The following is a 57,506-nucleotide window of genomic DNA, read 5'->3' on the forward strand; positions in this document are numbered from 1 at the left end:
GCGCGCGCGCAAGATCCCAACAGTGCGAACTCGCAGTTTTTCATCATGTTCGCGCCCGGTCCTTTCCTGAACGGACAATACACAGTTGTTGGTCAGGTGACCGGCGGCATGGAAGTGGTCGACGCGATCAAACGTGGCGAAGGACCGAACGGTGCTGTCATCGGCCAGCCTGACGTCATGAAAAGCGTGACAGTGACAGAGTAATACAAATAGCCCCGCTGTAATTGACAGCGGGGCTATATTAATTGGGGCTTAGTCGTCGCCCATCGTGTTCCAGATGGCGGCCCCGATCGCACCACCAATAAGCGGTGCCGCCCAAAACAGCCACAATTGCTCAAGCGCGGGACCTTCTGCAAACAAGGCAACCCCTGTGGATCGCGCCGGGTTGACCGAAGTGTTGGTTACCGGGATTGAAATCAGGTGAATGAGTGTAAGCCCAAGGCCGATGGCGATCGGCGCAAAGCCCGCGGGCGCCCAGCGTGACGTCGATCCAAGGATGATCACGATGAAGAACGCTGTCATCACGACCTCGATCACAAGCGCTGAGGTCATCGAATACCCTTCGGGTGAGGCCTCATCAAACCCGTTGGTGGCAAAACTGCCGACCCCTTCAAATCCCGGAGCGCCGCTGACGATCAGATAGAGCACTGCGGCCGCTGCGACAGAACCGGCGACCTGAGCAATCCAGTACGGGATCAGGTGTTTCGCGGGGAACCTGCCACCCATCATCAGGCCAAGGCTGACTGCGGGGTTAAAATGACCACCAGAGACATGACCAACGGCATAAGCCATAGTCAGGACGGTCAGGCCAAAGGCAAAAGAAACACCCAGCCAGCCGATACCTACATCGGCCACGCCTGCGGCTAAAACGGCGCTGCCGCAACCGCCCAGCACAAGCCAGAACGTGCCGAAAAACTCGGCCATCAGTTTTGATGACATAAAAAGCCCTCCTAAAAACAACAGGTTCAATGTAATTCAAAAAACGCTTTTTGTGAATCCTGCTTGTTAATCGACGCTATTTCCATGTCACAGGGTCAAGCTGGAACAATTTGGAGAGCTGAGTATAGACTTCAGGAACGGCTGCTTTGAGGTCCCTGGGCCGTTCAAAGAAAACCTCGACGGAAACCGCAAAAAACTCTTCGTGGCCAGTTGCGCCATAGGGATCTATGACGGTTGGTCGCCCAGCTTCTACTGCGTGTACATGCGCGTCATATGCGTGCAGAAAGGCTTTTTCCCATTCAGCAAAGCTTTGACCGTCGCTCAGAATGGGTACTCCGTTTGTGCCGCCTGAGAGATCGTCAATCTGATGCGCGAATTCGTGCAAGACAACGTTCTGCCCATCGTGATCATTCAATGCGCCCTGTTGGCTATGCGTCCATGAAAGGATCACGGGGCCACGGTCCCAGCTTTCACCGGTGCGCACGATCTCTTTTTCGCTGACGACATAACCGTCTTGCCTGCGTTGGCGCGATTTGAACGCGCTTGGGTAGATCAGGATAGTTGTCAGATTGTCGTACCAGATGTCCCGGTTTATCACGAGCAGACAGGCCTGCGCTGCAATTGCCAGCTCCATCTCTTCGGTGACGTCCAGCCCGTCGCATCCGTGAAATCTGACCTGATCAAGAAACAGGTTCACCTTGCCGTCCAGATGCGCCCTTAGGTCATCAGGAAGCCGACGTATCAATGGAACCTGCGCGTCAATCATTCGACGCTGCTGGGGCGACAGCGGGGTGGCCAACAGGTTTTTACGTGTTTGATTTTTGGACCAGTAGCGATAGGCGAAAAAGCCAAGAACCAGCGCCAGAACAATGAAAAGTATCAACATATTCGCAGCCTAGCTGCGCTGATCGCGACTTGAAACCGAAAACGCAGGTTGGGTGCGCCCACAAAAAAGCGCCGCGGAATTAACCGCAGCGCTGATACTCTCGGCAGAAAAGCCTTGTTATTTGGCTTCAGCCGCAGGGTTTGCACCGGATTTGCCGCCGCGGCCCGGGTTCAGCGGGTCGTCCTGGCGCTGCACCGAACCTTCGAAATGCGCGCCGCTTTCGATGGCGATTGTTTTGTGGATGATGTCGCCCTCGACTCGTGCCGAAGAGGTCAGGCGCACTTTCAGACCGCGCACGCGGCCAACGATGCGGCCGTTGATGACAACGTCATCCGCGGTGACTTCCCCTTTGATCGTAGCGGTTTCGCCGATTGTCAAAAGGTGTGCACGGATGTCGCCTTCGACTGTGCCTTCAACCTGAATATCGCCAGATGTTTTCAGGTTGCCAGTGATGTGCAGATCTGACGACAGAACGGATGCCGGAGGCTTGGGCTTGGGTGCCGTGCTTGCCTTGCTTTCCGAAGGGGCCGGGGCCGCTGGTGTGGCCGGAGCGGCCGGCTTTGCTGCCTCAGTCTCTTTGGATCCGGGCTCGTTGATTTTGCTCTTAGAAAACATTTCTCGCAGCCTTGATGTAAGTCATTGGGTTAACGGGTTTTCCGTTCACGCGTACCTCATAGTGCAAATGCGTGCCGGTAGACCGTCCGGTGCTACCCATATCAGCAATATGATCCCCGCGCGAGACCCTTTGACCAACCTTTACCTGTATCTTGGTGTTATGGGCATAAAGTGTCTCAATCCCAAAGGCGTGCTTTATTTTGACCAGCCGTCCAAAACCGGATTGCCAGCCAGCATGGGTGACCACTCCGTCGGCGGTCGCGAAGATATCCGTTCCATGCGCTCCCGCGAAATCGGCACCGTTATGCATACGGCGGCCACCGGTTTTGGGGTCCCGGCGGGTGCCATAGCCACTTGTGAAACGCACGACGGCGTTCACCGGGCTTGCAAATGGCGCCTTTTCGGCAGCAATGCGATAGAGGTTCAGCTGATCCATCTGCTGCAGCAGAGTGTTGGCGCGGATTTCGTCGGGGGTCAGTTCCTCACCGCGCGTGCTGAAGGATATGGGGGTTAGGGGGCCACCCATGCCGCTGTAACCACGCCGTACTTCTTCGATGATACGGTCAGTGGGCATGCCTGCCTGACGGAACATCTTGTCGAGTGGTTCGACCGAGATGACCATCGCCTCTTCGAGTTGACGGAATATTTCGTCGCTACGTTCCTGCATGAGCCGGATTTCCAGCTCAAGTTCATCGCGTTGTTCAAGCGCGTCCTTGGCATCCGCTGCGATCTGATCACGCTCTACCGCAGTTCGCGCCAACGCTTCGGTCATGAACCCCATCTGTGCGGGGTTGCCGACACTTGCCATATAGACGTCGTCGGCACCGTTTTCCTGCTGCAGCTTGGCCAGTTCAACACGGGCTTCTTCGCGCTGCTTCATGGTCGCGCGCAACGTGGTCTGGATGACCTCGATGCCGGTTTCCAGTTCCCGACGGCGGTTTTCTGATGCAAGCAGCTCGGACTGCATCGCCGAAATTTGCTCAAGCGCCGCATTGAAACGGTCCTGAGCCATGAGCGCTTCTTCGGCGCGAACATCGCGTTCGGCAGATAGAATGTTCAGGCGTTCCTGATAAGTCGCTTGGTCGCGTTTTGCCTGTTCGCGGAAATTGCCCGACCCGATGCTGTCCATCAGCAGGATGGCGGTCGCTACGGCCGTCCAGCCTACGATAACCGAAACACCTGCCACAGCCGCGACCTGAGTTTCAGAACTAAGGCGGATGAACCGCGTGTCATTGTCAGATTTCAGAAACACTCGGCGTTCAGGAAAATGCCGCTCGAGCAATGAATGTAGTTTGATTGCCAGACGTGTTCGCACGCGTCTTCCCTCTGTCCATCCCCAACATCGGAACCGGTTGTGAGTTATCTCCGTTCCTTGGTGCAACTGCATAAACAGACCATGTGATTTCGGCAAGTTTGTTAACTAGTTCACACAAGAAACAGGTTTTTTACCGCCAATTCTCGGCGGGATTTTGCCGATAACGGTCTCGTGAGCCCGCTTTTTAGGCCCGGCCAGGTGCAGGCAAGTCTTCTGTCAAAGGCCAATAAAAATCGGGGGGTAAGCCCGCCTCGGCACGCTTTTCTTCATTGAACGGAGGTTTGAGGACCCCGTGAAAATAGCGCCGCACCAGCGCATGGAACACGTCTTTGGGGTCGGCGTTTTCGCGACCGCAGAGGAAGTGAAACCACTTTGATCCGTAGGCAACATGGCCAACTTCCTCGGCGTAGATCACCTCGAGCGCGGCGATCGCCTTGTCGTCTTTTGCCTTGCGAAAGATGTCGATCATGCCGGGCGTCACGTCCAGCCCGCGCGCCTCAAGAACCATCGGCACGACCGCCAGTCGGCCCATCAGATCCTCGGCTGTATCTTCGGCAGCGCGCCACATTCCTGCATGGGCGGGCAGGGCACCATAATGACTACCCATGTGTTCAAGACAATCGCAGACCATTTCGAAATGGCGCGATTCCTCTTCAGCGCACTTCACCCAGTCATCGTAAAACCCGATAGGCATGGGGACGTGGCCAAAACGGGCGATGATATCCCAGTGCAAGTCCACGGCGTTCAATTCGATATGCGCGACCGCATGCAACAGCGCGATGCGCCCTGCTTCGGTGCCGGGTTTACGTTTTGGCACCTCTCGCGGGGACAGAAGCTGAGGTTCTTCAGGACGGGCCGGGTAGAGTGGAGGCGTCGCAGTCCCGACCTCGATCACAGCGGCACCATCCGAGCGGGATTCAAACCATGCTGCAGCATGGCGTTTGGACAGGGCGGTTTTCTCGCGCCCATCCGCGGTGGTCAGAACTTCGGTCGCCATCTGGGTCAGTGTTTTCGACACCGGTTGTCTCCGCTTTTTGGATCTCTGCGGGTCTTAAACCGGATGGCGACCGTGGTGAAGAGGGTCAGAGCGCGCGAACCGCTTCCAGTACCTCGTCTACGTGACCCGGGACTTTGACCTTGCGCCACACGCGGGCGATTTTGCCTTCGGCGTCGATCAGGAATGTCGAGCGTTCGATGCCCATTGATTTTCGCCCATACATGTTTTTCTCGACCCAAACGCCGTAATCTTCACATACGGTAGAGCCTTCGTCAGATAAAAGCGGAGTTGTAAGGCTGTGTTTGGCAACGAATTTGTCGTGTTTGGCAACGCTGTCGCGCGAGATGCCGAAAACGTGAGCACCTGCATCGGAAAAGGCCTGAAGTTGTTCCGAGAAACCGATGGATTCCTTGGTGCAGCCCGGCGTATCATCGCGGGGATAGAAGAACAAAACGACGGCGCCGCCGCGCAGGTCTGACAGCGTGACCTCGCCGCCGCCGTCGCGGGGCAAAGTGAAATCAGGGGCAATGTCTGTGACGTCGGGCATTGGAAACTCCGCTAAAGGTTTTAGTGCTGTTCGTTACCATAGGGCGGCACGAGCGGGTTGAAAGGCGTGGATAGCAAATTGGTGCAGCACGAAGAAAAAAGTGCAGACCAGGGCGAGCCCTCTCGCCGCAGGTCACGCCGTCGCCTGTTTGCCTACGCGACGCTTGGAACCCTCGTTTTACTGGCTGGGCTTGCCCTGTTCGGCTGGTTTTTTCTGATTGGGCAGCAATTACATGCGCCGCAATGGATGCGGACACAGGCGGAAAAACGGCTCGATGACTCGCTGGGTGGTCTAAAAGTCCGATTTGGCGAGGCCACGTTCATCGTGAATGAAGAGTGGCGGCCAAGGTTGCGCTTGACGGATGTCACCATCAGTGACGCGGCAGGTCAGCAGATCGCGCAGGTCGGGGACCTGAGAACGCGATTGTCCATGCGCGGACTGCTACGGGGGCAGATACGTCCGCGCCGCATTACTTTGCGCGATGCCCAGATCGCTCTGACCCGTGATAAGGATGGCGCACTGTCACTGACCGTCGGATCGGGCAGCTCTCCGGTTCAGCGGGCTCCTACGCTAGCCGAGTTGATTGAGGAATCGGATGATGCCTTTTTGTCGCCGATCCTGTCCGGGTTGCGGTCGATTGAACTGGAATCCCTGACGCTCGATTATCAAGATTTGCGCCTGAACCGTGCCTGGGTGTTCGATGGGGGCCACATTACTATCACCCGCAGCGGTGACGAAATGCGTCTTGCGACCGGGTTCTCGGTTTTGACCGGACGTGATTACGCCAGTTCGATCGAAGCGAATTATACAAGCGTGCTGGGGACACCGCAGGCAAGCTTTGGGGTTTCAATCACGGACCTTCCATCCGAAGATATTGCAAGTCAAAGTCTCGCGCTTTCTTGGTTGCAGGTGTTGAACGCTCCGATCTCCGGTGCCTTGCGTGGCAGTATTGATGGCAACGCGGCTTTGGGTCCGCTGTTTGCGACATTGAACCTTGGGGCAGGTGCGGTTCAACCAACGCCTGAGACGCAACCGATCCGTTTCGACTCGGCCCGCACATACTTTACCTACGACCCGCGCCAGCAGGTTTTGGACTTTAACGAAGCCTCGGTGGTTTCGGACCTTGGTGCGATACAGGCGGACGGCAAGGCGTTTCTGAAAGGAATCGAAAACGGAGCCTTGGAAAGCCTGACGGCGCAGTTGAGCTTGAACAGCATCGACATCTACCCCGGCGGCCTTTTCCCTGAGGCATTGGAATCGGCAAGGGCAAATCTGGATTTTCAGCTCAAGCTTGCTCCGTTTGATTTGCGGCTTGGACAATTGACCCTGGTTGATGCCGACCACACGTTGCGTGCGTCGGGCAGTCTGGTAGGCGAACCCGACGGTTGGGTGGCTGCGTTGGATGCGCATCTGGACACAATGACATCAGATCGCCTGCTGAATTATTGGCCCGAAATTCTAGCCCCAAAGCCGCGCAAATGGGTTTCAGAAAACCTGTACGAAGGCGATTTTTCGGATGTCGAGTTCTCGCTGAGGCGGCAACCGGACAGCAAACCGGACATTTATCTTGGCTTTGGGTTTGAAAACGCAAAGATCCGGTTCGCCAAAACCTTGCCTCCGATTCAAGAGGCACAAGGCCGCGTTAGTTTGTTGAACAACCGATTTACCGCTTCGGCGGAAAACGGGATTGTCATTGCCGATCAGGGCGGTGCCGTTGACGCATCGGGGACGTCTTTCATTATTCCTGACACCTCGATCAAACAACAATCCCCGGCGATTGCACGCATTCAAGCCAAAGGTTCGGCGACGGCTGCCCTGTCTTTGCTTGACCGAGCGCCGCTGGAACTGTTGACCAAAGCGGGGTTGCCTGTGGACCTTGCGTCAGGGGATGTCAGCCTGTCCGGCACATTGTCGTTGCCTATGAAAAAGGGCTTAAAGTTCGACGATACCGAGTTTCATTTTACTGGCGAGATCGATGGGGTTGAAAGCGACCGTTTGGTGCCGGGGTTTTCGGTCAGCGCTGATCGTCTGACATTGTCAGGTGATCAGGATGCGGTCGAAATTTCTGGCTATGGTCTTTTCGGGGATGTGCCGATGAATGCCACGTGGCGCCAACCCATCGGCGGAACTGAGCAACAGCGTAGCGAATTGACCGGTGAGATTGAGCTTTCGCCCGCGCTTATGACAGAATTGAAAGCCGGTCTGCCTCAGGGAATGCTGACGGGGCGGGGAACCGCGGATATTTCGTTAGGTATCGGAGCAGGGGAGCCAATCAAGCTAACCGCGACATCCGACTTAGTTGGGGTTGGTTTGAATATTCCGGAACTTGGGTGGCGCAAAGGGCCACCTGCGTCGGGTTCTATGATCGTCGACGCAACATTGGGCGATCAGCTACGGGTGGATTCATTGAAGCTGGATGCCGCAGGGTTGCGCAGCACAGCCACCATTTCGTTCCGCGAGGACGGAGAGTTCGACAAGGTCGAATTCAGCTCGTTTGACCTTGGAAATTGGCTGGCGGTTCCGGCAGAGCTGATCAGCAGGGGATCTGCGGTGCCTGATATCCGGGTGCAAGGCGGTATCATGAATCTTGGCGCTGCAACCTTTGGTGAAGGTGGAAGCAGCGGCGGCGGAACAGGGAATGGTCCGAAACTGGACGTGGTTCTCGATCGGCTGCAGGTTACGGAATCCATCGCGCTGACCGGGTTCACTGGCGCTTTTCAGACGACTGGGGGCGTTACTGGTGCCTTCAATGCTCGCATAAACGGAGGAGCACCGGTCAGCGGGCAGATCACACCGCGTGGAGAGCGTAGCGCGGTTTCCCTGACCTCGAACGATGCCGGAGAGGCCCTGCGTTCTGCTGGCGTGATCACCCAAGCGCGCGGCGGTACGTTGACCATGAGCCTCGAGCCGGTTGGCGCTGCTGGCAACTATGATGTCGACCTAAAGATTAAGAATACCTACATCACCGATGCCCCGGCGATGGCAGCACTGCTGAATGCGATCAGCCTGGTTGGGCTGATCGACGAGATGACGGGCTCGGGTATCTTCTTTTCTGCAATCGAAAGCCGAATGCGGATCACTCCGACCGAGATAAAGGTTCTCAGCGGCAGCGCCGTCGGCCCGTCAATGGGCCTGTCTTTTGACGGCACAATCAATACCGTCGCCGAAACACTTAACTTGCGCGGTGCGATATCACCGATTTATCTGGTGAATGCGATCGGAAGCGTCTTTACAAAAAAAGGCGAAGGTATCATCGGCTTCAACTACAACATCACAGGGCCGATGAGATCGCCGAAAGTGTCGGTGAACCCGCTGTCTGGATTGGCACCGCTATTCTTGCGTAACCTGTTGCGCGCGCCTGCGCCAAAGGTTTCCGATGGGCCCAATTCGCTGCCGGTCAAGCCGGATCAACCGCGGAAGACTTTTGGCGCACCACCGAAAGACAATTGAAGTGGGTTATTGCTGTCTTGGGCGGGTCCTAGTATGGCGCGCGCATGAAACTCAGCGATTTTGATTTCCACCTCCCAGACGAACTGATTGCCACACGACCGGCCAGCCCCCGTTCTTCGGCGCGATTGCTGGTGGCTGATGGCAACTCGACCACAGATGCACGTGTCTCTGACTTACCCGATTGGCTAAAGCCGGGCGACCGACTGGTGCTGAACGATACGCGCGTTATCCCCGCGCGACTAAATGGCCGCCGCCATCGGGACAGTGCGCAAGGGCCGGTATCCGCAGGTATTGAGGCGACGTTGCTTGATCCACAAGCTGACGGCACTTGGGCGGCATTGATAAAACCATTGAAAAAGGTCAAAGCGGGGGAGGAAATCCGTTTCTCGGAACACCTCAGCGCGGTTTTGGAGCGGGTTGAAGACGGGCAGGCTTATTTGCGTTTCAACTTGACAGGGCAGGATTTCGACGCTGCGCTGGACCAAGCAGGCGTTATGCCCTTGCCGCCCTATATCGCTGCGAAACGCCCTGCGGATGAGCGTGATAAAACGGATTACCAAACGATCTGGGCCCGAAATTCAGGCGCGGTGGCGGCACCAACCGCATCGCTTCACTTTGATGAGGCGCTGATGCAGGCATTGACAGCCCGAGGCGTGTCTATCAGCCATGTCACGTTGCACGTGGGCGCGGGAACGTTTCTGCCGGTAAAAGTCGAAGACGTGACGACCCATAAGATGCACGCCGAGTGGGGGCGTGTCAGCGCCGAGGCGGCGAAAGAGATTCAAGAAACCAAATCTCAGGGCGGTCGCGTAATCCCAGTGGGCACGACGGCCCTGCGCCTTATCGAAAGCGCCGCGCGCAGTGGGCAGATCGAGCCGTGGGAAGGTGAGACGGATATTTTTATCTATCCCGGGTTCCAGTTCCATGTCACAGATGCGCTAATGACGAATTTTCACCTGCCAAAATCCACGTTGCTGATGCTGGTATCGGCGCTGATGGGGCAGGATCGAATGCGCGACGTCTATGCCCATGCCATTGAACAAAAATACAGGTTCTTTTCTTATGGTGACGCGTCGCTTTTGATACCCTAAAAGCCGCTGTGTCGGGGTCAACTTACGCTGATGTCGTAGACAAGCACGACCAGAGACGTTTTTCATAGCAAAACGATTCCAGACTTAGTTGGCATTATTCGGAGGCCGCGATGATTCAGGTCCTTTCCAGCGCATGGGCGCTTCTTCTTGGTATGGGCCTGTTGATGGTGGGCAACGGGCTGCAAGGCACCATCCTCGGCGTCCGTGGCGAGATTGAGGGGTTTACCACCCTTCAGATGTCTTTTGTGATGTCAGCTTATTTTGTCGGGTTTCTCGGGGGATCTCGTCTGGCGCCCGAAATGATCCGCCGGGTCGGTCACGTTCGCGTCTTTGCGGCGCTCGCCTCGTTCATATCGGCCGTCATGATCATGTATCCACTGTTGACGGATCACGTCGCGTGGTTTCTTGGCCGAGTGATTATCGGGTTCTGTTTTTCGGGAGTGTATGTCACCGCTGAAAGCTGGTTGAACAACGCAGCCAGCAATGAAAATCGGGGTCAGGCGCTTTCGCTTTATATGATCGTGCAAATGATCGGCATCATCACCGCTCAGGGGTTGGTCTTGATCGGCGACCCGTCTGGATACGAGACGTTCGTCATCGCCTCGATCCTGGTTTCGGTGTCATTCGCGCCAATTCTGTTGTCAATTTCGCCGACACCCGCATTTGATACGACCAAACCCATGACGCTGCGCGAACTGATGGGGAAATCCCCGCTGGGATGTGTCGGCATGTTTTTGTTGGGTGGCGTCTTTTCAGCTCAGTTCGGCATGGCTGCGGTCTATGGCGCGCAAGCTGGGCTGACACTGGTTGAAATCTCGACCTTCGTTGCGGCTTTTTACGTGGGCGCGGTCGTGCTGCAATACCCGCTGGGGTGGTTCTCGGACCGAATGGATCGCCGTCTGTTGATAATGATCGTAGCCCTGACCGGGGCGGCTGGTGCGATTACCGGCATGCTTTTTGGTATGGCCTTTCCGTTCCTGCTGCTTTCCGCGTTTATTATTGGCGGGATGTCGAACCCGCTTTATTCCTTGCTGATCGCACATGCGAACGACTTCCTTGATCACGAAGATATGGCAGCTGCGTCCGGCGGTTTGGTATTCATCAACGGGCTGGGCGCAATCGCGGGCCCGGTGATCACTGGCTGGCTGATGGGTGACGCCGTGTTTGGCCCACCGGGTTTTTTCCTGATCATCGCCGCACTTTTGGTGGCCACCGCATTGTACGCCATGTACCGCATGACACAGCGCGCAGCGATCCCGGTCGACGAAACCGGCACCATGTCTCCGCTGTATCCAACGGCCTCGCCGGTGGCGTTCGAAGTTGCGCAAGAGGTCGCCATCGAAGCGGCCGAGGCCGAGCACGATACGCAGGATGTTGCCTAACACACAGATTTATGTCGCATATGTTGCAATATGTTACTGTCACAAATCTGTAAAACGGCCTTTAATGACGTTACGTCCCTGGGGAGGCGAACATACGGAGTTAAGGGCAATGACAGGGCCTGAAGACGTACTGAGTTTTTGGTTGGATGACGTTGGTCCCAAGGGTTGGTATTTGCAGGATGACGCACTGGATGCTGAAATCCGCGAAAAGTTCCTGACCACTTGGGAAGCAGCGAACGAAGGCAAGTTTTCCCTATGGTTGACATACCCAAGCGGGGCCTTGGCGTACATAATCCTGATGGACCAGTTCCCGCGCAACATGTTCCGCGACAGCGCCAAGGCGTTTTCATCGGATCGCGCGGCGCTGTCGGCAGCTAAATGTGCGGTCGACAAAGGATGGGATCTTAAGATCGACGAACCGGCGCGGCAGTTCTTTTATCTGCCGATGATGCACTCGGAAAACCTGTGCGACCAGGAACGTTGTGTGCGTCTTATGTGCCAGAACCTCAGCGCAAACTCGAGCAACCTTTTGCACGCCCGCGCTCATCGTGAAGTCATTCGCCAGTTCGGTCGGTTTCCCTACCGCAACGAAGCATTGGCGCGCCCGATGACCGAACCCGAAGCCGCCTATGTCAGCACAGGCGGATACGGAGCGACGGTGCGAGAGTTGCAGGCGGCAGGTTAACCTGCCGGCACGCAACCTCGAATGGCAATGACTCGGTCGACGATCACGTCGGCCGATTTTTCTACTGCTAGATTGATAAGCTCCTCCGGCGCCTCTGTGACCTCAGATATGCGCGTTTGGGTATTCTGCAGTTTTTGCTCCAAGTGATCCAATTTGTTCAATGCGTCTGCAACACGTTGGGCGGTTGCGCTGTCGGCGGTGACGTCGCTGAATGAGATCGAAGCAAGATCACTGCGCAAAGCGGTCAGTTCTCCGCGCACCCCTTGAACTTCAGTTCTGAGCGGGGCGACAATTTCCACTTTTTCAGCGAATGTTTGGGTGACGTCCTCAACTGTTGAGGCAAGTTTCCACCCAAGAAATAGGCACAAGGCAACAAGGATCAGGGTGGCATTCAGCATCGCAAGTAAAAGATCGGTAAGTGTTCTGGCCATGGTAAGTCTTTCTATTTCTTAAGGATAAAACGGCGGTTTAATCGGACGGTTTCCTCTGTTCTAGCTATTGAGGGCGTCGCGGTATAGGCTGAAAACCGCGCGTTACACGCGGATTGACCCTGCGTCGCTTTTGTCGCGGGGCAACTGTATTGATGCGTTGGCGAAATTAGTTTAATGGTAAACTAATTTCTAAATCGACCTGCGCCGAGAGGGAAACATGGCTGCACAATCTTTTGATCTGATCGTAATTGGCGCCGGTCCCGGCGGCTATGTCGCGGCTATCCGGGCTGCTCAACTTGGGCTGAAAACAGTCGTGGTCGAGCGTGAGCATCTGGGCGGTATCTGCTTGAACTGGGGCTGTATCCCCACAAAGGCGATGCTTCGGTCCTCCGAAGTCTTTCACCTGATGGAGCGTGCCAAGGATTTCGGCCTGAAGGCGGATAAGATCGGGTATGACCTCGACGCGGTGGTAAAGCGCTCGCGCGGGGTTGCCGGGCAACTGTCCGGTGGTATCGGGCACCTGCTGAAGAAAAACAAAGTGTCAGTAGTGATGGGCGAGGCGACAATTACCGCCAAAGGCAAGGTGTCTGTCAAAACCGAAAAGGGTACCGAAGAGCTGAGCGCCAAGAATATCGTATTGGCGACAGGCGCGCGCGCGCGCGAGCTTCCGGGGCTGGAGGCTGACGGTGATCTGGTTTGGACCTACAAGCATGCCCTGCAACCGCCACGTATGCCGAAGAAACTACTGGTGATCGGTTCCGGCGCTATCGGCATCGAATTCGCCAGTTTCTACAACACGCTTGGTGCAGACACGACAGTCGTCGAGGTGATGGATCGCGTGTTGCCTGTCGAAGATGCTGAAATCAGTGCATTCGCCAAGAAAGCGTTCACCAAGCAGGGTATGACCATCATGGAAAAGGCGATGGTCAAGCAGCTGGATCGCTCCAAAGGTAAAGTCACGGCGCATATCGAAGTGAAGGGTAAAGTTGAAAAACACGACTTTGATACCGTCATTTCGGCCGTCGGTATCGTGGGCAATGTCGAAAACCTCGGGTTAGAGGCCCTGGGGGTCAAAATCGATCGTTCGCATGTCATAACGGACGAATTCTGCCGGACTGGCGTAGAAGGCCTTTACGCGATCGGCGACATCGCCGGCGCTCCTTGGTTGGCGCACAAGGCCAGCCACGAGGGCGTCATGGTCGCAGATCTTATCGCAGGAAAGCACGCGCATCCCGTCAAGCCAGAAAGCATCGCTGGTTGTACTTACTGCCATCCGCAAGTTGCGTCGGTGGGCTATACCGAGGCCAAGGCGAAAGAGCTGGGCTATGACATCAAAGTCGGTCGCTTCCCATTCATAGGTAACGGTAAGGCCATTGCCTTGGGCGAGCCCGAGGGGATGATCAAAACGGTATTCGATGCCAAGACCGGTGAATTGCTGGGTGCGCATATGATCGGTGCGGAAGTGACCGAAATGATCCAGGGATATGTGGTAGGCCGTCAGTTGGAGACCACGGAAGAAGATCTGATGAACACAGTCTTCCCGCACCCGACTCTGTCAGAAATGATGCACGAAAGCGTCCTGGACGCCTATGACCGGGTTATCCATATGTGATCTGGCGGGTGGGGGGCTCTGCCCCCGCCGCCCTTCGGGCGACTCCCCCGGGATATTCATAGCCAGATGAAGCAGGGGATCTGTATTTCATCTGGCCGAAAGTATCCCGGAGCGCGAGGCAGAGCCTCGCAAAAGTTCACTTTGTCAAAGCATCCAGAATGCGGACCCAGGATCGGATGCCTTTGTGAAAGCTTTTCACGTCGTATTTTTCGTTGGGCGAGTGAATGGCGTCATCTTCGTTCGCAAAGCCAACCAACATGGAATCCAAGCCGAGTTCTGTGTTGAAATACCCCACAACCGGAATTGATCCACCCATGCCGGTGAATACGGCCTCGCGGTTCCACTCGTCCGACAGCGCATTGCGGGCAGCTTCAAACTCGGGCCGGTCGATATTCATGACGGAAGCAGGTGAGCCTTCAAGATCATTGTCCCATTCGACTGTGGCATCGGGCGAAAGTTGTTGTTCAACGTGTTTGCGGATTTTGTCCCTTAAAGCATCGGGATCCATGTCACCCACCAGACGGCAGGTTATTTTACAGTTCGCGCGAGATGGGATCACCGTTTTGGAGCCGGCTCCGTTATAGCCCCCCCAAAGGCCGTTCACTTCCAGCGTGGGCCGGGCCCATTGTTGTTCCAGTGTTGAATATGCTTTTTCGCCGTGCGGCTGCGAGTAGCCAACCGAATTCAGGTAATCGGCCTCGTCGAACCCGCAATTCTGCCATTGGCGCAGCTGATCTTCTGGTACCTCGTGAACACCTTCATAAAATCCGTCTACAGCGACCCGACCTGTCTGGTCGTCGTAGAAAGAAGAGACGATTTTGGACAATTCTCTGAGAGGGTTCAGAGCCGGTCCGCCGTAGTGACCCGAATGGAGGTCGATCCGAGGGCCTATTACAGTGAATTCATCCTTGAGCATCCCGCGCAGCTGCGACGCAATAGACGGAACGCCCCGTGAAACCATCGACGTGTCGCACACCAGCGCCAGGTCTGCTTTCAATTCGGCTGCATTTTCACGAAGGAACGGAACCAATGAAGGAGAGCCGGACTCTTCTTCGCCCTCAAAGAAAAACGTGATGCGGCAGGGCAGCGCGCCATGAACGGCTTTCCAGGCGCGGCAAGCTTCGACAAATGTCATGAGCTGCCCTTTGTCGTCTGACGACCCGCGTCCGCGAATGACTGGTCCGTTGTCTGTATCTTCGATCGCCGGATCAAACGGGGGACGGTCCCAAAGTTCCAGCGGATCTACGGGTTGGACGTCATAATGCCCGTAGAAAAGCACATGCGGCGCGTCACTGTCTTCGCCGATATGGCCGACGACCATTGGGTGCCCGGTGGTCTTACGCTTTTCTGCCTGAACGCCGATGCTCTGCAGGTCTGAAACAAGCCAATCTGCAGCTTGGGACACTTGCTCATTGTAGGCGGGGTCAGTGGAAATTGATGGGATACGCAGCAACTCCATCAGACGGTCAATTGAGGTTTGAAGATCCGCATCTACGCGACTCAGAACAGCGTCCAGTGTCATTGGTAAGCTCCTGACAAGTGAATATTTGGCGCGACCCTATCAGGGCGGCCCGTGCCGTCCAGCCCGTAGCGGCCGCAAACTGGTATATTATCGGAAACACGAGCGAAAAAATGTCGAACCCCTGCGTCGTTTCCTCGCGTCTATTGTGCGTAAGTTTACTTGTCGGGTGGGGTGCGACGGGATATTTGATGCAAATCAAATTAGCATCCCCAGACTCGCTTATATGTTAAGAGCACTTGGGAACGATCGGCGCCAAGGCAGAGAGACCTGTCGAAAACGCTGTGAAAGACGTTCGGTCAATGCGGATTGGTCGGGCATGTAAGGAGAGACCGGTGGACTATACTGCTCAGCTCGATAAAGCGATTGCCAGGCTGCATGACGAAGGACGCTACCGGACCTTCATTGATATTGAACGTCGCAACGGGCATTTCCCGCACGCTGTTCGCACGCGTCCTGACGGATCGCAGCAGAACATTACCGTTTGGTGCGGCAACGACTATCTGGGCATGGGCCAAAACCCGGTGGTTTTGAACGCAATGCACGAGGCCGTTGACGCGGCAGGCGCGGGTTCAGGTGGAACGCGCAACATCTCGGGCACCACGGTCTATCATAAGCAGCTCGAAGCGGAACTGGCAGATCTGCACGGTAAAGAGGCCGCGTTGCTGTTCACTTCGGCCTATATTGCCAATGATGCAACATTAAGCACACTGCCCAAATTGTTCCCGGGCCTCATTATTTATTCCGACGCGCTGAATCACGCATCGATGATCGAAGGCGTGCGCCGCAACGGTGGAGCAAAGCGTATCTTCCGGCACAATGACGTGGCGCATCTGCGCGAGCTGTTGGAAGCAGATGATCCGGCTGCACCCAAACTGATCGCCTTCGAGTCGGTTTACTCGATGGACGGAGATTTTGGTCCGATTGAGGAAATCTGTGATCTGGCGGATGAATTCGGCGCGCTCACCTATATCGACGAGGTGCACGCGGTCGGCATGTACGGCCCGCGTGGGGGCGGTGTGACTGAACGTGATCACTTGGCGCATCGCATTGACATCATCAATGGAACCCTTGCCAAAGCATTTGGCGTGATGGGTGGTTACATCGCGGCAAGCGCGAAAATGTGTGATGCAGTAAGGTCTTATGCGCCGGGGTTCATCTTTACCACATCCTTGCCACCTGCTGTGGCCGCTGGGGCGGCTGCGTCAGTCGCGTATCTGAAAGAGGCGACTGAGCTGCGTGAGCAGCACCAAACACAGGCTAAAGTTCTGAAGCTACGCCTGAAAGGATTGGGTCTGCCGCTGATTGATCACGGTAGCCACATTGTGCCTGTGATTGTCGGTAACCCGGTGCACACCAAAAAGCTGAGCGACATGCTGTTGGACGACTTCGGAATCTATGTTCAGCCGATCAATTTCCCCACCGTTCCACGCGGAACTGAGCGTTTGCGCTTTACCCCGTCGCCGGTTCATGGCCCGGATGAGGTGAATCGACTGGTGCAAGCCATGGACGAACTTTGGTCACATTGTGCGCTAAATCGCGCCGAACTTGCAGGTTAACCTCACGCCAAAGTGTGCAACGCGTTCATAGCGTGTTAGGCTTAAGCTAACAAAAGTAGCAGACGAATCGTTAATATTGATTCGTCTCTTGCGTGAAACACGCGTAGGCAGAATGGGGCAGCAGGGATGATTGGGCGCAGATCTCAGCGCGATTCCGAAGACGACACCGACGTCCGGCCTAAGGGCTTTGACGATTACGAGGTGCGACTTGGCGACAGGATGCGCGGTGAACGTGCGACGATGGGCAAGTCTCTTCTGGATGTTCAGCGTGAACTGCGTATCAAAGCCAACTACATTGCCGCCATTGAGGATGCTGATCCGGACGCTTTCGATACTCCGGGCTTTATTGCAGGCTACGTTCGCTCCTACGCGCGTTATCTGGGCATGAACCCAGACGAAACCTTCGCCGAGTTCTGCGCTGAAAGCGGGTTCGAAGTGGCCCACGGCATGTCTGCCGAAGCCTCGGTTGTTCGCAAACCCACAGGCGGTCTGCCCGCGCGCGGCCCGATGGGGCGCGACCCGTTTACCTCGCCAAATACACCTTACATTCCCGGGCGCGAGTCGATCGTCAGCCAGATCGAGCCTCGTGCGATCGGATCTTCGCTGGTTCTGCTGACAGTGATTTGCGGCATTGGCTATGGCGGTTGGGCTGTGCTGAACAAGATTCAGCAGGTACAGGTCAGTCCGGTGGAACAGGCTCCGGTTGTTTTGTCCGATCTGGACCCGCTGGATGCAGCACGCAGCGCCGTAAGCGATGACGATGTTGCTGCGGTCGACGCGCCAACTGTCGAAGCGTTGGACCGGCTTTATCGACCTCAGGCCTTAGACGTACCGGTTCTGGTGGCGCGTGATGCGCCGATCTCGACCCTTGATCCGCGTCGGGTCGGGACCTTCCAACCACCCGAGCCCCCAAAGATCGAGGTGGCAGAGGTACACACCGTCGAACGCCCCATCCTGCCTCAAGTGGTCGAGCAACTTGACACCACGCTTAAGATCGTAGCAGTGAATCCGTCCTGGATGCGCGTGACCGCGGCTGATGGCAGTGTCATCTTCGAAGGAACGCTAGGGACTGTTGAACAAGGCAACACCTTCGAGGTGCCTTTGACAGAAGAACCGCCGCAGCTGAGGGCAGGGGCCTCGGGCTCGGTGTATTTCTCGATGAATGGTGAGCATTTTGGCCCTGTTGGTGCGCCGGGAACCGTGGCCAAAGGGGTTGTTCTGTCCAAAGACGCGGTTGCCGAGCGGTACGAGGTAGCGGATCTTGAGGCCGAACAGAACAGCGCGCTCAAACAATTGGTTGCTGAACTGCAGGCGCAGGAAGTCAACAGCGAAGCCGAGTGATCTTACCATTGCGATGCATGGGCAGGCGGACTATCTAAAAGCGCAACTCAGGTAGTCTTGGACCCGTTCCCATGTCCCTTAATCACGTTCGCCCGTGGCGTAACATCTATCGCCGCAAATCCCGCCAGATCATGGTCGGTGACGTGCCGATAGGGGGTGATGCACCCATTGCCGTGCAAACGATGACCAACACGCTGACGACCGATGTCGCGGCGACCGTTGCGCAGGTTCAGGCAGCGGCTGAGGCGGGTGCTGATATCGTGCGAGTTTCTGTCCCTGACGAAGCCTCCTCGAAAGCGTTGAAAGAGATTGTGCGCGAAAGCCCGGTTCCAATCGTTGCGGACATCCATTTCCACTATCGCCGCGGTATCGAGGCGGCCGAGGCCGGCGCCGCGTGCCTGCGGATCAATCCCGGCAATATCGGGGATGAAAAGCGCGTCAAAGAAGTGATCAAGGCCGCGCGCGACCATGATTGTTCGATCCGCATTGGGGTCAATGCGGGCAGCCTTGAAAAACACCTTCTGGAGAAATACGCGGAACCATGCCCCGAAGCGATGGTTGAAAGCGGGTTAGAGCATATCCGCATTCTGGAAGATAACGACTTTCACAACTTCAAGATCAGCGTCAAGGCCAGCGACGTGTTCCTGTCGGCAGCCGCCTATCAGGGCATCGCGGAAGCCACGGATGCACCTATCCACTTGGGTATCACCGAAGCGGGTGGGCTCGTCTCGGGCACCATCAAATCGGCGATCGGTCTGGGAAATCTGCTATGGATGGGGATCGGCGACACAATTCGCGTCAGCCTATCCGCAGACCCGGTCGAAGAGGTTAAAGTCGGTTATGAAATCCTGAAGTCACTGGGGCTGCGTCATCGCGGTGTTAACATTATTTCCTGCCCGTCCTGTGCGCGACAGGGTTTTGATGTCATCAAGACCGTCGAGGCGCTTGAACACCGGTTAGAGCACATCAAAACCCCGATGAGCTTGTCGATCATCGGCTGCGTGGTGAATGGCCCCGGTGAGGCCCTGATGACGGATGTCGGCTTTACCGGCGGGGGTGCGGGGTCAGGCATGGTCTATCTGGCGGGAAAAGCCAGCCACAAGATGTCGAATGACCAAATGATCGACCACATCGTAGAGCAGGTCGAAAAGAAAGCAGCAGAAATAGAAGCAACCGCCGAAGCGGCTGAGTAAGCCATATTGGCTGCTTGGGCTTGTTGTTGCGGTGGCGCAAAAAAAGCCACAGGCCGATCTCGTGGCGACATCAGCTCTGACAAGCGGCTTGTTGAACTTGACGCGAACTCACGATCCCAGTGTTGACGGGCCTTAAGCTGTGGAGGCAAGCTTTGGCTATGTTGCGCCGCGCCGTTTTCCTTTTCCTCGCCTTTGTCATTTCAACTGTTGAGGCTCGATCCTGTGAGTTGGCGCTTGCGTTTGCGCTGGATGTTTCAGGCAGTGTCGATGCGGATGAACACCAGCTACAGCGCGAAGGTTTAGCTGTGGCGTTGCTGGACCCCGATGTTGTCACAGTAGTCTCGGCGCAACCTGGTGGCGTTGCCTTTTTGGTTTACGAATGGTCGGATTCCCGTCAGCAGAATCAAATCGCTGCATGGCGGCTTGTTAAGGATGAAATCGGGCTGCGAGCGGTTGCAGCAGACGTCCTTGCTGCCCCCAGAAGTGCGACCGGTGGCACGGGCATCGGCCCCGCCGTGGCATTCGGCGCGCATATGTTTGAGTATGGACCGAAATGCAGGCGGCGGGTGATCGATGTGTCAGGAGACGGAAAACACAACAACGGTTTCCGCCCGCATGTCGCCAGAGAAATGGATGTCATGCAGGGGGTCACCGTCAATGCGTTGGTCATTGAAGGTGCCGATCCCGAAGTGCTGTCCTATTACGTGACGCACGTCATTTCGGGACATGGCGCGTTCGTCGAAATTGCTGCGGGATACGCTGACTATGCCGACGCGCTCAGGCGAAAACTATTGCGCGAGATTCCGATGTCGGTCGCGCGTCAATATCAGGTTTCGAACGAATAATCTCACGCCGACGTGTTGTTGCGGCGGGGTGGCGCAAGATGAGCCACCCCAAGGCCATTAGCCCTGTTCCGAACGGATTACGTCAGCAATCTGCAGCATTTGATCGGCAGACAGATAACCGCGCAGCATTTCATTACCCATAACAAATGAGGGCGTTCCAGAAATCTGCATGCGACGCGCCAATTCACGCGTTTGATTGATCTCATCAGTAACGCGATCGCTGTTCATCGCAGTAAAGATTGCGTCGCTGTCCAATCCCAGACCGTCTGAGATACGGCGCAGTGTGACTTCGGTAGGTTCGCCGCTGAATTCCAGCAGCGCGTCATGTACCTGTTTATACGCATCGTCGCCCGCAACGTGCTTAGTCGCTACGGCAAATCGAGAGGATATGACCGATGCGTCCCCCAGGATTGGGAACTCTTTGATGATCAGCCTGATATTGCCGTCTTTCGCCAAGAGTTCTGCAACCTCGGGTACCGCGCGTCGGCAATAGCCACAGCGGTAGTCCATGAACTCGACCAATGTGATGTCGCCGTCCGGGTTGCCACCAACCCAGCTATAACCGTCGTTGAACAGCTCTTCCGCGTTTACGGCGACAAGTTCCTTGTCCGCGGCGGCTTCGGCGACTGCGTTGCGCTGCTCAAGAATGTTGATGGCCTCGATGATCACCTCGGGGTTTTCCAAAAGGTACTCTCGGACTTGCGCGCCGAATTGCTCTTTCTCGGCGGCGCTCATGGTGTTGAGGTCCAGTGCCTGTGCAGGGCCGGTGATCAGGGAAAGCCCCAGAAGGGCCGGTGCAGCATGTCTGAGGATCATTTCCGTTTCCTTTTCTTTTTATTCGCTCGTTCTGAGGCAATAAGAACGTCCTGCGCTCTTTGCCAACCGGGTGAACCTTCGGGAAGTTGCCCGATGGCGCGTCTTGCATGAATACCTGCATCAGCCAGCCGGCCTTGCAAGGCATATCTTTCGGCCGTTACCATCGACGCCATACCGTTGTTGCCGGTTTTCGAATACGCAACCCCGAGGTCCTGCATCAATCTGGCATTACGATGGTCTCTGGCACGTGCTTTTTCAAGGGCTTGCAAGGCATTCTTGGTTTGACCGTGTGCCAAAAGCGCACGACCGTACCCCGCAAGGATCAGCGGATTGTTCGGGGCCATGTCAACGGCGCGTCCGTATGCCGCAACGGCATCCTTGATCTGGCGGTTCTCCAGCAAAATCTGCGCTTTCAGTTCCAGGTAATAGGGATCGTCAGGACGAAGGGTCAGCGCCTCATCTATCGCGGCCCGGGCGTTGATCAAGTCACGGTTCTGGTGATAGGCGGCCGCCTCTCGCATCATACGGATATCGCGCGCGTTTTCTTCTTTCGCCCGCTGCATGGTCCAGGCCGGAGATCGTATAAAGGCCGAAAGCTTTCCCTTGACCCGTGCGAACCAATAATCTGCACGTCTGTTATTCGCGGCCTTGTCGCCAAATTCATCTAAAAAGGTTTCTGCTGCGCGCAACCGCTCACGGCTGGTGGGGTGCGAGCGCATATAGGGATCCTGATTGATTTCGCTCAGCAATTCCTGGCCAGCGAACTTTCGATGCAAATCAACCATACCGATCGGGGAAATCCCTGCCGCGCGCAGGTAGCTGGCTGCGCTGCGATCAGCCGCAGATTCTTCGGCCCGGGTATGGCCCAAAAAACTGCGAAGAGACGCTGATGAGGTTCCAGCTGCGATACCAAGCGCGGCTTCTCCACCTCCGGCGGCACCAACAACCAGGGCCAGAGCCGTACCAAGCTGCGCTTTGCGCTGTGCAGCCCTTAGGTTTTCTGATCGCCGGGCGAGGTGTCCATTGGCTATATGTGCGGCCTCATGTGCGATGACGGCTTGCAGCATCTCGGGGTTTTCAACGGTCAGGATCAGGCCGTAGTTCAGGTAGATCGTATTGTGATCGATGACGAAGGCGTTGAACGTGCTGTCATAGACCACCAGAATTTGAACCCGGTTCGTGTTCAGGCCCGCCGCCCTGAGGATGGGAAAGGCCAGTTCACGCAGGCCGTATTCTATGTCCGGATCGCGGATCAGGCTTTGTGCACTGGACTGAACGGTACCTGCAACCCATGTCACTGCCATCAGCAACAGGGCCGGGATTGACGCCAGCCTGGATACACGTTCAAAAGCCATACAAGCAACATGGGAGATGGGCATGCGAAACTCAACCCGGTCCGGGGTCGATCCCTTCATCGTGATGGACGTGATGGAGGCCGCGCGCAAAGCCGAAGAAGCCGGTGAACACATCATTCACATGGAAGTCGGTCAACCCGGAACCGGAGCCCCAAAAGACGCAACCAAAGCGTTGGCGACAGCAATGCAGCACGGGCCTTTGGGGTATACGGTTGCCTTGGGTTTGCCTGCCTTGCGCCAACGGATCGCGCAGATGTATGGCGAATGGTACAACGTGGATTTGAACCCGGATCGTGTGGTGATTACGCCGGGGTCTTCTGGTGGGTTCCTTCTGGCGTTCACCGCGCTTTTTGACAGTGGCGACCGCGTCGGGATCGGTGCGCCGGGATACCCGTCATACCGCCAGATTCTGAAAGCGCTTGGTCTGGTTCCGGTTGACTTGCCCACTGCACCCGAAAACCGTTTGCAACCCGTGGCAGCCGATTTCGCGGGTCTTGATTTACAGGGTTTGATGGTCGCATCCCCTGCCAACCCGACCGGCACAATGCTGGATCGTGCGTCGATGGCTGCATTGATTGACGCAGCCCACGGGCAGGGCGCATCCTTCATAAGCGATGAGATTTACCACGGGCTCGAGTACGAGGCCAAAGCCGTCACTGCGCTAGAACTGACGGACGAGTGTTATGTCATCAATTCCTTCTCCAAGTATTTTTCGATGACGGGATGGCGCGTCGGATGGATGGTTGTACCCGAAGATCAGGTGCGTGTGGTCGAAAGGATCGCGCAGAACATGTTCATTTGCGCGCCGCATGCCAGCCAGGTTGCGGCGTTGGCGGCGATGGGGTGTGATGACGAATTGCAGGCCAATCTGGATGTTTACCGACGAAACCGGGCGCTGATGCTGGAAGGCCTGCCAAAGGCAGGCTTCGCAAACATAGCGCCACCGGACGGCGCGTTTTACGTCTACGCTGACGTGTCCGATCTGACAAATGACAGCCGGGCCTTTGCGGCCGAGATTTTGGACAAGGCGGGCGTGGCTGTTACACCGGGGTTGGATTTTGATCTACAACGTGGCCACACAACGCTGCGGTTTTCCTATGCCCGTTCAACCGACGACATCGCTGAGGGTCTGAAGCGCCTGGAACGGTTCATGGCCGATCGTCCCAGAATGGCCGTCAAAGCCTAAGGCGTTCACAACACGACGCTTGTGGGGTAGGCTGTTTTCCAAACGATCTCGGGAAAACTTGAGGCCATGAGCAGGATTATCTTCTCTATAGCGCTTGTATGGGCGCTTGCCAGTGCTGCAATCGCGCATGATTTCAGTGCTTTGGCGCGCGTTTTGCCGGACGAAAGCCGCGTAGTCGACGAAGACCGGGCCAAAGTTCGGGTCGAACTGGGTTTGACGCAGGGCGTTCCCTACCGAGTCTTTACCCTCACGGACCCATATCGCGTGGTCCTGGATTTCAAAGAGGTGGACTGGACTGGGCTGATCCATGATGACTTTTTGCGAACGGACCAGATAACGGACGTCCGTTTTGGGGCATACGTCCCTGGGTGGTCCCGCATGGTTTTGGAACTTGGTGCACCTATGGTGGTCGACACTGCGGATTTACGCGTTGATCAGGTGACCGGCGCTGCGCGGTTGGCCATTAATCTGAAAGGGGTCGAGCTCGAAAATTTCGCCGCCTCGTCGGGTGCTCCACGGCAACCGGGTTGGGATTTGCCAGAGCCGACCGTTCTGCCAGCGCAGCCAACTGACGGTCCGCAACCTTTGCGGGTCATGCTGGACCCCGGCCATGGTGGCATCGACCCTGGTGCCGAAGTCGATGGGCTGAACGAAAAAACGCTTATGCTGACCTTTGCACGGGAATTACGTGAGATGCTGTTACGGGCGGGCGGGTACGAGGTTGTCATGACACGGGTTGATGATCACTTTGTATCGCTCGAGCGTCGCATCGCCTTGGCGCACCGCGCGGGGGCAGACGTATTTATCTCGTTGCACGCAGATATTCTTTCAGAAGGGCGCGCGCACGGGGCGGCTGTCTATACGCTTTCAGATGACGCCTCGGACGTCGCCAGCCACAAATTGGCCGAGCGTCATGACCGCGGCGATTTGATTTCGGGAATCGACCTCAGCGGGGCTGATGATCAGGTGGCGGATGTGCTGTTGGATATGGCGCGTCAGGAAACAAAGCCGCGCACGGATGCGCTGGCGCGGTCGCTGGCCAATGGAATGACGCAACAAGGGGGGCCGATGAACAGCCATCCGATCCGGACAGCGTCCTTTTCAGTTTTGAAAGCGGCGGATATTCCTTCGGTTTTGATCGAACTTGGGTTTCTATCCAGCCAACGCGATCTCGAAAACATCAGGAATCCGGGCTGGCGTCAGGGCATGGCGCGCGGGATTCGTGACGGCTTGGAAAACTGGCGTCAGGAAGACTTGATCAGGCGATCACTGATTGGTCAGTGACCCGACGGCGCAAAACGGCTAATATAAGCTATCGTGTTTTGACCCCGCGCAGGGGCATAACTATATAGGCGGCACCGCGAGCAAAAGGCAGTAACGTGATCCGTTTCATTCTTTCGATTTTCGGGGCGATCTTCAGCCTCGTCACCTTGGGTTTCTTCATGGCCGCACTGGTGATTGGTGCGATCTTCTGGATGTATGGTCGGGATTTGCCCAGCCATGAATCACTGGCGCAATACAAGCCCCCTACGATCAGCCGGATTTACTCGGGCGAAGGCCTACTGATTGATGAATTCGCGCAGGAACGCCGCTTGTTCACCCCATCCGAGGAAATTCCCGATCTGGTGAAACAGGCGTTTATTTCCGCCGAGGACAAGAACTTTTACACCCATCAGGGCTATGACCCGCGCGGTATACTCGCGGCCGGTGTCGAAGCGGTTAAGTCCAAAGGGGAAAACGTCCGTGGTGCATCGACCATCACGCAGCAGGTCATGAAGAATTTCCTTTTGTCTGGCGATCGCCGTGCTGAGCGAAAAATCAAAGAGATCATCCTTGCAACGCGCCTTGAGGATACGCTGGATAAGGAACAAATCCTCGAACTCTACATGAACGAGATTTTCCTTGGCCAGAACTCTTACGGCGTGACGGCGGCGGCTCAGACCTATTTCAACAAAACCCTGCAAGAGCTGACCCCGCACGAAGCGGCCACGCTGGCTGCCATGCCAAAAGCACCCTCAGATTACCATCCGGTGCGCGAGAAAGAGCGTTTGTTGGCCCGTCGGGATTATGTGCTGCGCGAGATGAACCAGAACGGCTATATTGACAAAGCCACGTATGAGACTGAGGTCGCGCAACCGCTGCGCTCAGTCCAAAATGGCGACTTTGAAAGCTTTCGCACTGCTCTGCCACCGCGTGACTACTTTACCGACGAGATACGCCGCCAGTTGAGCGAGGACTTCGGCGAAGGTGAATTCTTTACGGGTGGTTTCACCGTTCGCGCATCGGTTGACGAAGAAATGCAGGTTGAGGCTGCCAAGGCTCTGCGGACCGCTTTGCAGAAATATGACCGCTCACGTGGTCGGTGGCGCGGCACGGACGAAGTGATCCCCGAGGAAAAGTTGGGGGATGAGGCCCAGTGGCGCGAGGCGCTGTCGGTTATGGAAATCCCGCGTGACGTAGTGTTGCCAACGCAATGGTATCCTGCTGTTGTGCTGAACGTGGCTGATCAGGCTTTGACCGTTGGCGTCGAAGGTGGCCCGGCGGATGGTATCGTTCCGCGCTCGGACATCCAGTGGATGCAGGGGAATTTCTTCGACAATTTCAAACGTGGTGATGTGATCCTCGTCATGGCCAGCGAAGACGGTCAGTGGTCTGCGCGTCAGGTACCCGAGGTACAGGGCGGCTTTGTCGCGATGGACGTGAACTCGGGCCGTGTTCTGGCGATGCAGGGTGGATTTTCGTACCAGGATTCGGTGTTTAACCGGGCCACTCAGGCGCAGCGCCAGCCGGGGTCCAGCTTCAAGCCGTTTGTCTATGCGGCGGCGCTGGACAGTGGCTATAGCCCGGCAACTATCGTCGTTGACGCACCGATTGAGGTCAACACACCGCAGGGTTTGTGGCGGCCCAAGAACTCGTCCAACAAGTTTTATGGCCCGACGCCTTTGCGAACCGGGATTGAGCAATCTCGGAACCTGATGACGATCCGTCTGGCCCAAGAGGTCACGATGCCGGTGGTCGCAGGCTATGCAGAGCGGTTCGGTGTATACGATCGAATGGGCGCGTTTCTGGCCAACTCGCTGGGGTCCGAAGAAACGACCCTGTACAAAATGGTTGCTGCCTACGCCATGTTCGCCAACGGAGGCGAGCGGGTCGAACCTACGCTTGTGGACCGTATTCAGGACCGGTTCGGAAAGACAATCTATCGCCATGATGACCGCCAATGTCTGGACTGTAATTCTGCGTGGCTTGAACCCGACGAGTCGCCCACGATCGAAACCGACCGTTGGCAGGTTATGGACGCGATCACAGCGTATCAGTTGACATCTATGATGAAGGGCGTGGTCGATCGCGGCACAGCTTCGGCCCATGTGAACCTGCCGGTGCCGACTGCTGGCAAGACCGGCACGACCAACGAATCCAAAGACGCATGGTTCATTGGCTTCACGTCCAACATCGTGGCCGGTTGCTATATCGGCTACGACCGTCCGCGCCCGATGGGGCGGGGGGCCTATGGCGGCACGATGTGCGGCCCGGTGTTCCAGAGCTTTATGGAGCATGCCGTCGAGAAATACGGCGGCGGTCCGTTTGACGTGCCGGAGGGCGGGCATTTCATCAAGATCGACCGCTTTAGCGGCGCGCGCCTTCCTGCGGATGCGGCCGGTGACTATGTTGTGGCCGAGTATTTCCGTGATGGCGTCGACGGCTTTATCGACCGCGTTTACGACGGTGGTTTTGCGATGGGCTCCGACCTGCCGTTGTTCGAAGAGGTCAACAGTTCGGGTCGTCAGGTCACCACGTCTACCGGAAACACGATCACCGTTGGACCCAATGCCAGCCAGGGCGAACTGCAGGGCGGCGGGCTTTACTGACCCACTTGCGCTTTCGGGGCTGCGCTGTCTTGTGGTGGCCCCAAGCTCTTGCTATCACGCAGGCCTGTTTGAGCAAGTTGGGACCTGACCATGCGCGCCGAAACCCAGAACATCGTGGCGGAAATCGAAAAGTCGCTAGAGCTGCTGGCGCAGCGCATGGACTATGAAACAGCGCCTCATCGTCTCGAGGAATTCAATGCGCGCGTTGAAGACCCGAACCTGTGGGACAACCCCGAGAACGCACAGAAGCTGATGCGCGAGCGTCAGATGCTGGTTGATGCGATTGAGACCTATGAAACCATCAAGACAGATCTCAGCGACAATATCGAGCTGATCGAACTGGGCGAGATGGAAGAGGATGACGAGGTCGTCGCCGATGCTGAAGGTGCGATCAAGGCGCTTGGCGAAAAGGCCGCCAAGAAAGAGCTGGAAGCTTTGCTGGACGGTGAGGCCGACAGCAATGACACGTTTCTTGAGATCAACTCGGGCGCAGGTGGAACCGAAAGCTGTGACTGGGCCTCGATGCTGGCGCGGATGTATGTGCGGTGGGCTGAAAAGAAGGGTTACACGGTCGAGCTGCAATCCGAGACAGCAGGTGAAGAGGCCGGGATCAAGTCGGCCGCTTACAAGATTTCCGGGCATAACGCCTATGGCTGGCTGAAATCGGAAAGTGGCGTGCACCGTTTGGTGCGTATCTCGCCCTATGACTCGGCGGCCAAACGGCACACATCATTTAGTTCGGTCTGGGTGTATCCGGTTGTTGATGACAATATCGAGATCGAAGTGAACCCGGCAGATATCCGTATCGACACGTACCGGTCTTCGGGCGCTGGTGGGCAGCACGTGAACACAACCGACTCAGCTGTTCGGATCACGCATATTCCCACGGGGATCGTTGTTACCAGTTCGGAAAAGTCTCAGCACCAGAACCGGGATATTGCTATGAAGGCGCTGAAATCGCGTCTGTATCAGCAGGAACTGGATCGTCGGAACGCAGATATCAACGCAGCCCATGAGGCCAAGGGGGATGCGGGTTGGGGTAACCAAATCCGATCCTACGTATTGCAGCCCTATCAGATGGTCAAAGACCTGCGAACCAATCATGAAACCTCGGACACTAAGGGTGTTCTTGATGGGGATCTGGATGGTTTTATGGCGGCGACACTTGCTTTGGATGTTGCAGGCAAAAGCCGATCGGAAGCGCAAGGCGATTGATCTTGGTCGGGGGCTCTGCCCCCGCCGCGCTTTGCGCGTCTCCCCCGGGATATTTAGGGCCAGATGAAGGGATCCGGTTGTACGGATTAAGCCCTGAAAAGATACATTGAAACTGTGGGTTTAATTGGCGAAGAGCCCCCGCTAGGCTGCGCATACGAGAGTATACGTGGACCAAAGGGATCAATGGATTTAAGTCAGGTAACTGCGACAGCGCTTTTGAATGAGATGGCCAAGGGTCATTTGTCTGTCGCGGATGTCATGCGCGCGACCTTGGACCGTATCGCGGCGCTCAATGGTCCGTTGAACGCGATTGTCGGTTTGCGCGACGAAGACGATCTGATGGCCGAAGCCAGAGCGTTGGACGAAGCACCTAGCAAAGGGGCACTGCATGGTTTGCCCATTGCGGTCAAGGATCTGGTCAATGTAGCGGGGGTTGTTTCGACACAGGGATCTCCTTTGTTTCGGGATCACGTGCCGGACAAGGACGATCTGATTGCGGCCCGGATGCGGGCTGCGGGGGCGATTTTGATCGGAAAGACCAACGTTCCTGAGTTCGGGTTGGGTTCGCACACGTTCAACCCGGTCTATGGCGCGACATGCAACCCATATGATGACACCAGAACATGCGGTGGCTCATCGGGCGGCGCAGCCGTTGCCTTGGCAACCGGAATGGTGGCATTGGCGGATGGGTCGGACGCGATGGGCAGCCTGCGAAACCCGGCCGCGTGGAACAATGTTTATGGGTTCAGGCCCAGTTGGGGGCGGGTGCCGGCAGAACCTGTAGGTGACGCGTTCTTACATCAGCTTTCAACCTTAGGTCCAATGGCGCGAAGTCCAGAGGATATAGGTCTGCTTTTGGATGTGATATCGGGCCCTGATCCAAGGCAACCTTTGAGCGTGGAAAGTACATCGGTGTCTCCTGTTTCAATCGCGGACCTAAAAGGTTTACGGATTGGCTGGCTTGGGGATTGGGCGGGGGCGTTTCCATATGAAATTGGGGTTGCCGACCTCTGTCTGTCCGCTGTTTCAGTTCTGGAAGACATGGGGGCGAATGTCGAAGCAGTAACGCCTGGTTTCGAAGCCGAACGTATCTGGGATAGCTGGACAACCCTGAGATCGTGGAGCGTTGCATCCAGCCTGGCGCCGCTGACGGAACACCGGTCTATGCTGAAAGACACAGCGCAGTGGGAGTTGGATCGCGGATTGGCTTTGACTGCGATGCAGGTCCATCGCGCCAGCGCTGAACGGACTGAGTGGTTCAGGCATGCGCTCACCCAATTCGAAAGCTACGACGCATTGATACTGCCGTCGGCCCAGGTATGGCCATTCGCGATAGAAACACCGTATCCGACCGAAATCGCGGATACAAAAATGGATACCTATCATCGCTGGATGCAGGTCATGACGCCGGTCAGCTTGATTGGGTTGCCATGCTTGTCGGTTCCGGTGGGCTTTGGTGATGACGGTCTACCGATGGGAATGCAGATATTCGGCCCGCGTGGCGCGGATGCGCGGCTTTTGTCGATTGGGGCCGCTTATCATGCTGCAACCCAGTGGCCGCAAAATAAACCTGCCCGGCCATAGGGCGGAATTAGGGAGGAATAACACAGAATGGAAAAGCCGTTTGGTGTTCCGAAAATGGGTCCAGCAACGACAGACATGCTGCGCGAGGCGTTGCGCAAGGCGTGGGCCGACTATCGGCGCGCGCCTGTCTTTGGACTGCTGTTTGCCGGGTTTTACGTTTTGGCTGGTTGGGCAATGGCCTTGGTTACGGTGCAAACCCAGACATCCTACTGGCTTGTGCTTGCAGCCATCGGATTTCCGTTGCTGGGCCCTTTTGCTGCCGTCGGACTTTATGAGGTGTCTCATCGGCTGGAACAAGGAGAGCCGCTGGCCTATCGGTCGATTTTCGGAGTTGTCGTGCAGCAGGGACGCCGTCAGTTGCCCTCGATTTGCGCCATAATTGTCGTGGTGTTCCTGTTCTGGTTTTTTCTGGGGCACATGATTTTCGCGCTGTTCATGGGGCTGTCCACTATGACGAACGTGTCAACCTCACTCGAGGTATACATGACGGCCAACGGGCTAATGATGCTGGCCGTTGGGACTGTGGTCGGGGCCATTTTCGCCACGCTTTTGTACATGATTACGGTGTTGTCGATCCCGATGCTTTTGGATCGAGAGCTTGATTTCGTAACCGCCATGATCGCCAGCTACAGTTATGTAAGTGCGAATCTGCCTGTCATGCTGGTGTGGGGGATGTTTGTGGCCGTTGTCACCTTTCTCGCAATGATCCCGTGGTTTTTGGGTCTATTGGTTGTGCTTCCATTACTGGGCCACGCAAGTTGGCATCTTTATCGCCAAATTACCCAAGCTGAAGCCGAAACATAGTCGGCAAACCCAAGGGTTGTTTGCAGTCAGATCGCTGCTTTGACAGCGACGGCCTCTGCATGTCGCGCGGCGCGGGCAGCAGCAAGTGCACCGGCCGGTTTCGTACCAAGATAACGTAAGTTCAATCGACGCATTGTCGTCGCGTTTGCCGTGGTCTTTGACAGGCAGATGGCGACTCCACGCCACCTGTCAAGTTGTTCATCGGCGTCACGGCTCATCAGGTAGATTTTGCTATTCTGGGCCGCACGACTGGACATCAGAATGTAAATCTGATGCCCGGCGCATGCGGCAATGCCCTGAACTTCGCGGGCTTGCGGTGAGTTCAACGCGTCGTTGGTCGGGGGTTCAAAACTGCGGACCATCGTGCACTGCGGCAAACGGCGTGCATGGAGCACTCTGTGACGTGCGGGTTGTGAATTGTCCAGTGCTGTCTCAGACACATAATAGAACCCTGCTGGCAGAAGATTTTCATTCAGCGTTTTTGGTCCTGATCCCAGAAAATCAGTGAGCGCCATTGCGGCCGGGTGAGGGGCAGGGCGATCGATTTCATGTAACGGGCGCAGAAGAATACGTGCGTCTACGTCAAAAAAGCGACAGATACGGTCCAATACGTCCGGCCGCGGAAAGCTCTCACCGCTCAGATATCTGTTGAATTGTGTCCGGTTGATACCAAGCTGGCGGCAGAGTTCTGAGATTGAGGGGTACTGCTGAGAAAGTAGACGCAAATTTGCGCCGAACACTTTGCGCAATTCAGTTGGGTTGCGGCTGTTATTGTTCATTTCCGTCCCGGTTACTTGGTGTTTTTTTTGTAAACCCAGTTTGCCCGACCGATTGGTCGACCACTTTCAAGCAATCGTAACGAAGACCCTAACTGACGCATCCCAACGCCAAGTTACGCGCCGAGGCTAGCGTTCCAAAACGCAAACGCAATAGGCATTTGACTATTTTGTCTAAAAATTCCGAGGTTTTATGACGGAAAGAAACCCCAGAGTGAGTTTAATCTCGTAAAAACAGATACATGAATTTGTAGCCCCGCAGCTGTCGTTTTTTGTGTTGCGGGGCCACTATGTTCAATCTCCGCGCAAAAGCGCGGCAACGCCGGTTCGCGCGATCTCGACCAAGCCCAGCGGACGCATCAGGTCGGCAAAAGCGTCGATCTTGTCAGGCGCTCCGGTGATTTCAAAAATGAAGGAGTTCAGCGTGCTATCGACGACATTTGCGCGAAAGATATCTGCCAGCCGCAGGGCTTCGACCCGCTTGTCACCTTCACCTACGACTTTGATGATCGCCAGCTCCCGTTCGACCGAGGATCCTTCGACTGTCAAATCATGCACATCGCGGACGGAGACAATACGCCCTAGCTGGGCTTTGATCTGTTCGATAACTTGGGGTGTACCTGTGGTGACGATAGTGATCCGGCTCAGGTGACCGGTATGGTCGACTTCGGCAACGGTCAGGCTTTCGATATTGTATCCACGGCCCGAGAACAGGCCAATAACACGAGCCAGAACACCCGGTTCGTTTTCGACCAGAACCGCGATCGTGTGCCGTTCCTGCAGATCCGAGAAGGTGGGCCGTAGGTTATAGGCCGAATGGCGGGTAGAGCCTTGTTTGATATGTAGGGCAGACATTTATGTCCCTTTCATCATCCTGCGTAAGTCGGACACCGGAGCGCCCGACAAAATTCGACGAATTTTGTTAAACCAGAACCGAACCTTTGGAGTCGATAACGCCCTGCGTTTCGGCCTCACCCAGCAGCATCTCGTTGTGCGCCTTGCCTGACGGAATCATGGGGAAGCAGTTTTCGTGCTTTTCGACCAGACAGTCAAAGATCACCGGACCGTCATAATTGATCATTTCCATGATCGCGTCGTCCAGATCGGCCGGATCGGAACAAAGGATGCCCTTCGCGCCAAATGCCTCGGCGAGCTTGACGAAATCCGGCAACGCCTCGGACCAGGAATGTGAGTAACGTTCGCCATGCAGCAGTTCCTGCCATTGGCGGACCATGCCCAGACGTTCGTTATTGAGGATGAACTGTTTTACAGGCAGGCGGTACTGCGTCGCTGTACCCATCTCCTGCATGTTCATCAGCCACGAAGCTTCACCCGCCACGTTGATCACCAAGGCATCTGGGTGAGCCATCTGAACACCGATGGACGCCGGGAAGCCGTAGCCCATTGTGCCCAAACCCCCCGATGTCATCCAGCGGTTGGGGTCTTCAAAGCCCAAGTACTGCGCTGCCCACATCTGGTGCTGACCAACTTCGGTCGTGATGTACCGGTCGTGGTTCTTGGTCAATTCCTCAAGACGTTGAAGCGCGTATTGCGGTTTGATTGACTTTTCGCTGTTGGTATAGGCGAGGCAGTTGATTTTGCGCCACTCATTGATTTGACCTTGCCACTGCGCGACTGAGGCTGCGTCAGTTTTTCGACCACGCGCTTTCCAGACTTTCAGCACATCTTCAAGAACATGTGCAACATCGCCGACAATGGGTATATCGACCCGGATCACCTTGTTGATCGACGAGGGATCGATGTCGATATGCGCCTTTTTCGAGTTGGGTGAGAATGCGTCGATGCGACCGGTGATGCGGTCGTCGAAGCGTGCGCCGATATTGATCATCAGATCGCAGTCGTGCATCGCAAGGTTGGCCTCGTAAAGACCGTGCATACCCAGCATACCCAGCCAGTTCTCTCCCGACGCGGGATATGCGCCCAGCCCCATCAGCGTTGAGGTGATTGGAAAGCCTGTCGCGTCGACCAGCTCGCGCAGCAATTGGCTGGCGGCAGGGCCAGAGTTGATGACGCCACCGCCTGTATAGAAAACAGGTTTCTTAGCGGTCTCCATCGCCGCAACAAGTTCGGTGATCTCTTCCAGATCTCCCTTCAGAACGGGCTGGTAATGCGAAGTCGAAGGTTTCGGCGGGCTGTATTCACCAGAGGCGAACTGAACGTCTTTTGGGATGTCGATCAGCACCGGGCCGGGGCGGCCCGAGGTGGCGACATGAAATGCCTCGTGCAGTGTTTCGGACAGTGCATCGGTATCCTTCACCAGCCAGTTATGCTTGGTGCAGGGGCGCGTGATGCCGACGGTGTCAGCCTCCTGAAATGCGTCCGAGCCAATCATGAATGTCGGTACCTGACCGGTCAGAACAACCAGCGGGATCGAATCCAGCAAAGCGTCTGTCAAACCGGTGACCGCGTTCGTGGCCCCCGGGCCCGATGTCACCAGCGCAACGCCGGGTTTGCCTGTCGACCTGGCATACCCTTCGGCGGCGTGAACTGCGCCCTGTTCGTGCCGCACCAGAATGTGGCGAATGTCGTTTTGCAGAAAAATCTCATCATAGATGGGTAGCACGGCGCCGCCGGGATATCCGAATACCGTGTCCACGCCCTGATCCTTGAGGGCCTGAACCACCATCTTTGCGCCGGTCATCTCACGTGTCATCTGCTTTGCTCCGTTCGCGACATGTGTCTTGCGTTTGCCAAAAAAAAGCCCCCGAGGTTTTCGGAGGCGCATGGGTTCAATTATGGTTTACCGTTACCGGCCCATGCGCGTCTTTCCTACGATTACGACTAGCGTTCTCATCGCCAGAGGCTCCTTTTTTTCGTGAGGGGACATTATGTGCGGGCGATGAGGCCGTCAACAGGCAATCGCACCAATTTTCTATCCTCAGTGACGAATTTTGCGACATTTTATTGCGCAGATTGACGCATCACGGGAATTTTCGTGAATGTGAGCGTTTTCTTGCGTGGATTCGCGCGTTTTCCAATCAGTCAGAAAGCGTCATTGCGGTGTCTTAAACGGGCATGATCCCTTGTCAGAGCTGAGTCACGCTGGTCTGGACCTTTCAGTAATGTTGAGGTGGTTCATGCTGCACGATCTTGTGGATCTGGGCCGATACCCGATCGATTGCCCAGGCTCGCGCGCTTATGATCAATTGATCCGCGATTTACGGCGCGAACTGGATCAGGACGGATGTGCTGTTTTGCCAGGCTTTGTTCACGCGCAGGGTGTCGCGATGCTGTTGGACGAGGCTGACGCGCAGGCTGCGAAAGCACATCGGTCTTTCAACCGAACCAATGCATATTTTACGCAGGACGATCCCAGTTTACCGCTTTCGCATCCTGTCAGGAGTTTTTTCGACAGGTCGAATGCGTTCATCCCAGCAGACAACTTTTCGGAATCCGGGCCGTTGAGGCGGATTTATGAGTTTGAGGGTTTTTTGCCATTCATCCGCGATGCCTTGAATGAGCCAGAGGACAAATTCTTTCGATACGACGATCCGCTGGCTGATGTGATTGTAAACATGGTTGAAGGCGGTCAAGGGTTCCCATGGCACTTTGATACCAACAACTTCACCGTGACGCTGGCCATTCAGAACAGCGAAGAAGGCGGAGCGTTTGAATATGTACCGAACCTGCGCGACGCGCGGGAAGAGAATTTTGATGCGGTGGCGTCTGTTTTGGCTGGCAATCGCGCGCGGGTTCGGCAGTTGGAATTGCAGCCGGGCGACCTGCAGATATTCAAAGGGCGATATTCCCTGCATCGTGTGGCACCGGTCAGCGGACCACGGCGTCGATACGTCGGCATTTTCTCATTCGTCGAGGCCGAGGGCATGTGCGGCGGTGTTGAGCGAACGCGGCAACTATATGGTCGGGTTTTGCCGCATCATTATGCGAAGGAAGGGATACGAGCAGACAATCTGTTGGATTGACAGGCGGGAAGGGTGAAAGCGCTCCCGCCCGTTGTCGACACGCCTTTGGCGCGTCTTCGCCGGTTGGGCCGGGCAGCGCTGCGCGCTGCGGGTCAAAACCCGGGGCTGGTACCTTGCAGAACCCCATGCTCCAGAGCGTAGCGCGTCAGGCCCGCCGTTGATGAGATCCCCAGTTTGCGTTTGATGTTCTTGCGATGTGTTTCCACGGTGCGAACCGAGATATCCAACGTTTGCGCGACCTCTTTGTTGGACTTTCCCTGTGCCAGTTCCAAAAGGATGGTCTGCTCTCGCCCCGTTAGCGCTTCGCGGGTGCTGTCGCCCTTGGGTTCGAGTGAACCACTGGCACCAGTGCACAGGTATTGCCCGCCCTGCATGACGACATCTATGGCTTGCTTGATTTCGTCAGTGGGCACGTCCTTGAGGACATACCCTTTGGCGCCGTGGCTGAGCGCGGTCGAGATATACTCGGGGCTGTCATGCATCGACAGGATCAGGATGCGCGTCTCGGGCAGGCGTTCGAGAATTATCTCTGTCGCGCTTAGCCCACCAAGACCCGGCATGTTCAAGTCCATCAGGATGACGTCAGGCGCCAACGTTGCCGCCTGATCGACAGCGTCCTGACCGCTACCAAGCGTTCCAACCACCGTGATCTCGTCATAGCTTTCCAGGATCGACTGAATGCCTTCGGCAACCATTGGATGGTCGTCGACGATCAGAACCCGGATCGTGCGATCGCTCATGTACCGGCCTTTCGATTTGGGGTCGCTTCTTCTTGTGGTGGCAGCAGATGGCTGAGTGGCAAGCCAACTTCGATCGCCGTTCCACTTCGCGATGACAGGATGCGCAACGAGCCGTCAAGCTGTTCGATCCGCTCTTGCATGTTGCGCAGACCGATTCCGGTGCTTGTCTGGTCTGGACCGCTGCGCAAGCCGCGACCGTTATCGGTGATCCGCATCGTTGCGCCTTTTTTGTGGCCGCGCAAATCAATTGTGACGTGGGTCGCGCCCGAGTGACGTTCTATGTTGGTCAACGCTTCCTGCGCGATCCGGTACAACGCGATTTTGCTGTCCTGATCCAAGCGGTTACGGAAAACGACGGTCGAAAACTCGGTTTCGATGCCGGTACGGTCGCGAAAATCATCTGTCAGCGCCTTAAGGGCAGGGCCAAGGCCCAGATCGTCCAACACGCCGGGGCGCAGATCGCGGCTGATGCGTCTGACTTCGGTAATGGCGGTGCCAAGATGGTCAATCCCTTTGTTCAGCGGTTCGCGCGCGCCGCCATCGTCGCCGCGTGACAGGCGGCGTCTGGCGTTATCCAATGCGTACCGAACGCCGACCAGTATCTGGCTGATCCCATCATGGAGTTCGCGCGCAACGCGGCCGCGCTCTTCTTCCTGCGCGTCAAAGACGCGTTGGGTCAGCTCTTTCAGTTTGGCATCGGCCAACCGCCGTTCGCGGAAGTTCAGCAGCATGCCAGAGGCGAACACAATCAAAACGGCTGCCAGAACGATACCGCCGATATACATGAAGGTACGTTGAACGCGCGCCTCGACCTCGGCCCGTGCGTTCGCGACAGTGGCCACGATGTCGTCAATAAACACGCCTGTTCCCACGGCCCAACGCCAATCCTGCAGGCCGACGACGTACGCGATCATCTGCGCCTCTTCACCGGTCGACGGTTTTTGCCACATAAAGCTGTGCCACCCGGCACCTTGCCGGGCGAGGCGAATGAACTCATCCACGACCGGAGTACCGTCGCTATCGGTCAGGCCTTCCCAGTTGCGGTTGATAAACTGTGTCTGGCGCGGGCTGACGAGGTTGTTTCCGTCGTAGTCGTAGACAAAAAAGAAACCGTCTTTGCCGTAGATCATCGCTGACAGGATTTGAGTGACGAGGTTTTGTGCCACTTTATCGTCAGGGGATGCGCGGCCGTAAATATACGCAAACCCGTTGCGGGCCTGCGTTACGTAATTTTTTAGCTCTTCTTTTTTCGCTTCGATCAGGCGGCCTTCCAGAGCGCGAATTTCCCGTTCGGCAGTTGCCCGCGCTTCATAGGTTACAAACACCGCAATCGCGGCCACAGCAGCCACCATCGGGATGGCAGCGACAAGCGACAGCTTCTGGCCGTAGGTCAACGAGATGATGTTGCGGATTCCCCTCATGGTCGAATCGATACGCAAGCGCGCAGGAAAATGCAAAATTTTTGGGCTGGATACCCAAAGCGTGATGTTTTCCGAGCCAGTTTTAATGTAACAAACGCGATTTTAGCGCTAACGGCCGCCAAAAAACCCATCCGGCTACGTAGTACTAGGTATTCCCTTTCAAACCCCGGTGATTAGGCTGGCCCGCACTGAAAACGACTGCCCCGGCAACGGCCGGGGGTTTTGATATGTAGGGGAGGAACACTCATATGGATCGTCGTTCATTTCTGAAAACATCCGCTCTGGGCGGCTCGGCAGCTGCAGCCACCACGCTGGCAGCACCGGCTTACGCACAGGGTAAACGCACCCTGACCATGGTGACATCGTGGGGTCGCGGCTTGGCGGGTGTTTTCGACGCCGCTCAGCGTAGCGCCGACAGCATCACTGCAATGTCGGATGGCGACCTGACGGTTGAAATCAAAGCCGCAGGCGAGCTGGTTGGCGCGTTCGAGGTGTTTGACGCGGTATCGTCCGGTCAGGCCGACATGTACCACGCGGCAGACTACTACTTTGTGGGTCAGCACCCGGGCTACGCATTCTTCACCGCTGTTCCGTTCGGCATGACCGCGCAGGAACTGGTGAACTGGTACTACCATGATGGTGGTATGGAGCTGCATGACGAGCTGGGCTCGATCTTCGGCCTGAAGTCTTTCCTCGCTGGTAACACCGGCGCACAGGCAGGCGGCTGGTACGCGAAAGAGATCAACGGCCCCGAGGACTTCCAAGGTCTGAAGTTCCGTATGCCGGGTCTGGGTGGTCAGGCGCTGGGTAAACTCGGCGCGTCCGTTCAGAACATTCCGGGTTCGGAAGTGTATCAGGCGCTGTCGTCTGGCGCGATCGACGGAACCGAGTGGATCGGTCCGTGGGCCGACGAAAAAGCCGGTTTCCAGGAAATCACCAAAACCTACTACACTGCGGGCTTCCATGAGCCGGGTGCGGGTCTGTCGCTGGCCACCAACCGTGACGTATTCGACGAACTGACACCTGCACAGCAGAAGATCATCGAGATCGCAGCGGCCGAGGCGCACCAGTGGAACCTGGCGCAGTTCCTGGCCAACAACGGTGCTGCCCTGCAGCGTCTGCAGTCCGGCGGCGTGAAGGTTCTGGAATTCCCGGACAGCGTTTGGGATGCCTTTGGTAAGGCCAGCCAAGAAGTTCTGGACGAAAACATGGGCGACGAGCTGTTCAAGAAGATCCACGACAGCGCAATGTCGTCGATGGCCGCTTCTTCCGCTTGGCAGAACCTGTCGTCGAACGCCTACACAACCCAGCGCGACCGCGTACGCGGCTAAGCAGCGGTTCAATGCTCAAACGGTTTCCCCGCCCTGTGCGGGGAGGCCTTTCCCTTTGCACAAGCGTGGCCTGGACACGCCAAGAAAAAGCTGCTGTGCAACTGAAGCTACCCTGGGGACAACATGCAGGACGATAACGGTATCTCGTTCTTCGGCGCCCTGTGGAATGGGCTGATATGGTTCATTCAGAACATTGCCGAAGCCTTCTACAATTTCGGATATGCCATCACGCATCCGCAGCTCTGGCTGAACTGGTCGGACAAAGAAGCCATCATGCGCTTTGTCTACTATGGCGGTTCGGTCGAGTTTTTCTTTGTGGTCTTCACACTGTTCCTCGTTCTGACAGGGTTCGGATTGTACTATCGGAACTTCATGTGGGGCATGGTCCGCGTCCTTGAAGGGTTTGCGAACACGACTGGACGGTTCTTTGCATGGGCTGGTTTGTTGATGGTGATCCAACAGATCATCATCGTTTTCATGCAGCGCGTCTTTACACGCCCTGACATGGCATTTGGGTTCGGTATCCCATTCCAAATGGACATCAGCTGGTTTGCAGAAGAGCTGAAGCTTTACAATGCGATGGTCGTCTGCCTGTGCTGCACCTACACATTTGTGCAGGGTGGGCACGTGCGCGTTGACCTGATTTATGCGGGTATTAGCCACCGCGCGAAACGTGTCGTGGACATGTGCGGTGCCGTATTGTTCATGATGCCGATGGCTGTGCTGACCTGGATGTACGGCTGGTATTTCATGTGGCGTCACCTGATCGTGCCGAAACCCTCAGCGAGTGACACGCTGGATCGCCTGGTGGCCAAATCCCGCGCGCTGCGCTGGAACGTGGAAACCATCGGGTTCAGCCCCAACGGATTCAACGCCTACTTCCTGTTCAAAATTCTGCTGGTTGCTTTTGCTGCCATGGTGTTCCTGCACGCTATTGCGTTCCTGTACCGCTCGTACCTGGAATACACGGAAGGACCGGACAGCGTTGGAAAATACCTCGACAAGGACAGCCTTGGCGAGGGTGAAGAAGCCTACGAAGGCGCACATTAGGGACGGAGACCCAGACTATGTTATTCGGACTTGATGGCGTCGAGATAGGCCTCATTATCGTATTCTTCTGCCTTTTCGGGGGCATCCTTTCGGGCTTTCCGGTGGCCTTCGCTATCGGTGGCGCAGGGGTAATCTCTTTCGGGATTATCGCCGCGCTGGACAGCGCAGGATTGCTGATCCACCAGGCGATTGACACTAGTTCGCAGGCCTACCAAGACCTTGTGAACTCTGGGGTTAAACCTGACTCGGTTTCGGTTTTCCGCTTTCCGGACTTACCAAGGATAGCCGAGCCGGTCTTTGTGCAGGGGTGGGAAACCGCGCTGGATCGCAACGTCTCGTTCATCGTGAACCGTATGAATGAACGGGTATTGGCGGGTCAGTCGATCGAAACCCTTCTGGCTGTGCTGATGTTCGTGTTGATGGGCATCACGCTGGAACGCTCAAAAATCGCGAACGATCTGTTGACCACAATGGCGCGCGTCTTTGGCCCGTTGCCGGGTGGCTTGGCTGTATCGATCGTTGTCGTGGGCGCATTCCTTGCCGCTTCGACCGGTATCGTGGGTGCGACCGTGGTAACGATGGGCCTGCTGGCACTGCCGACCATGCTGCGAAACAACTACTCGCCGGAATTGGCGACGGGTGTGATCGCGGCTTCGGGGACGCTGGGTCAGATCATTCCACCTTCGATCGTGATCGTTCTGCTGGGGACGCTGGCCGGCGATCTGTACTCAACCGCGCAGGAATCACGCGCCGTTGAGGCCGGATGTACCGATGCGCTGACCTATCTGGGCGAGCCCGCCGTGGTTTCGGTTGGCACATTGTTCCAGGCGGCGCTGCTGCCGGGGATCATGCTGGCCTTGCTATACGCGCTGTATGCCTTTGGTTACGCGCTGCTGAATCCGGAAAAGGCACCCGCCGTTGAGATTTCTGGCGGCAGCGGAGAGCCAATCACCCGCTCCGAAGGTTTGACCTGGCTGTTGGGTGCACCGGTTGCGCTGATCGTTGGCACTGTTCTTCTCAGCAGTGCGGGTGTGATCGGTAGCCAGAACACCACCGTTTCGGCATTCTCTGACATCGGGCAGGGCGCATCGCTGCGCACCAATGTGTCCGAAGAGTGCAAGATCTCGATGATCGAGCTGCACGGTCAATCCGCGTGGGATCAAGCCGTCGCCGAGCAGGAAGAAATCGACGCAGCAGGGGGAACTACCGAGTCCACCCGGTTGACCGACGAAGAACTGGCTGCTGCCAAAGAGGCAAAGATTGCAGCCGCGGCTCCGATCGGTACGGGTGTTGCGGTCATGGTCCTGCTTCTGGGTCTGACGCTGGTCATGGGTCGGGGTATCGCGCCGTCCAAGCCGACGCAGCCGCTGATTGTTGGGGCAATCGGTCTTCTGTTGATGCTGTTGGTCGACGTCGTCCTGATCTCGCCCGTCACTTCATCAGGTGCGACCTTTATCATGCTGGCGGTTCCGTTTGCTTTGGCAATCTACGGGTGTAAGGAAGCGGCGGCGCGTTGCGCGACAAACGATCTGATCCGAGTGGTCTTCCCACCGCTGGTCCTGATCATTGCGGTTTTGGGATCCATCCTTGGTGGTGTTACCAACCCGACCCCTGCGGCCGCGTTGGGCGCGGGCGGCGCGATCATGCTGGCCGCCTATCGCAAGCTTCAGGATCAGGGCCGGTCCGGCAAGGTGATCATCTGGGCAACACTTGCGGTGATCATTGCCCTACTGATGGGGGTCAACTTTGACCTGCGGATCAATCAGGGTAGTGCCACGGCTGAAACCTGGATCGCCTTTATCATCGCATACGGCGCATATCTGTTTGCCCTGTTCGGTTTGCTCTACGGATGCTGGATCCTGTTTGCGAGCGGTGTTCTGACACCGGTCGTGCGCGAGACGGCCAAAGTGACCTCGATGGTGTTTACCATTCTGATCGGGTCGCAGTTGCTCAACCTCGTGGTGATCTCGTTCGGCGGGGAGCACTATATCCAGCAGTTTCTGCGTAGTTTCGACAACGAATTCACGGTCTTCCTGATCGTGATGCTGGTGTTGTTCATTCTGGGCTTTGTGCTGGATTTCCTTGAGATCATCTACATCGTGATCCCAATCGTGGGTCCGGTGATTTACGGCGGGTCATTCGATCCGAAATGGGTCACGATCATGGTTGCGGTGAACCTGCAGACGTCGTTCCTGACGCCACCCTTTGGGTTTGCTTTGTTCTATCTCAGGGGTGTTGCCCCGAAAGAGGTCACGACGGGCCATATCTACCGCGGGATCATACCGTTCGTTTTGATCCAGGTGGTGGGGATCGCGATCCTTTGGTTCTTCCCGTCCATCGTCACCATCGTTCCGGATTTGATCCCGAACTGATCTGGCGGAAATAGAAACGCGAAACCGGAGGCCCTGTTGGCCTCCGGTTTTTTGTTTTCAGCTTTGTGCTTTTGCATGCGTCAACTCTGCAAAGCTGGTCTCTGTCTCGTGGTCTATTTCCAAAGACTGCGATGTCATGGTGCCAGCTTCGGGGTCGTTGAATACAGCGCGGTCCAGTTTGCCGACCTTTTGCGCAACGACGGTGGTGACCACGGCGTCGCCTGTAATGTTAACGACCGTCCGCATCATGTCGATGATCCGGTCCACAGCCAGGATGATCGCAATCCCGTCCAGAGGCATGCCCAGCTGGTTCAGGACCATGGCGAGCATGACGATACCGACACCTGGCACTCCGGCGGTCCCGATCGAGGCAAGAACCGAGATCGAGATGATGGTCATGTAACCACCAATACCAAGGTCGATCCCATAGGCGTTTGCCAGGAACACCGTGGCGACACCGTGCATGATTGCCGTGCCGTCCATGTTGATCGTTGCGCCCAGCGGAATGCCGAAGGACGCGACCGAGCGATCAACGCCCACACGCTGGGTCACGCACTGCATGCTTGCAGGGATCGTCGCGTTCGAGCTTGAGGTCGAGAACGCAAAGACCTGTGCCGAACGCATCTTACGCAGGAACTCGCGTGGGCTGAGGCCGGTGAAGACATATAGCAAGACCATCAGTGTCACACACAGGTGGAACACCAATGTCAGCGTGATCGTCGTCAGATATCCCATGACCGGAGCAAATAGGCTGAAACCCTCCATCGCAAAGGTCTTGGCGATCAGGCAGAAAACGCCGATTGGGGCGAACGCCATCACAATTCCAACGATCTTCATCGCCAGATCATTCACGAAGGTGCAACCCTCTACAAAGCTCTTGGCGCGGCTGCCCATCATCAAAACAGCAATACCGACAACGATCACATAGAAAATGATCTGCAGCATTTCCCCATTGGCCAAAGCCTGAACGGGGTTCTTTGGAATGATGTTAGCCAGAATTTGCCATGCCGTTTCTTGCGACGCGACAGAAACGCCCTGATCTGCAAGGTGCATCCCGGTAAAGCCAATGCCCGGATTGATCAGGTTGGCAAAGACCAACGCCGTCATCACAGCCAGCGCGGTGGTGGCCAGGTACGTCACAAATGTCAGGCCGCCAACGCGCCCAAGAATTTTGATGTCGCCTATGCCGACAACGCCACACAAAAGTGAAAACACCACCAGTGGAACGACCAGCATTTGAAGGGCGTTCAGGAACATTTGCCCGATCATCGTGAACAAACCGTTGACCAGCGTGTCCTGCAGGACCGGAACATGCCAATAGTTTAGGGCCAATCCCAGAATGGACCCCAACGCCAATGCTGTCAGGATCTGAGTTGTAAGGTTTGCTGAAACCAGTTTACGCAACATATGTGTCATTTAACTTCCTCTTCCCAAACCCCGAACAGCAGGTCACGTGCCTGCCGCCAGAACTGCAAAGTCAGTGAGGCCCAGAGAGGCGGGCCAGCTAAATGTGCGGATTTGCACGGGGGTTGAAATTAGGTGGTGACGTTAGGGCAAGTTTCAACTGCCCAGAGAATAGGCGAAACATTAAGTTTGCTTAATTTTCGCGCAGAAGGCTGGGATATGGCCGCTGCAGCCCTTTCAAAAACTACCCTATGGGCCTTCTTGGCTGCGGAATTCAATGAGGTCCCAGCGGTTCCCAAAAGGGTCCTGCCAAACGGCGACTTTGCCGTATACTTCGTTTCGTGGCTGTTCTTCGAAATGAACGCCATTGGTTCGCATCTGGGCATAGTCGCGATCGAAGTTATCTGTTTCCAAAAAGAACCCAACGCGTCCGCCCGTTTGATTGCCGATAGCAGTGCGTTGGCTGGGTCCGTCCGCTTTCGCCAAGAGTAAGGTGCCGCCTTCAGACCCCGGCGGTGCAACGCGCACCCACCGTTTGCCGTGACCCAAGTCGATATCTTGGAGCAGGGTAAAATTCAGCTTTTCGGTAAAGAAAGAAATTGCCTCGTCATAGTTCGGCACGACCAGAGTCACCGCATGAAGCGATTGCCGCATGGGCTGTCAGCCTTTGGTCGGGTGGCGATCGGGCAGTTGAATATTCGCCACCTGCTCTGCGATCGGTGCGGTCGACAAAGGATGGTGGCTGGAGTCTGTCAAATCAGATGGATCGCCCACGCGCACCCATTTACCGCGAATATAGGCCTCGAGCCCCGAGAAGCGGGCTTTGTATCCCATTTTCGGGCTGCCGGGCACCCAATAGCCAAGGTAAACATAGGGCAGGCCCGCCTCGCGCGCGATGTCGATATGATCGAGGATCATATAGGTCCCCAAAGAGCTTTGTGGCTGCTGCGGATCGTAAAACGAGTAGACCATGCTGAGGCCGTCATCCAAGACATCGGTCAGGCTGACGGCGATCAGATTGTCGGTTTCAGGATCGGCATATTCGACAACCCGGCTGCGGATCGGGGTTTCCTCGATCATGGCGGCAAATTCGAACACATCCATGTCTGCCATCCCACCGTCAGCGTGACGCGTATCAAGGTACCGGCGGAACAGCTCATATTGCTCGTCCGTCGCCCAAGGTGAGTTGGCTTTGCGCTGCAGATAGGCGTTCTTTTTCGCCGCCCGCTTCTGGCTTTTGCTAGGGGTAAAAGCCGATACGTCGATACGCGCCGAAAGACAGGCCGCGCAATCCGCGCATGACGGTCGATACAGGACATTCTGAGATCGGCGAAACCCTTGTTGAGACAAGGAGTTATTGAGTTGATCTGCGCCTTCGCCCTGAAGGGCTGTAAATAGTTTACGCTCCATCCTGCCCTCAAGATATGGGCAAGGCTGTGGTGCCGTCACATAGAATTGTGGCGCGATAGGCAGCGTGTGTCGCATGAACGTCCTGTGTTTCCTGGACCGGATGATAACAACCGATCCCGGAGCCGCCAAGTGATTCAAGGGGCTTGCTTTATTTTACGCGCGTTGGTTGATCATCACTGTTCCCAGGAAGGCATCAGTCAGGCCCTGACAACGTGCACTGGTCATCATCATGACGGCCGAAATGACCTGTATCACTATGAAAGTCATGCTGATGAAGTAACCAGCCGTGTGGGCCACCGCTTTCCCAAGATCCATACGCGCGCCGAATGAATCGCGTAGTTCAATCCCCATAAAGCGCATGCCCAAAGTTGCCGAACCATTTGAAATAGTGACAACGCGGTAGACGAAACTGACGACCGCATAGATAAACGGCAGAAAGAAAAGCGCTGTACCCAGTGTCAGGAAGACGGGCACGATGCATAGCAACGAGATCAGGGCGATATCAAACAGCCAAGCGACAAATCGTTTGGTGGCCACCGACTGATAAAACTCAGGCTGGCGGTCGGGATCGGGCAGGTGGGTCATTCAACTATTTCCGGCTGGTTATTCAAGTTACCCTGTCCCGAAACGCGGGGCAGGGCAAGTTTGCATCAGGCGCGATCGTCACTTTCCGCATCGTCGGTGTTTTCGCGTGCGCGTTCGTCCATGAACTGGTCGAACTCGGCCTTATCCTTGGCCTCGCGGAGGCGATGCAGGAACGCTTCAAAGTCTTTCTGTTCGCGTTCAAGGCGGGCCAACGTATCGGCCTTATAGGCATCAAACGCGCTGTTGCCCGAAGGTTTCATCGCGCTCATGTGGCTGTGCCAAGTTTTGCGGCGGCTGCAGGATTTGTTGAACATGCGTTTGCTCCAGATCATATATGCCAGAAGGGCAAGGCCGACAGGCCAGAAGAGGATAAATCCAAGGATCATGGCCGCGATCCATGCCCCTTTGCCCTTGCCGTCAAGCCAGGATTCGGCGCGGTAAAGCCATCCCGGATTTTCAGGGACGGCGTGGTTGGTCAGTGCGGTCATGTTCGTTCTCCGGGTTGATGTAAATCGTTTTCACATTCAATAGATGGTAGCTGCTGCGGGTGTTGCAAGAGGCAAATGTGAAAAACTTTTACATTGGAAGAGATGGGACAGCTAAGACCCTTGGAACGACCGCACTTTCTACTTGTGCAGGCCATTGAAATCAGGCCATCTCTGAACAGTATGTCGCTGGAGGGTACATGCCTGACGCTCTTGTCATTCGCAGAATGCCGCGCCCGTTTGATCGGTCTTTGGGCGATGAAACGCGCGCCTTGGTGCCCGTAGCGACACCAGAACAAGGCGAATTGATTGCCGGTACTGCAGGATCCAGCCCATACCTTAAAGGTCTGATGGATCGGGAAAAGGATTGGCTGACGCAGGCCATGCAACAGCCTGATCAGGCCTTGGCCGAGGTTATGTTGGCGGTGAAGGAACTGCCTTCGGACCAATTAAAACCGGGTTTGCGTCAGGCAAAGCGACGGGTTGCCTTGTTGACAGCGCTTGCAGACCTTGCTGGTGCGTGGCCGTTGGAAAAAGTGACTGCCGCGCTGACTGACTTTGGCGCTTTGGCGGTGGATGTGGCCGCGAAGGCCGAAATTTCTGCTTTGATCCGCCGTGGCAAGTTGCCGGGAATGGCCGAGGGTGATGTCGAAACCGCCGCCGGCCTGATAGTTCTTGCGATGGGTAAGATGGGTGCCCACGAGCTGAACTATAGCTCAGACATTGATCTGATCGTGCTGTTCGACGAAACGCGTTTTGAGCCGGATGATTTTTACGATGCCCGTCACGGAATGGTGCGCGCGACACGCAACTTTTGCGCGACGCTCAGCGACAAGACGGCAGACGGATATGTATTTCGCACCGACCTGCGTCTGCGCCCGGACCCCGGAGTGACGCCGGTCTGCATAGCGACCGAGGCTGCGGAACGTTACTATGAAAGCTTGGGCCGTACATGGGAACGCGCCGCTTATATCAAGGCACGTCCCTGCGCAGGGGATATCCAAGCAGGGCTGCGGTTTTTAGAAACACTGCGCCCCTTTGTCTGGCGACGTCATTTGGATTTTGCGGCGATACAGGACGCCCACGACATGCGGCTGCGTATCCGCGAGAACAAAGGGACCGGGGGCACCCTGACCATCCCGGGGCACGACATGAAGCTGGGGCAGGGCGGCATACGCGAGATCGAGTTTTTCACCCAGACCCGTCAATTGATCGCGGGCGGACGCGATCCTGATCTTCGCGTGCGCGGAACGGTTGAAGGGCTTGCGGCGCTGGCGGCCAAGGAATGGGTACCGCAAGATGTGGCCGAGAAGTTGACTGGCCATTACCGTGCGCACCGCGAAGTCGAGCATCGCATCCAGATGGTCCATGACGCCCAAACCCACAAAGTCCCCAAAACACCCGACGGGATCGAACGCGTGGCTTGCCTCATGGGGATCGACAGCGCCGAGCTGACGGCTGATCTGACACAACGCCTGACCGAGGTGCATGAGTTGACCGAGGGGTTCTTTGCCCCGGGCGGTGCAACGGTCGCGTCTCCGCCACCTGTCACATTCGATCAGGGCGTTATGGCACGCTGGCCAGCGTATCCCGCGCTCAGGTCGCAGCGGGGCGCGCGGATTTTTGAGCGCCTGAAGCCCGAATTGTTGTCTCGGTTGGCGAAGACCGCAAAACCTGACGAGGCCTTGTTGGCGCTGGATGGGTTTCTTTCGGGCCTACCGGCTGGGGTGCAACTATTCTCGCTGTTCGAAGCCAACCCTCACCTGATCGATCTTTTGGTTGATATCGTCGGCACGTCGCATGCGCTGGCGGCCTATCTGTCGCGCAACGCATCTGTGTTTGACGCCGTGATCGGTGGCAGCTTTTTTGATGATTGGCCCGGGCGGGCAACTCTGCAAGCTGACCTGCAACAAGCACTGGCCGAAGAATCCGACTATGAAAGGCAGCTCGATTTGGCGCGGCGTTGGTGCAAGGAATGGCATTTTCGTGTCGGCGTGCACCATTTGCGCGGCCTGATCGACGGGGCCGAGGCAGGACGGCAATATGCCGATCTGGCCGGCGCCGTAATTGCCGCGATCCTGCCTTGCGTTGCGACACAATTCGCCACGAAGCACGGGCCGCCCCCGGGGCGGGGCGCTGCTGTTCTTGGGATGGGCTCGCTAGGAGCGGGGCAGATAAACTCTCAATCTGATCTGGACATGATCGTCATTTATGACCCAAAGGATCAGGAGATGTCGGAGGGGCCGCGTCCACTGGCCACGCGGACCTACTACGCGCGTTTCACACAGGCATTGATAACCGCGCTGTCTGCTCCGATGTCACAAGGCAAGCTTTACGAGGTCGATATGCGCTTGCGCCCTTCGGGTAACCAGGGGCCGGTCGCCACCAGTTGGGCAAGCTTCAAAAACTACCAGCAAGAAGAGGCATGGGTATGGGAACACCTTGCCCTGACACGCGCGCATGTTGTGGCTGGGGACGATGGCCTTGCAGATGATATCGAAGCTTTTCGCGTTGACTTGCTGTCGCAACCGCGTGACCGCGCCCATGTTCTGCGCGAAGTGGCCGAGATGCGAGGCCGCCTGGCCGCTGCAAAGTCACCTGCGGGTATCTGGGATGCCAAAAACGGCGCGGGTCGCCTAATGGATATCGAGCTTATGGCCGAGACTGGCGCGTTGTTGTCGGGCGTGGCAGAACGTGACGTGCACACCGGTTTAGAAGCTGCGGTCGCTGCTGATCTATTGGATGTCGCACAGGCGCAGACGCTGAAACAGTGCTACGACTTATGCTGGTCGGTACAATGCGCGGCACGGCTGCTGTCTGGCAAGGTGATTGAGGCCGACAAAATTGGCGAAGGCGGCGCTGGATTCCTGTGTCGAGCGACAGGGTTTGAGCAGGTCGAACAACTTCAGGCCGCGCTTCAGGAAAGCTACGACACCGCCGCCGAGATCATCGGCCGCGTGATTACGGAGGATGACGATGGCGCGCAGTGACGATCCGAATGATCACAAGGGCCTGATCCACGAGGCGTACCGCATCGATGGGATAACTTTGCCTGAATGCCGCAGCATCTTCCTAGATTGGGCGTTGAGCCTGCCAGCAGATCGCGATCAAGCGCAGGCACTAAGCGATTTGCACGAGAAATTTGTGGCACACGCGGCAGAGCATCCCATGACGCAAGTATTGGCCGAGGGTCTGCAGGCTGCAAAAGCTCCGAAACGACGGGGTGGCTGGCGGTCTCGACCGCGCTAGGGCTTTTCCCTCGGACGGTTCGCCTCTATGAGGGCGTCATGACCCTATCCGCCGATCGCCCCCGTATTCGCCTGAAACCCAAAGCCAACGCGCGCGGCGTGCGCCACGGCTTCCCTTGGGTCTACGCAAATGACATCGTCACGGATCGTCGAACGCGCAAAATACCAGCAGGAACTCTGGCGGTGTTAGAAGACGACAAGCGGTCACCTATCGCTTTGGTCGCGGTAAACCCCGAATCCAAAATTATGTGCCGTGTACTGGATCGCGACCTTGACGCAACCTTGGATGCTCAATGGTTCCAAACGCGATTGCAGCGCGCCCTTGAGCTGCGCGAACGTTTGTTTGACGCACCATATTACCGCCTTGTTCACGCCGAGGCAGACGGTTTCCCGGGTGTTATCATCGACCGGTTCGGCGATGCTTGTGTAATCCAACCCAATGCAGCCTGGGCCGAAGCGCATCTTGAGGTCCTCGCCGATGCGCTGGTCGCAGTGACCGGGGTCTCGACAGTCCTTAAAAACGCGTCGGGCAGGACACGTGGGCTGGAAGGGTTAGATGATGTGAACCTCACGTTGCGCGGCGCGGCACCAGATGCTCCTCTGCCGGTTCCCATGAATGGTGCGACCTATATGGCGGACCTGACGGGTGGGCAAAAAACCGGCCTGTTTTATGATCAGCGCCCGAACCATGCTTTCGCCGCCGGTTTGGTGAAACCCGGGGCTAAAGTGTTAGATGTTTTCAGTCATGTCGGGGGATTTGGATTGGCCATGCTGGCGGGCGGAGCAGGGCAGGCGCTGTCGGTCGATGGATCATCTGCGGCTTTGGATTTGGCCATGCAAGGGGCTAAGGCGTCCGGATGTGCCGACAGATTTAAAACCCGGCAAGGCGATGCGTTCGACGTACTCGCGCAGTTGAACGAAGAAGGCGCACGATTTGACGTTGTAATCTGCGATCCACCTGCTTTCGCACCCTCAAAACAGGCGCTGGACGCAGGTCTGCGCGCATATGAGCGCGTGGCAAGGCTGGCGACGCCATTGGTCAAACCGGGCGGTTACCTGGGTCTGTGCTCTTGCTCTCATGCTGCTGATCTTGGGCGGTTTCGCGATGCCTCGTCTCGCGGCATCGGCCGGGCGGGGCGGTCGGCGCAGCTGATCCATACGGGCTTTGCCGGGCCTGACCACCCACAGCTGCCTCAACTCGCTGAAAGCGGCTATCTGAAATCTGTGTTTTTTCGGCTGTGAAGGCGGTTCTGGACACCTGCGTCATCTATCCAACGGTGATGCGAGAGATGTTGCTGGGCGCAGCCCGGTTGGGCCATTTCACACCGATCTGGTCCGCGCGCATCCTCGAAGAATGGGCGCGCGCAGCCCGCAAGCTCGGCCCAACGGGCGAAGCTCAGGCCCGCGCAGAGATCGCCTTGACTCAGGCCGGCTGGTCACAAGCCGAGCATGTGACCAGACCCGGCGTCGAACAACGCCTTTGGCTACCCGACAGTGCTGATATTCACGTCTTGGCGACGGCTGTTTCCGCGTCAGCTGATGTTATCGTAACCGTCAATGCCAAAGACTTTCCGCGTAACCTCCTTGCCGAAGAGGGCCTCCAACGCTGCGACCCCGACGGCCTTCTGCGCGGTTTTTGGCGCGATGACGCCGTAGGCATAGCAGGTGTCGCGAACCAAGTGTTGGAACAAGCCAACCGTCTATCAGGTGATCAATGGACCCTTCGCGCGTTGATGAAAAAAGCGCGTCTGCCGCGCCTTGGCAAAGCGCTTGCCATTCAAGACTGATCCGCTCTTCATCTGGCTATAAATATCCCGGGGAGCGCGAGGGGCTGGCCCCTCGCTGCCCGACCTATCCGCCTGCACCCCAGCGCCGCTCAAGCGCCTCCAGCGCAGCAACGCGCTCATCGGTCTTGGGATGGCTCATCAACCACGCGGGCGTTACCCCGGCACGTTGCTGAGTTAACTCTTCCAGTTTGTGAAACAGCGATTTTTGCGGCCCGATTCCGATCCCTGCCTTTGTCAAAAGCGCGGCAGCATATTCATCGGCCTCGTATTCATCGCCGCGCGACAGACGTGACGCTAGAAGGTGGGTCAAAATATTCGCGATCCAGGCACCTATGAAGGGAATGAACCGGTTCAGAAGCATCATCAACGCGGCCCGCAACGCGTTCTGACCTGAAAAATCAATCATGCGACGGCGTGCATGCCCCAATGCCACATGGCCCAATTCATGCGCGATGACACTCGCCATTTCCTCGGCCGATACCTCGCCGTTGCGGAACTTTCGATAGAACCCACGCGTTATAAAAATGCGCCCATCTGGCGCGGCCAGACCGTTCACCGGGTCAATTTCGTAAATATAAACCGGCACCCGCTCAATCTCGAGTGCGGCAGCCAGACGGTCCGTCATGCGTTTCAAGGCCGGATCAGCCAGCTCCGTGGACTTCGCATCCAACTCGCGATGTGTGCGCCAAACAGAGATGCGGTACATGACGACGGCGTAGGCAATTGCCAGCAGGATCGGGGTAAGGCGAAGCATGCCTTAGATATGGGTCCCGACTGCTGTGAGAGCAATAGGAAATGGCCAGTGAAACATGTCCAGCCGATATACTCTCAAATGGTCAACCCGTGGTGAGGTCGTGAAACACTGCGACCGTTAGACTTGCCGCAAGCCATTCAGCGCCATAGCATTGATATATGTGGTCTTTTGCCGATATCCGACCGGGTTATAGCCGCGCTGAACGTATCAGCGACGGGGTCGTTCACATTATCGGTTTGTCTGCAGCGATTATCGCTGTGCCTGTTCTTATCGTGCTTACGGCGGAATACCGGACTGAACCTCTCGCAGTTTTAGGGGCGTCGGTTTATGGGTTCACGCTCATTTTGATGCTGTCGTTTTCCGCCCTTTACAACATGGTGCAGTCTGACAGATGGGGCGCTTTGCTACAGCGGTTGGATCATTCCGGGATTTATGTCAAAATTGCAGGGACTTACACGCCGTTCATCCTGCTGTCCGGTGTGCCCTCGACAGGTTTGTTAATCGGCTTGTGGTCATCCGCGACGCTCGGCTCGATCTTGAAAATGGTCGACCCGCATCGCTTCAGATGGTTTGGATTGGCGCTTTATGTGCTGATGGGCTGGGCCGCGATTTGGGCAGGTCAATCCTTGTTGGCCGACCTATCCCAACCGGTCGTCGCGTTGATGATCGCGGGGGGCATCGTTTACACTGCCGGTATTGCCTTTTACCTGCTGGACTGCTTGCCGTTCCACAACACGATCTGGCATGTCTTCGTTCTGACCGGCAGCTTGTTGTTCTTCATCGCCGTGTCATTCCGGATTGCGTGGGCACCTGCCTTGCAGGTGTAGCGGGTAGATCCGCTACCGCGTCAATTCCTTCATCCCTTGTTCCAATCCGGCAAGGGTCATCGGGACCATGCGCTCCTCAAAGATTTCACGGATCATGCTGACTGAATGGGTGTATTCCCAATATTTCTCGGGCACCGGATTGATCCATAGGTTCGAAGACCACTGATCGCGTGCCCTTTGCAGCCAGACTTGTCCGGCCTCTGGATTCCAGTGTTCGTTCGCGCCGCCGGGATAGGCAATCTCGTACGGGCTCATGGATGCATCGCCGACAAAGATGCATTTGTAGTCGGGGCCGTAGGTTCGCAGCACCTCATGCGTCGGGGTCTGTTGATCCCAGCGGCGGCGATTGTCACGCCAGACACCCTCGTACAGACAATTGTGGAAATAGAAATATTCCAGATGCTTGAACTCGGTTCGCGCGGCAGAGAAAAGCTCTTCAACCACTTTGATATGCGGATCCATCGAGCCGCCAACATCCAGAAACAGCAGCACTTTTACCGCGTTGTGGCGCTCGGGACGGGTTTTGACATCCAGATAGCCATGCTCTGCCGTGGCGCGGATCGTGCCGTCAAGGTCCAGCTCATCCGCGGCACCCTCGCGCGCCCAGCGGCGCAGTCGTTTCAGTGCGACCTTGATGTTACGTGTACCCAGTTCGACCGTGTCATCAAGGTTCTTGAATTCGCGCTTATCCCAGACCTTCACCGCGCGTTGATGGCGGCTTTCCTTTTGGCCAATCCGCACACCTTCGGGATTGTACCCATATGCACCGAACGGAGACGTTCCGGCAGTGCCGATCCACTTGTTCCCACCCTGATGGCGGCCTTGCTGATCTTTCAGGCGCTCACGCAGGGTATCCATCAACTTGTCGAACCCGCCAAGTGCCTCAATCTCGGCTCTTTCCTCTTCGGACAGGTGTTTTTCGGCCATTTTCGCCAACCACTCGGCTGGGATGTCGACGGCCTCGAGCACTTGGTCAAAGCTGATTTCTTCCAGCCCCTCAAAGCTGGCGGCAAAGGCGCGGTCGAACTTGTCGATATTGCGCTCGTCCTTCACCATCGAAACGCGGGCAAGGTAATAGAACGCCTCGACATCATAGGTCGCTAACCCTTTTTTCATACCCTCCAGAAACGTCAGATACTCGCGCAGCGAGACCGGTATCCCGGCTTTTCGGAGGTTATCGAAAAAGGGCAGAAACATCGTCTAGGTTAGCAGCCGCACAAGGATCAAAGACATAACAAGCCCCACAAGGGCAAAAGCAATTCCGTACCCGGCGGCGTATTGTGCCATGTCGGCCCCGCTGCCATTGCGTTTACGAGCGGTCAGCGTCCCGAGGATCGCCCCCAGTATCGCCATTCCCAGAACCACTACCATGCGTTAACCGCCTCTGTTTTCCGACGGTGCCTCAGCAACATCCTGCATCAGCGACCGGACCACCGTTTCCGAGCCAAACCCGTATCGCGCCCATCCAAGACTGTCCAGCCTGACCGAACGTGCCTGATCTGGTCTACCAGCCTGATTTAGCGCTTCGGATTTCAGCAGCAACAACGTCGCCAACTGTGAGGCGTTTTCGGCCCGGGTCATTACGTCGATGGCCTTGTCCAGCTCTGGCAAGAACTGGGGGCCGCGGTCCTGTGCTAAGGCATATGCGCCCAGCTGGGTGGTTATGTAGGCTTGGTGCACTTCGGTACTTGGCGATGTCCGCAGGTACTGAAGCGCCAGATCATAATGGCGCAGCGCCTCGTCCGGTTTGTCGAACTGTTCCATCCGTCCCATCAGGAAATAGGGGTAGGCGCGGCGATGATCGGTCCATCCTTGTTCCGCTCCGATCCTCGCCGCTGTCTCGGCTGATCTGAGGCGGGTCTGCAAGTTCCGGTTTGGGTTGAGGGACCTCTGAATGGCTCTGATCCATTCTCGTGGGGTTTCGCCGGTTTCCTGCACCGGCCTGCCGACCCCGGACGGGTTCAGGCGGTCGATCACCGAAGGGATAACGGCCTCGACTTGTTCGCGCGTCATACCGCTGCGCAGTTCAGGCGCGTAAGCGGCGCGCAGGATCAGCATATCAAACCCGGTCAGGACGGTGTGGACATTATCATCGTTAAAGACCGAATCCGGAAGGTGATACAGATCGTTCAGCGGGCCCAGAGCCTGCGCGATTTCTTCGTGCAGACAGTCGCGCTTTTCTTGCGGGCTGGCGTCGAATGGAATGAAAATTCCCAGCCTTTCCCTGCTGCGCAACCGCAACCAGCTGCTTTTCTGTTTGCGTCGGTCCCGGCTGTATTCTTCAAAGCTTGAAGAGTTGGGGACAACGAAACAGGCGGCTTGTGGCAGAATATCCTGTATCTGCGCCTGACTGACCGCTTCGATGGTTATGTTTGCGGTGCCGTCCTGAATCTGACGGATGTCGATCCCTGCTTCGCGCTGCAAGCGTCCGATCAGCCTTGTCAGATCGCGCTGCATCGAAGGGGTGATCTGGCCGGTCAACCTTACAGTTATTGGGCCTTCGAACCGTGTAAAGATCGGTAGGGCCGTGCCGCTTTCCAAGGCGAAGTGCAAGGATACGAAGTCTTGGGCAATGTTGGCGTTGGATCGTCCGGGCGGTGTCGGGCGTGACGCCGAAAACGCCTTGGCTGGAGGCAGTATTTCTTCTGAAGCCTTTACACGCGTTGGCGGTTCGGGCGGTGTAACCGTTGTACATCCGGCCAAAGCCAGTCCGAACAAGATCGCGCCTAGCCGCATCATGTGCGTTGGTACCGAATAAAGGGTGTCAGTTTGCCGATACGGTCATACAGCTTGCGGGCCGTGTGATTGAAATCCTGCGTCAACCAATAGACGGACGGTGCGCCTTGTCGATCCGCTTCGTCATATACAGCTTGGATCAAGGCGCGTCCTACGCCGGTGCCGCGCGCCTCGGGGCGGGCAAAGAGGTCTTGCAGGTAACACACGCTTTCGATCTTCCACGCATGACGGTGAAACAGATAATGCGTTAGGCCGACCAGTCGATCGTTTGTTTCGGCGACAAAACACGAAAAGTCATTGGGGTCGTCGCCTAAGAGACGGGCAAATGTGCTGTCATATACTTCATCCGGGACGGTCGTTTCGTAGAATGCCAGATAGTCGTGCCACATATCGGCCCATTCGGCCCTGTCCTCGGGTCGCAGCGCGCGTATGGTTACGGTGTCAGACACTCAGCTGTTCCCATTTGTTCAGGTGGTCCCGCGTTCGGACGCCGGGCGGTCGTTAACCAATGCTGGCATCCGCCCTGCCATATGGCAAGGCCGATCACCGGATGTTCAGCGTTTACTGCGCGCCATAAAGGCCAGACGCTCAAACAGATGCACGTCCTGTTCGTTCTTGAGCAGTGCGCCATGTAGCTTGGGCAGCGCATTCGCACCATCGCGTTTCAGGTCGTCTGCGGTCAGATCTTCGGCCAGCAAAAGTTTCAGCCAGTCCAGCACCTCGGAGGTCGAAGGTTTTTTCTTTAGCCCCTGAGTCTCCCGGATTTCGTAGAACTGAGTCAGCGCCGTGGTCAGCAATGCATCCTTGATGCCGGGGTGGTGGACCTCGACGATGCGGCGCATCGTGGCCTCATCGGGAAAGCGGATATAGTGAAAGAAACAGCGGCGCAGAAAGGCGTCCGGCAGTTCCTTTTCGTTGTTCGAGGTGATGATCACGATGGGACGGTTCTTGGCCTTGATCGTCTCACCAGTTTCGTAAACATGGAACTCCATCTTATCGAGTTCCTGCAGAAGATCGTTGGGAAATTCGATATCTGCCTTGTCGATCTCATCGATCAGCAGCACGACCTTTTCGTCGGCGTCAAACGCCTGCCACAGCTTGCCCTTGCGGATATAGTTCGACACGTCATGCACGCGTTCGTCGCCAAGCTGACTATCGCGAAGACGGCTGACAGCGTCGTATTCATACAGCCCCTGTTGCGCGCGGGTGGTGGATTTCACGTTCCATTCGATCATGGTCAGCCCAAGTGCACCTGCAACTTGTTTCGCCAGCTCGGTTTTGCCGGTTCCGGGCTCACCCTTGACCAACAAAGGGCGTTCCAATGTCACTGCAGCGTTCACGGCGATGGTCAGATCGTCTGTTGCGACATACTCGGCTGTTCCTTGGAAACGTGCGGTCAT

The 57,506-nt window shown here is 56.5% G+C and carries 51 protein-coding genes (1 of these 51 running past the window's edge); 25 read left to right on the forward strand and 26 right to left on the reverse strand.

Annotation, left to right across the window (positions count from 1 at the left end):
• A protein-coding gene (locus ACR0BD_RS05655) for a peptidylprolyl isomerase (RefSeq protein WP_480829320.1) crosses the window boundary here: on the forward strand, positions 1-204 show its 3' portion. The gene continues 345 nt to the left of window position 1, outside the view; only the last 204 of its 549 coding nucleotides appear in the window; its start codon lies off the left edge, out of view; its stop codon occupies positions 202-204.
• 48 nt (positions 205-252) lie between these two features.
• Here the strand turns inward: ACR0BD_RS05655 and aqpZ are convergent, their stop codons facing one another.
• From aqpZ to ACR0BD_RS05685, 6 genes are all read right to left on the reverse strand, one after another.
• Complete coding sequence (gene aqpZ / locus ACR0BD_RS05660) at positions 253-939, reverse strand: aquaporin Z (RefSeq protein ID WP_480829321.1); 687 nt, start codon at positions 937-939, stop codon at positions 253-255.
• A gap of 76 nt (positions 940-1,015) precedes the next feature.
• Complete coding sequence (locus ACR0BD_RS05665; RefSeq protein ID WP_480829323.1) at positions 1,016-1,825, reverse strand: M90 family metallopeptidase; 810 nt, start codon at positions 1,823-1,825, stop codon at positions 1,016-1,018.
• Positions 1,826-1,942: 117 nt separating this feature from the next.
• A complete protein-coding gene (locus tag ACR0BD_RS05670; RefSeq protein ID WP_480694007.1) occupies positions 1,943-2,440 on the reverse strand; it encodes a bactofilin family protein in 498 nt (165 codons plus the stop codon).
• On the reverse strand, positions 2,430-3,755 hold the full coding sequence (locus tag ACR0BD_RS05675; protein WP_480694005.1) for a DUF5930 domain-containing protein: 1,326 nt from the start codon (positions 3,753-3,755) through the stop codon (positions 2,430-2,432). Before ACR0BD_RS05675 ends, ACR0BD_RS05670 begins: the two co-directional genes overlap by 11 nt.
• Before the next feature lie 184 nt (positions 3,756-3,939).
• Positions 3,940-4,752 carry a ferritin-like domain-containing protein gene (locus ACR0BD_RS05680; protein ID WP_480829422.1) on the reverse strand — a complete coding sequence of 271 codons (813 nt, stop codon included), beginning with the start codon at positions 4,750-4,752 and terminating at the stop codon, positions 3,940-3,942.
• Positions 4,753-4,837: 85 nt separating this feature from the next.
• Positions 4,838-5,299, reverse strand: a complete 462-nt coding sequence (locus tag ACR0BD_RS05685; protein ID WP_480694003.1) for a peroxiredoxin — start codon at positions 5,297-5,299, stop codon at positions 4,838-4,840.
• A gap of 66 nt (positions 5,300-5,365) precedes the next feature.
• Here ACR0BD_RS05685 and ACR0BD_RS05690 point away from each other — a divergent pair, with 66 nt between their 5' ends.
• From ACR0BD_RS05690 to ACR0BD_RS05705, 4 genes are all read left to right on the forward strand, one after another.
• The gene (locus ACR0BD_RS05690) at positions 5,366-8,749 is read left to right on the forward strand and encodes a YhdP family protein (RefSeq protein ID WP_480829324.1); all 3,384 of its coding nucleotides are present in this window, start codon (positions 5,366-5,368) and stop codon (positions 8,747-8,749) included.
• A 44-nt stretch (positions 8,750-8,793) separates the two neighbouring features.
• Positions 8,794-9,840 (forward strand): tRNA preQ1(34) S-adenosylmethionine ribosyltransferase-isomerase QueA, encoded by a 1,047-nt coding sequence (queA, locus tag ACR0BD_RS05695; protein WP_480829325.1) that lies wholly within the window; start codon positions 8,794-8,796, stop codon positions 9,838-9,840.
• Positions 9,841-9,950: 110 nt separating this feature from the next.
• Complete coding sequence (locus tag ACR0BD_RS05700) at positions 9,951-11,222, forward strand: MFS transporter (RefSeq protein ID WP_480829326.1); 1,272 nt, start codon at positions 9,951-9,953, stop codon at positions 11,220-11,222.
• A gap of 109 nt (positions 11,223-11,331) precedes the next feature.
• Positions 11,332-11,907, forward strand: coding sequence for a DUF924 family protein (locus tag ACR0BD_RS05705; protein ID WP_480829327.1), 576 nt, complete (start codon positions 11,332-11,334; stop codon positions 11,905-11,907).
• On the opposite strand, the gene ACR0BD_RS05710 is transcribed toward ACR0BD_RS05705, so the two are convergent.
• Positions 11,904-12,338 carry a hypothetical protein gene (locus ACR0BD_RS05710; protein ID WP_480829328.1) on the reverse strand — a complete coding sequence of 145 codons (435 nt, stop codon included), beginning with the start codon at positions 12,336-12,338 and terminating at the stop codon, positions 11,904-11,906. The genes ACR0BD_RS05705 and ACR0BD_RS05710 overlap by 4 nt on opposite strands.
• Before the next feature lie 217 nt (positions 12,339-12,555).
• Between ACR0BD_RS05710 and lpdA the strand changes: the two genes are divergently transcribed.
• Positions 12,556-13,950 (forward strand): dihydrolipoyl dehydrogenase, encoded by a 1,395-nt coding sequence (gene lpdA / locus ACR0BD_RS05715; RefSeq protein WP_480829329.1) that lies wholly within the window; start codon positions 12,556-12,558, stop codon positions 13,948-13,950.
• A 136-nt stretch (positions 13,951-14,086) separates the two neighbouring features.
• On the opposite strand, the gene ACR0BD_RS05720 is transcribed toward lpdA, so the two are convergent.
• Positions 14,087-15,472, reverse strand: a complete 1,386-nt coding sequence (locus tag ACR0BD_RS05720; protein WP_480829330.1) for a dipeptidase — start codon at positions 15,470-15,472, stop codon at positions 14,087-14,089.
• 332 nt (positions 15,473-15,804) lie between these two features.
• Here ACR0BD_RS05720 and hemA point away from each other — a divergent pair, with 332 nt between their 5' ends.
• From hemA to ACR0BD_RS05740, 4 genes are all read left to right on the forward strand, one after another.
• A complete protein-coding gene (hemA, locus tag ACR0BD_RS05725; protein WP_480693988.1) occupies positions 15,805-17,028 on the forward strand; it encodes a 5-aminolevulinate synthase in 1,224 nt (407 codons plus the stop codon).
• A 126-nt stretch (positions 17,029-17,154) separates the two neighbouring features.
• Entirely contained in the window at positions 17,155-18,369 is a 1,215-nt protein-coding gene (locus ACR0BD_RS05730) for a helix-turn-helix domain-containing protein (protein ID WP_480829331.1), read from the forward strand.
• A gap of 71 nt (positions 18,370-18,440) precedes the next feature.
• Complete coding sequence (gene ispG / locus ACR0BD_RS05735; protein ID WP_480693984.1) at positions 18,441-19,562, forward strand: flavodoxin-dependent (E)-4-hydroxy-3-methylbut-2-enyl-diphosphate synthase; 1,122 nt, start codon at positions 18,441-18,443, stop codon at positions 19,560-19,562.
• A gap of 119 nt (positions 19,563-19,681) precedes the next feature.
• On the forward strand, positions 19,682-20,407 hold the full coding sequence (locus ACR0BD_RS05740) for a DUF1194 domain-containing protein (protein WP_480829332.1): 726 nt from the start codon (positions 19,682-19,684) through the stop codon (positions 20,405-20,407).
• Between the two features lie 57 nt (positions 20,408-20,464).
• On the opposite strand, the gene ACR0BD_RS05745 is transcribed toward ACR0BD_RS05740, so the two are convergent.
• A complete protein-coding gene (locus ACR0BD_RS05745) occupies positions 20,465-21,223 on the reverse strand; it encodes a DsbA family protein (protein ID WP_480693980.1) in 759 nt (252 codons plus the stop codon).
• Positions 21,220-22,578 (reverse strand): M48 family metalloprotease, encoded by a 1,359-nt coding sequence (locus tag ACR0BD_RS05750; protein WP_480829333.1) that lies wholly within the window; start codon positions 22,576-22,578, stop codon positions 21,220-21,222. The genes ACR0BD_RS05745 and ACR0BD_RS05750 overlap by 4 nt, the downstream gene beginning before the upstream one ends.
• 22 nt (positions 22,579-22,600) lie before the next feature.
• On the opposite strand from ACR0BD_RS05750, the gene ACR0BD_RS05755 reads away from it, so the two are divergent.
• From ACR0BD_RS05755 to ACR0BD_RS05780, 6 genes are all read left to right on the forward strand, one after another.
• The gene (locus tag ACR0BD_RS05755; RefSeq protein WP_480829334.1) at positions 22,601-23,764 is read left to right on the forward strand and encodes a pyridoxal phosphate-dependent aminotransferase; all 1,164 of its coding nucleotides are present in this window, start codon (positions 22,601-22,603) and stop codon (positions 23,762-23,764) included.
• Positions 23,765-23,830: 66 nt separating this feature from the next.
• Positions 23,831-25,048 carry an N-acetylmuramoyl-L-alanine amidase gene (locus ACR0BD_RS05760; protein WP_480829335.1) on the forward strand — a complete coding sequence of 406 codons (1,218 nt, stop codon included), beginning with the start codon at positions 23,831-23,833 and terminating at the stop codon, positions 25,046-25,048.
• A gap of 95 nt (positions 25,049-25,143) precedes the next feature.
• The gene (locus tag ACR0BD_RS05765) at positions 25,144-27,633 is read left to right on the forward strand and encodes a penicillin-binding protein 1A (protein ID WP_480829336.1); all 2,490 of its coding nucleotides are present in this window, start codon (positions 25,144-25,146) and stop codon (positions 27,631-27,633) included.
• Between the two features lie 90 nt (positions 27,634-27,723).
• Positions 27,724-28,848: a peptide chain release factor 2 gene (gene prfB, locus ACR0BD_RS05770; protein WP_170752641.1), complete on the forward strand. Its 1,125-nt coding sequence runs from the start codon at positions 27,724-27,726 to the stop codon at positions 28,846-28,848.
• A 183-nt stretch (positions 28,849-29,031) separates the two neighbouring features.
• Positions 29,032-30,432 (forward strand): amidase, encoded by a 1,401-nt coding sequence (locus tag ACR0BD_RS05775; protein ID WP_480829337.1) that lies wholly within the window; start codon positions 29,032-29,034, stop codon positions 30,430-30,432.
• A 27-nt stretch (positions 30,433-30,459) separates the two neighbouring features.
• On the forward strand, positions 30,460-31,236 hold the full coding sequence (locus tag ACR0BD_RS05780; RefSeq protein ID WP_480829338.1) for a DUF2189 domain-containing protein: 777 nt from the start codon (positions 30,460-30,462) through the stop codon (positions 31,234-31,236).
• Between the two features lie 26 nt (positions 31,237-31,262).
• On the opposite strand, the gene ACR0BD_RS05785 is transcribed toward ACR0BD_RS05780, so the two are convergent.
• The 3 genes from ACR0BD_RS05785 to ACR0BD_RS05795 all read right to left on the reverse strand — a co-directional run bounded on the left by ACR0BD_RS05785 (position 31,263) and on the right by ACR0BD_RS05795 (position 34,686).
• Positions 31,263-32,015: a helix-turn-helix domain-containing protein gene (locus ACR0BD_RS05785; RefSeq protein ID WP_480829339.1), complete on the reverse strand. Its 753-nt coding sequence runs from the start codon at positions 32,013-32,015 to the stop codon at positions 31,263-31,265.
• Positions 32,016-32,306: 291 nt separating this feature from the next.
• A complete protein-coding gene (gene ilvN / locus ACR0BD_RS05790) occupies positions 32,307-32,867 on the reverse strand; it encodes an acetolactate synthase small subunit (RefSeq protein ID WP_480829341.1) in 561 nt (186 codons plus the stop codon).
• Positions 32,868-32,934: 67 nt separating this feature from the next.
• Entirely contained in the window at positions 32,935-34,686 is a 1,752-nt protein-coding gene (locus ACR0BD_RS05795; RefSeq protein ID WP_480829342.1) for an acetolactate synthase 3 large subunit, read from the reverse strand.
• A gap of 424 nt (positions 34,687-35,110) precedes the next feature.
• On the opposite strand from ACR0BD_RS05795, the gene ACR0BD_RS05800 reads away from it, so the two are divergent.
• Entirely contained in the window at positions 35,111-35,956 is an 846-nt protein-coding gene (locus tag ACR0BD_RS05800) for a HalD/BesD family halogenase (RefSeq protein WP_480829343.1), read from the forward strand.
• 92 nt (positions 35,957-36,048) lie between these two features.
• Here the strand turns inward: ACR0BD_RS05800 and ACR0BD_RS05805 are convergent, their stop codons facing one another.
• Together ACR0BD_RS05805 and ACR0BD_RS05810 are read right to left on the reverse strand one after the other, a co-directional pair.
• On the reverse strand, positions 36,049-36,696 hold the full coding sequence (locus ACR0BD_RS05805) for a response regulator transcription factor (protein ID WP_480693956.1): 648 nt from the start codon (positions 36,694-36,696) through the stop codon (positions 36,049-36,051).
• Positions 36,693-38,117, reverse strand: coding sequence for a cache domain-containing protein (locus tag ACR0BD_RS05810; RefSeq protein WP_480829344.1), 1,425 nt, complete (start codon positions 38,115-38,117; stop codon positions 36,693-36,695). The genes ACR0BD_RS05805 and ACR0BD_RS05810 overlap by 4 nt, the downstream gene beginning before the upstream one ends.
• A gap of 248 nt (positions 38,118-38,365) precedes the next feature.
• On the opposite strand from ACR0BD_RS05810, the gene ACR0BD_RS05815 reads away from it, so the two are divergent.
• From ACR0BD_RS05815 to ACR0BD_RS05825, 3 genes are all read left to right on the forward strand, one after another.
• A complete protein-coding gene (locus tag ACR0BD_RS05815) occupies positions 38,366-39,448 on the forward strand; it encodes a TRAP transporter substrate-binding protein (protein WP_480829345.1) in 1,083 nt (360 codons plus the stop codon).
• Between the two features lie 123 nt (positions 39,449-39,571).
• Positions 39,572-40,498, forward strand: a complete 927-nt coding sequence (locus tag ACR0BD_RS05820; protein ID WP_480693951.1) for a TRAP transporter small permease subunit — start codon at positions 39,572-39,574, stop codon at positions 40,496-40,498.
• Between the two features lie 17 nt (positions 40,499-40,515).
• Positions 40,516-42,870, forward strand: a complete 2,355-nt coding sequence (locus tag ACR0BD_RS05825) for a TRAP transporter large permease (protein ID WP_480829346.1) — start codon at positions 40,516-40,518, stop codon at positions 42,868-42,870.
• A gap of 57 nt (positions 42,871-42,927) precedes the next feature.
• Here ACR0BD_RS05825 and ACR0BD_RS05830 read toward each other — a convergent pair whose 3' ends face one another.
• From ACR0BD_RS05830 to ACR0BD_RS05850, 5 genes are all read right to left on the reverse strand, one after another.
• The gene (locus ACR0BD_RS05830) at positions 42,928-44,286 is read right to left on the reverse strand and encodes a dicarboxylate/amino acid:cation symporter (protein ID WP_480829347.1); all 1,359 of its coding nucleotides are present in this window, start codon (positions 44,284-44,286) and stop codon (positions 42,928-42,930) included.
• A 237-nt stretch (positions 44,287-44,523) separates the two neighbouring features.
• On the reverse strand, positions 44,524-44,928 hold the full coding sequence (locus ACR0BD_RS05835; RefSeq protein ID WP_480829348.1) for a VOC family protein: 405 nt from the start codon (positions 44,926-44,928) through the stop codon (positions 44,524-44,526).
• Positions 44,929-44,934: 6 nt separating this feature from the next.
• Positions 44,935-45,759, reverse strand: coding sequence for an arginyltransferase (locus ACR0BD_RS05840; RefSeq protein ID WP_480693943.1), 825 nt, complete (start codon positions 45,757-45,759; stop codon positions 44,935-44,937).
• 78 nt (positions 45,760-45,837) lie between these two features.
• Positions 45,838-46,269 (reverse strand): RDD family protein, encoded by a 432-nt coding sequence (locus ACR0BD_RS05845; RefSeq protein ID WP_480829349.1) that lies wholly within the window; start codon positions 46,267-46,269, stop codon positions 45,838-45,840.
• 65 nt (positions 46,270-46,334) lie between these two features.
• On the reverse strand, positions 46,335-46,757 hold the full coding sequence (locus tag ACR0BD_RS05850; protein ID WP_480829350.1) for a DUF2852 domain-containing protein: 423 nt from the start codon (positions 46,755-46,757) through the stop codon (positions 46,335-46,337).
• A 197-nt stretch (positions 46,758-46,954) separates the two neighbouring features.
• Here ACR0BD_RS05850 and ACR0BD_RS05855 point away from each other — a divergent pair, with 197 nt between their 5' ends.
• From ACR0BD_RS05855 to ACR0BD_RS05870, 4 genes are read left to right on the forward strand one after another with little or no spacing between them, the layout of a single operon-like run.
• Positions 46,955-49,744, forward strand: coding sequence for a [protein-PII] uridylyltransferase family protein (locus ACR0BD_RS05855; RefSeq protein WP_480829351.1), 2,790 nt, complete (start codon positions 46,955-46,957; stop codon positions 49,742-49,744).
• On the forward strand, positions 49,731-50,003 hold the full coding sequence (locus ACR0BD_RS05860) for a hypothetical protein (protein ID WP_480829352.1): 273 nt from the start codon (positions 49,731-49,733) through the stop codon (positions 50,001-50,003). Before ACR0BD_RS05855 ends, ACR0BD_RS05860 begins: the two co-directional genes overlap by 14 nt.
• A 38-nt stretch (positions 50,004-50,041) precedes the next feature.
• Entirely contained in the window at positions 50,042-51,244 is a 1,203-nt protein-coding gene (locus tag ACR0BD_RS05865; protein ID WP_480829354.1) for an RSP_2647 family RNA methyltransferase, read from the forward strand.
• On the forward strand, positions 51,241-51,789 hold the full coding sequence (locus ACR0BD_RS05870) for an RSP_2648 family PIN domain-containing protein (RefSeq protein ID WP_480829355.1): 549 nt from the start codon (positions 51,241-51,243) through the stop codon (positions 51,787-51,789). The genes ACR0BD_RS05865 and ACR0BD_RS05870 overlap by 4 nt, the downstream gene beginning before the upstream one ends.
• Positions 51,790-51,853: 64 nt before the next feature.
• On the opposite strand, the gene ACR0BD_RS05875 is transcribed toward ACR0BD_RS05870, so the two are convergent.
• Positions 51,854-52,543 carry a M48 family metallopeptidase gene (locus tag ACR0BD_RS05875; RefSeq protein ID WP_480829356.1) on the reverse strand — a complete coding sequence of 230 codons (690 nt, stop codon included), beginning with the start codon at positions 52,541-52,543 and terminating at the stop codon, positions 51,854-51,856.
• 158 nt (positions 52,544-52,701) lie between these two features.
• Here ACR0BD_RS05875 and trhA point away from each other — a divergent pair, with 158 nt between their 5' ends.
• Entirely contained in the window at positions 52,702-53,370 is a 669-nt protein-coding gene (gene trhA, locus ACR0BD_RS05880) for a PAQR family membrane homeostasis protein TrhA (RefSeq protein WP_480829357.1), read from the forward strand.
• Between the two features lie 12 nt (positions 53,371-53,382).
• Here trhA and ACR0BD_RS05885 read toward each other — a convergent pair whose 3' ends face one another.
• The 5 genes from ACR0BD_RS05885 to ACR0BD_RS05905 all read right to left on the reverse strand — a co-directional run bounded on the left by ACR0BD_RS05885 (position 53,383) and on the right by ACR0BD_RS05905 (position 57,506).
• Positions 53,383-54,567: a vWA domain-containing protein gene (locus ACR0BD_RS05885; RefSeq protein WP_480829358.1), complete on the reverse strand. Its 1,185-nt coding sequence runs from the start codon at positions 54,565-54,567 to the stop codon at positions 53,383-53,385.
• A gap of 3 nt (positions 54,568-54,570) precedes the next feature.
• Positions 54,571-54,741 (reverse strand): hypothetical protein, encoded by a 171-nt coding sequence (locus ACR0BD_RS05890; protein ID WP_480829359.1) that lies wholly within the window; start codon positions 54,739-54,741, stop codon positions 54,571-54,573.
• 3 nt (positions 54,742-54,744) lie between these two features.
• Positions 54,745-56,109 (reverse strand): DUF2927 domain-containing protein, encoded by a 1,365-nt coding sequence (locus ACR0BD_RS05895; protein WP_480829360.1) that lies wholly within the window; start codon positions 56,107-56,109, stop codon positions 54,745-54,747.
• Positions 56,106-56,555: an N-acetyltransferase family protein gene (locus ACR0BD_RS05900; RefSeq protein ID WP_480829361.1), complete on the reverse strand. Its 450-nt coding sequence runs from the start codon at positions 56,553-56,555 to the stop codon at positions 56,106-56,108. Before ACR0BD_RS05900 ends, ACR0BD_RS05895 begins: the two co-directional genes overlap by 4 nt.
• Positions 56,556-56,660: 105 nt before the next feature.
• Positions 56,661-57,506 (reverse strand): AAA family ATPase, encoded by an 846-nt coding sequence (locus tag ACR0BD_RS05905; protein ID WP_480829362.1) that lies wholly within the window; start codon positions 57,504-57,506, stop codon positions 56,661-56,663.

This window comes from Ruegeria sp. G5, from assembly GCF_056533365.1.

Bases quoted from the DNA above. Each gene is read 5' to 3' on its own strand.
- aqpZ (WP_480829321.1), bottom strand. From the start codon at position 939: ATGTCATCAAAACTGATGGCCGAGTTTTTCGGCACGTTCTGGCTTGTG.
- ACR0BD_RS05665 (WP_480829323.1), bottom strand. From the start codon at position 1,825: ATGTTGATACTTTTCATTGTTCTGGCGCTGGTTCTTGGCTTTTTCGCC.
- ACR0BD_RS05670 (WP_480694007.1), bottom strand. From the start codon at position 2,440: ATGTTTTCTAAGAGCAAAATCAACGAGCCCGGATCCAAAGAGACTGAG.
- ACR0BD_RS05680 (WP_480829422.1), bottom strand. From the start codon at position 4,752: ATGGCGACCGAAGTTCTGACCACCGCGGATGGGCGCGAGAAAACCGCC.
- ACR0BD_RS05685 (WP_480694003.1), bottom strand. From the start codon at position 5,299: ATGCCCGACGTCACAGACATTGCCCCTGATTTCACTTTGCCCCGCGAC.
- queA (WP_480829325.1), top strand. From the start codon at position 8,794: ATGAAACTCAGCGATTTTGATTTCCACCTCCCAGACGAACTGATTGCC.
- ACR0BD_RS05700 (WP_480829326.1), top strand. From the start codon at position 9,951: ATGATTCAGGTCCTTTCCAGCGCATGGGCGCTTCTTCTTGGTATGGGC.
- ACR0BD_RS05705 (WP_480829327.1), top strand. From the start codon at position 11,332: ATGACAGGGCCTGAAGACGTACTGAGTTTTTGGTTGGATGACGTTGGT.
- ACR0BD_RS05710 (WP_480829328.1), bottom strand. From the start codon at position 12,338: ATGGCCAGAACACTTACCGATCTTTTACTTGCGATGCTGAATGCCACC.
- lpdA (WP_480829329.1), top strand. From the start codon at position 12,556: ATGGCTGCACAATCTTTTGATCTGATCGTAATTGGCGCCGGTCCCGGC.
- ACR0BD_RS05720 (WP_480829330.1), bottom strand. From the start codon at position 15,472: ATGACACTGGACGCTGTTCTGAGTCGCGTAGATGCGGATCTTCAAACC.
- ACR0BD_RS05730 (WP_480829331.1), top strand. From the start codon at position 17,155: ATGATTGGGCGCAGATCTCAGCGCGATTCCGAAGACGACACCGACGTC.
- ispG (WP_480693984.1), top strand. From the start codon at position 18,441: ATGTCCCTTAATCACGTTCGCCCGTGGCGTAACATCTATCGCCGCAAA.
- ACR0BD_RS05745 (WP_480693980.1), bottom strand. From the start codon at position 21,223: ATGATCCTCAGACATGCTGCACCGGCCCTTCTGGGGCTTTCCCTGATC.
- ACR0BD_RS05750 (WP_480829333.1), bottom strand. From the start codon at position 22,578: ATGGCTTTTGAACGTGTATCCAGGCTGGCGTCAATCCCGGCCCTGTTG.
- ACR0BD_RS05755 (WP_480829334.1), top strand. From the start codon at position 22,601: ATGCGAAACTCAACCCGGTCCGGGGTCGATCCCTTCATCGTGATGGAC.
- ACR0BD_RS05760 (WP_480829335.1), top strand. From the start codon at position 23,831: ATGAGCAGGATTATCTTCTCTATAGCGCTTGTATGGGCGCTTGCCAGT.
- prfB (WP_170752641.1), top strand. From the start codon at position 27,724: ATGCGCGCCGAAACCCAGAACATCGTGGCGGAAATCGAAAAGTCGCTA.
- ACR0BD_RS05775 (WP_480829337.1), top strand. From the start codon at position 29,032: ATGGATTTAAGTCAGGTAACTGCGACAGCGCTTTTGAATGAGATGGCC.
- ACR0BD_RS05780 (WP_480829338.1), top strand. From the start codon at position 30,460: ATGGAAAAGCCGTTTGGTGTTCCGAAAATGGGTCCAGCAACGACAGAC.
- ACR0BD_RS05785 (WP_480829339.1), bottom strand. From the start codon at position 32,015: ATGAACAATAACAGCCGCAACCCAACTGAATTGCGCAAAGTGTTCGGC.
- ilvN (WP_480829341.1), bottom strand. From the start codon at position 32,867: ATGTCTGCCCTACATATCAAACAAGGCTCTACCCGCCATTCGGCCTAT.
- ACR0BD_RS05795 (WP_480829342.1), bottom strand. From the start codon at position 34,686: ATGACACGTGAGATGACCGGCGCAAAGATGGTGGTTCAGGCCCTCAAG.
- ACR0BD_RS05800 (WP_480829343.1), top strand. From the start codon at position 35,111: ATGCTGCACGATCTTGTGGATCTGGGCCGATACCCGATCGATTGCCCA.
- ACR0BD_RS05805 (WP_480693956.1), bottom strand. From the start codon at position 36,696: ATGAGCGATCGCACGATCCGGGTTCTGATCGTCGACGACCATCCAATG.
- ACR0BD_RS05810 (WP_480829344.1), bottom strand. From the start codon at position 38,117: ATGAGGGGAATCCGCAACATCATCTCGTTGACCTACGGCCAGAAGCTG.
- ACR0BD_RS05815 (WP_480829345.1), top strand. From the start codon at position 38,366: ATGGATCGTCGTTCATTTCTGAAAACATCCGCTCTGGGCGGCTCGGCA.
- ACR0BD_RS05820 (WP_480693951.1), top strand. From the start codon at position 39,572: ATGCAGGACGATAACGGTATCTCGTTCTTCGGCGCCCTGTGGAATGGG.
- ACR0BD_RS05825 (WP_480829346.1), top strand. From the start codon at position 40,516: ATGTTATTCGGACTTGATGGCGTCGAGATAGGCCTCATTATCGTATTC.
- ACR0BD_RS05830 (WP_480829347.1), bottom strand. From the start codon at position 44,286: ATGACACATATGTTGCGTAAACTGGTTTCAGCAAACCTTACAACTCAG.
- ACR0BD_RS05835 (WP_480829348.1), bottom strand. From the start codon at position 44,928: ATGCGGCAATCGCTTCATGCGGTGACTCTGGTCGTGCCGAACTATGAC.
- ACR0BD_RS05840 (WP_480693943.1), bottom strand. From the start codon at position 45,759: ATGCGACACACGCTGCCTATCGCGCCACAATTCTATGTGACGGCACCA.
- ACR0BD_RS05845 (WP_480829349.1), bottom strand. From the start codon at position 46,269: ATGACCCACCTGCCCGATCCCGACCGCCAGCCTGAGTTTTATCAGTCG.
- ACR0BD_RS05850 (WP_480829350.1), bottom strand. From the start codon at position 46,757: ATGACCGCACTGACCAACCACGCCGTCCCTGAAAATCCGGGATGGCTT.
- ACR0BD_RS05855 (WP_480829351.1), top strand. From the start codon at position 46,955: ATGCCTGACGCTCTTGTCATTCGCAGAATGCCGCGCCCGTTTGATCGG.
- ACR0BD_RS05860 (WP_480829352.1), top strand. From the start codon at position 49,731: ATGGCGCGCAGTGACGATCCGAATGATCACAAGGGCCTGATCCACGAG.
- ACR0BD_RS05865 (WP_480829354.1), top strand. From the start codon at position 50,042: ATGACCCTATCCGCCGATCGCCCCCGTATTCGCCTGAAACCCAAAGCC.
- ACR0BD_RS05875 (WP_480829356.1), bottom strand. From the start codon at position 52,543: ATGCTTCGCCTTACCCCGATCCTGCTGGCAATTGCCTACGCCGTCGTC.
- trhA (WP_480829357.1), top strand. From the start codon at position 52,702: ATGTGGTCTTTTGCCGATATCCGACCGGGTTATAGCCGCGCTGAACGT.
- ACR0BD_RS05885 (WP_480829358.1), bottom strand. From the start codon at position 54,567: ATGTTTCTGCCCTTTTTCGATAACCTCCGAAAAGCCGGGATACCGGTC.
- ACR0BD_RS05890 (WP_480829359.1), bottom strand. From the start codon at position 54,741: ATGGTAGTGGTTCTGGGAATGGCGATACTGGGGGCGATCCTCGGGACG.
- ACR0BD_RS05895 (WP_480829360.1), bottom strand. From the start codon at position 56,109: ATGATGCGGCTAGGCGCGATCTTGTTCGGACTGGCTTTGGCCGGATGT.
- ACR0BD_RS05905 (WP_480829362.1), bottom strand. From the start codon at position 57,506: ATGACCGCACGTTTCCAAGGAACAGCCGAGTATGTCGCAACAGACGAT.